Source organism: Streptomyces sp. NPDC047869 (assembly GCF_040704065.1).
Taxonomy (GTDB): domain Bacteria; phylum Actinomycetota; class Actinomycetes; order Streptomycetales; family Streptomycetaceae; genus Streptomyces.
The window spans coordinates 56,176-105,749 of record NZ_JBEYRK010000031.1; the positions used below are offsets into that span (position 1 = coordinate 56,176).

At 71.5% G+C, this 49,574-nt stretch carries 49 protein-coding genes, 1 tRNA gene and 2 pseudogenes (1 of these 52 running past the window's edge); 21 read left to right on the forward strand and 31 right to left on the reverse strand.

Features of this window, described 5'->3' with window-relative positions; translation table 11 throughout:
• Window positions 1-1,017, reverse strand: partial view of a diguanylate cyclase CdgB gene (gene cdgB / locus AB0924_RS30570; protein ID WP_358930689.1) — the 5' portion only. It extends 642 nt beyond the left edge of the window; 1,017 of the gene's 1,659 nt are visible here — the first part of the coding sequence; its start codon is at window positions 1,015-1,017; its stop codon lies beyond the left edge, outside the window.
• Between the two features lie 344 nt (window positions 1,018-1,361).
• Between cdgB and AB0924_RS30575 the strand changes: the two genes are divergently transcribed.
• Window positions 1,362-1,931 (forward strand): flavin reductase family protein, encoded by a 570-nt coding sequence (locus AB0924_RS30575; RefSeq protein ID WP_366913119.1) that lies wholly within the window; start codon window positions 1,362-1,364, stop codon window positions 1,929-1,931.
• Between the two features lie 22 nt (window positions 1,932-1,953).
• Here AB0924_RS30575 and arfB read toward each other — a convergent pair whose 3' ends face one another.
• Window positions 1,954-2,391: an alternative ribosome rescue aminoacyl-tRNA hydrolase ArfB gene (gene arfB, locus AB0924_RS30580; protein WP_366913097.1), complete on the reverse strand. Its 438-nt coding sequence runs from the start codon at window positions 2,389-2,391 to the stop codon at window positions 1,954-1,956.
• 170 nt (window positions 2,392-2,561) lie between these two features.
• On the opposite strand from arfB, the gene AB0924_RS30585 reads away from it, so the two are divergent.
• The 3 genes from AB0924_RS30585 (at window position 2,562) to AB0924_RS30595 (ending at window position 6,136) form a co-directional block, all read left to right on the forward strand.
• Complete coding sequence (locus tag AB0924_RS30585; protein ID WP_061918604.1) at window positions 2,562-3,137, forward strand: TerD family protein; 576 nt, start codon at window positions 2,562-2,564, stop codon at window positions 3,135-3,137.
• A gap of 129 nt (window positions 3,138-3,266) precedes the next feature.
• Window positions 3,267-4,280, forward strand: coding sequence for a bifunctional GNAT family N-acetyltransferase/NUDIX hydrolase (locus AB0924_RS30590; RefSeq protein WP_366913098.1), 1,014 nt, complete (start codon window positions 3,267-3,269; stop codon window positions 4,278-4,280).
• Window positions 4,281-4,546: 266 nt separating this feature from the next.
• Window positions 4,547-6,136, forward strand: a complete 1,590-nt coding sequence (locus AB0924_RS30595; RefSeq protein WP_366913120.1) for a M4 family metallopeptidase — start codon at window positions 4,547-4,549, stop codon at window positions 6,134-6,136.
• 36 nt (window positions 6,137-6,172) lie between these two features.
• Here AB0924_RS30595 and AB0924_RS30600 read toward each other — a convergent pair whose 3' ends face one another.
• On the reverse strand, window positions 6,173-7,564 hold the full coding sequence (locus tag AB0924_RS30600) for a M1 family metallopeptidase (RefSeq protein WP_366913099.1): 1,392 nt from the start codon (window positions 7,562-7,564) through the stop codon (window positions 6,173-6,175).
• A 70-nt stretch (window positions 7,565-7,634) separates the two neighbouring features.
• Here AB0924_RS30600 and AB0924_RS30605 point away from each other — a divergent pair, with 70 nt between their 5' ends.
• Window positions 7,635-8,135 carry a hypothetical protein gene (locus AB0924_RS30605; RefSeq protein WP_358930938.1) on the forward strand — a complete coding sequence of 167 codons (501 nt, stop codon included), beginning with the start codon at window positions 7,635-7,637 and terminating at the stop codon, window positions 8,133-8,135.
• Window positions 8,136-8,139: 4 nt separating this feature from the next.
• On the opposite strand, the gene AB0924_RS30610 is transcribed toward AB0924_RS30605, so the two are convergent.
• A complete protein-coding gene (locus AB0924_RS30610; protein WP_358930678.1) occupies window positions 8,140-8,823 on the reverse strand; it encodes a pentapeptide repeat-containing protein in 684 nt (227 codons plus the stop codon).
• Between the two features lie 115 nt (window positions 8,824-8,938).
• On the opposite strand from AB0924_RS30610, the gene AB0924_RS30615 reads away from it, so the two are divergent.
• Window positions 8,939-10,453 (forward strand): DHA2 family efflux MFS transporter permease subunit, encoded by a 1,515-nt coding sequence (locus tag AB0924_RS30615; RefSeq protein ID WP_366913100.1) that lies wholly within the window; start codon window positions 8,939-8,941, stop codon window positions 10,451-10,453.
• Between the two features lie 22 nt (window positions 10,454-10,475).
• Here AB0924_RS30615 and AB0924_RS30620 read toward each other — a convergent pair whose 3' ends face one another.
• The 3 genes from AB0924_RS30620 to AB0924_RS30630 are packed head-to-tail and all read right to left on the reverse strand — an operon-like array spanning window position 10,476 to window position 13,083.
• Entirely contained in the window at window positions 10,476-10,958 is a 483-nt protein-coding gene (locus tag AB0924_RS30620; RefSeq protein ID WP_358930674.1) for a GNAT family N-acetyltransferase, read from the reverse strand.
• Window positions 10,959-11,000: 42 nt separating this feature from the next.
• On the reverse strand, window positions 11,001-12,407 hold the full coding sequence (locus tag AB0924_RS30625) for an FAD-dependent oxidoreductase (protein WP_366913101.1): 1,407 nt from the start codon (window positions 12,405-12,407) through the stop codon (window positions 11,001-11,003).
• A 10-nt stretch (window positions 12,408-12,417) separates the two neighbouring features.
• Complete coding sequence (locus AB0924_RS30630) at window positions 12,418-13,083, reverse strand: rhomboid-like protein (protein WP_366913102.1); 666 nt, start codon at window positions 13,081-13,083, stop codon at window positions 12,418-12,420.
• Window positions 13,084-13,359: 276 nt separating this feature from the next.
• On the opposite strand from AB0924_RS30630, the gene AB0924_RS30635 reads away from it, so the two are divergent.
• Window positions 13,360-14,511, forward strand: a complete 1,152-nt coding sequence (locus tag AB0924_RS30635; RefSeq protein WP_366913103.1) for a right-handed parallel beta-helix repeat-containing protein — start codon at window positions 13,360-13,362, stop codon at window positions 14,509-14,511.
• A 59-nt stretch (window positions 14,512-14,570) separates the two neighbouring features.
• The gene (locus AB0924_RS30640; protein ID WP_358930666.1) at window positions 14,571-15,599 is read left to right on the forward strand and encodes a methyltransferase; all 1,029 of its coding nucleotides are present in this window, start codon (window positions 14,571-14,573) and stop codon (window positions 15,597-15,599) included.
• 88 nt (window positions 15,600-15,687) lie between these two features.
• Here the strand turns inward: AB0924_RS30640 and AB0924_RS30645 are convergent, their stop codons facing one another.
• From AB0924_RS30645 to AB0924_RS30675, 7 genes are all read right to left on the reverse strand, one after another.
• Complete coding sequence (locus AB0924_RS30645; protein ID WP_199211023.1) at window positions 15,688-16,011, reverse strand: TcmI family type II polyketide cyclase; 324 nt, start codon at window positions 16,009-16,011, stop codon at window positions 15,688-15,690.
• 20 nt (window positions 16,012-16,031) lie between these two features.
• On the reverse strand, window positions 16,032-16,511 hold the full coding sequence (locus AB0924_RS30650) for an SRPBCC family protein (protein WP_358930663.1): 480 nt from the start codon (window positions 16,509-16,511) through the stop codon (window positions 16,032-16,034).
• A 1-nt stretch (window position 16,512) separates the two neighbouring features.
• Window positions 16,513-16,767, reverse strand: coding sequence for an acyl carrier protein (locus AB0924_RS30655; protein WP_366913104.1), 255 nt, complete (start codon window positions 16,765-16,767; stop codon window positions 16,513-16,515).
• 21 nt (window positions 16,768-16,788) lie between these two features.
• A complete protein-coding gene (locus tag AB0924_RS30660; RefSeq protein ID WP_358930659.1) occupies window positions 16,789-18,033 on the reverse strand; it encodes a ketosynthase chain-length factor in 1,245 nt (414 codons plus the stop codon).
• Window positions 18,034-18,040: 7 nt separating this feature from the next.
• Window positions 18,041-19,300 carry a beta-ketoacyl-[acyl-carrier-protein] synthase family protein gene (locus tag AB0924_RS30665; RefSeq protein ID WP_358930657.1) on the reverse strand — a complete coding sequence of 420 codons (1,260 nt, stop codon included), beginning with the start codon at window positions 19,298-19,300 and terminating at the stop codon, window positions 18,041-18,043.
• On the reverse strand, window positions 19,297-19,737 hold the full coding sequence (locus AB0924_RS30670; protein ID WP_358930936.1) for a cupin domain-containing protein: 441 nt from the start codon (window positions 19,735-19,737) through the stop codon (window positions 19,297-19,299). The genes AB0924_RS30665 and AB0924_RS30670 overlap by 4 nt, the downstream gene beginning before the upstream one ends.
• Before the next feature lie 89 nt (window positions 19,738-19,826).
• Window positions 19,827-20,912, reverse strand: coding sequence for a SchA/CurD-like domain-containing protein (locus tag AB0924_RS30675; protein ID WP_366913105.1), 1,086 nt, complete (start codon window positions 20,910-20,912; stop codon window positions 19,827-19,829).
• Window positions 20,913-21,112: 200 nt separating this feature from the next.
• Here AB0924_RS30675 and AB0924_RS30680 point away from each other — a divergent pair, with 200 nt between their 5' ends.
• Complete coding sequence (locus tag AB0924_RS30680) at window positions 21,113-22,753, forward strand: FAD-dependent monooxygenase (protein ID WP_358930653.1); 1,641 nt, start codon at window positions 21,113-21,115, stop codon at window positions 22,751-22,753.
• A 57-nt stretch (window positions 22,754-22,810) separates the two neighbouring features.
• Here AB0924_RS30680 and AB0924_RS30685 read toward each other — a convergent pair.
• Window positions 22,811-22,887 (reverse strand) — tRNA-Thr (locus AB0924_RS30685).
• A 176-nt stretch (window positions 22,888-23,063) separates the two neighbouring features.
• Between AB0924_RS30685 and AB0924_RS30690 the strand changes: the two are divergent.
• The 5 genes and pseudogenes from AB0924_RS30690 to AB0924_RS30710 form a co-directional block, all read left to right on the forward strand.
• Window positions 23,064-23,285: pseudogene (locus AB0924_RS30690) on the forward strand (helix-turn-helix domain-containing protein); the annotation flags it as partial.
• Window positions 23,286-23,306: 21 nt separating this feature from the next.
• A pseudogene (locus AB0924_RS30695) lies at window positions 23,307-23,576 on the forward strand (zinc ribbon domain-containing protein); the annotation flags it as partial.
• A gap of 315 nt (window positions 23,577-23,891) precedes the next feature.
• Window positions 23,892-25,031, forward strand: a complete 1,140-nt coding sequence (msiK, locus tag AB0924_RS30700) for a diacetylchitobiose ABC transporter ATP-binding protein MsiK (RefSeq protein ID WP_358930650.1) — start codon at window positions 23,892-23,894, stop codon at window positions 25,029-25,031.
• Between the two features lie 230 nt (window positions 25,032-25,261).
• Window positions 25,262-25,723: a hypothetical protein gene (locus tag AB0924_RS30705; RefSeq protein WP_358930648.1), complete on the forward strand. Its 462-nt coding sequence runs from the start codon at window positions 25,262-25,264 to the stop codon at window positions 25,721-25,723.
• A gap of 118 nt (window positions 25,724-25,841) precedes the next feature.
• A complete protein-coding gene (locus tag AB0924_RS30710) occupies window positions 25,842-26,573 on the forward strand; it encodes a nucleotidyltransferase family protein (RefSeq protein WP_358930646.1) in 732 nt (243 codons plus the stop codon).
• A gap of 93 nt (window positions 26,574-26,666) precedes the next feature.
• Here AB0924_RS30710 and AB0924_RS30715 read toward each other — a convergent pair whose 3' ends face one another.
• The 7 genes from AB0924_RS30715 to AB0924_RS30745 form a co-directional block, all read right to left on the reverse strand.
• Window positions 26,667-28,355 carry a DoxX family protein gene (locus AB0924_RS30715; protein WP_366913106.1) on the reverse strand — a complete coding sequence of 563 codons (1,689 nt, stop codon included), beginning with the start codon at window positions 28,353-28,355 and terminating at the stop codon, window positions 26,667-26,669.
• A gap of 153 nt (window positions 28,356-28,508) precedes the next feature.
• Window positions 28,509-29,450, reverse strand: coding sequence for a 23S rRNA (guanosine(2251)-2'-O)-methyltransferase RlmB (rlmB, locus tag AB0924_RS30720; protein WP_358930642.1), 942 nt, complete (start codon window positions 29,448-29,450; stop codon window positions 28,509-28,511).
• A gap of 96 nt (window positions 29,451-29,546) precedes the next feature.
• Window positions 29,547-30,947 (reverse strand): cysteine--tRNA ligase, encoded by a 1,401-nt coding sequence (cysS, locus tag AB0924_RS30725; RefSeq protein WP_358930640.1) that lies wholly within the window; start codon window positions 30,945-30,947, stop codon window positions 29,547-29,549.
• A gap of 44 nt (window positions 30,948-30,991) precedes the next feature.
• Window positions 30,992-31,396, reverse strand: coding sequence for a PPOX class F420-dependent oxidoreductase (locus AB0924_RS30730; protein ID WP_358930638.1), 405 nt, complete (start codon window positions 31,394-31,396; stop codon window positions 30,992-30,994).
• 55 nt (window positions 31,397-31,451) lie between these two features.
• A complete protein-coding gene (gene ispF / locus AB0924_RS30735; protein ID WP_366913107.1) occupies window positions 31,452-31,946 on the reverse strand; it encodes a 2-C-methyl-D-erythritol 2,4-cyclodiphosphate synthase in 495 nt (164 codons plus the stop codon).
• Window positions 31,936-32,688, reverse strand: a complete 753-nt coding sequence (gene ispD / locus AB0924_RS30740) for a 2-C-methyl-D-erythritol 4-phosphate cytidylyltransferase (protein WP_358930634.1) — start codon at window positions 32,686-32,688, stop codon at window positions 31,936-31,938. The genes ispF and ispD overlap by 11 nt, the downstream gene beginning before the upstream one ends.
• A gap of 301 nt (window positions 32,689-32,989) precedes the next feature.
• Complete coding sequence (locus tag AB0924_RS30745) at window positions 32,990-33,472, reverse strand: CarD family transcriptional regulator (protein WP_003953493.1); 483 nt, start codon at window positions 33,470-33,472, stop codon at window positions 32,990-32,992.
• Between the two features lie 637 nt (window positions 33,473-34,109).
• On the opposite strand from AB0924_RS30745, the gene AB0924_RS30750 reads away from it, so the two are divergent.
• A complete protein-coding gene (locus AB0924_RS30750) occupies window positions 34,110-34,805 on the forward strand; it encodes a DUF461 domain-containing protein (protein ID WP_358930632.1) in 696 nt (231 codons plus the stop codon).
• 73 nt (window positions 34,806-34,878) lie between these two features.
• Here the strand turns inward: AB0924_RS30750 and AB0924_RS30755 are convergent, their stop codons facing one another.
• Both AB0924_RS30755 and AB0924_RS30760 read right to left on the reverse strand, forming a co-directional pair.
• A complete protein-coding gene (locus tag AB0924_RS30755; RefSeq protein ID WP_358930629.1) occupies window positions 34,879-35,559 on the reverse strand; it encodes a response regulator transcription factor in 681 nt (226 codons plus the stop codon).
• Window positions 35,556-36,809, reverse strand: a complete 1,254-nt coding sequence (locus AB0924_RS30760) for an ATP-binding protein (RefSeq protein ID WP_358930627.1) — start codon at window positions 36,807-36,809, stop codon at window positions 35,556-35,558. The genes AB0924_RS30755 and AB0924_RS30760 overlap by 4 nt, the downstream gene beginning before the upstream one ends.
• 237 nt (window positions 36,810-37,046) lie before the next feature.
• Between AB0924_RS30760 and phoU the strand changes: the two genes are divergently transcribed.
• Window positions 37,047-37,736, forward strand: coding sequence for a phosphate signaling complex protein PhoU (gene phoU, locus AB0924_RS30765; RefSeq protein ID WP_358930625.1), 690 nt, complete (start codon window positions 37,047-37,049; stop codon window positions 37,734-37,736).
• A 397-nt stretch (window positions 37,737-38,133) separates the two neighbouring features.
• Here phoU and AB0924_RS30770 read toward each other — a convergent pair whose 3' ends face one another.
• The 5 genes from AB0924_RS30770 to AB0924_RS30790 all read right to left on the reverse strand — a co-directional run bounded on the left by AB0924_RS30770 (window position 38,134) and on the right by AB0924_RS30790 (window position 42,258).
• Window positions 38,134-39,333: an ANTAR domain-containing protein gene (locus AB0924_RS30770; protein ID WP_366913108.1), complete on the reverse strand. Its 1,200-nt coding sequence runs from the start codon at window positions 39,331-39,333 to the stop codon at window positions 38,134-38,136.
• Window positions 39,334-39,574: 241 nt separating this feature from the next.
• On the reverse strand, window positions 39,575-40,306 hold the full coding sequence (locus AB0924_RS30775) for a GAF and ANTAR domain-containing protein (RefSeq protein WP_366913109.1): 732 nt from the start codon (window positions 40,304-40,306) through the stop codon (window positions 39,575-39,577).
• Window positions 40,303-41,067, reverse strand: coding sequence for a GAF and ANTAR domain-containing protein (locus AB0924_RS30780; protein WP_366913110.1), 765 nt, complete (start codon window positions 41,065-41,067; stop codon window positions 40,303-40,305). Before AB0924_RS30780 ends, AB0924_RS30775 begins: the two co-directional genes overlap by 4 nt.
• Before the next feature lie 228 nt (window positions 41,068-41,295).
• A complete protein-coding gene (locus AB0924_RS30785; RefSeq protein WP_366913111.1) occupies window positions 41,296-41,757 on the reverse strand; it encodes a hypothetical protein in 462 nt (153 codons plus the stop codon).
• Between the two features lie 111 nt (window positions 41,758-41,868).
• Window positions 41,869-42,258 carry a hypothetical protein gene (locus AB0924_RS30790; protein WP_366913121.1) on the reverse strand — a complete coding sequence of 130 codons (390 nt, stop codon included), beginning with the start codon at window positions 42,256-42,258 and terminating at the stop codon, window positions 41,869-41,871.
• A 121-nt stretch (window positions 42,259-42,379) separates the two neighbouring features.
• Here AB0924_RS30790 and AB0924_RS30795 point away from each other — a divergent pair, with 121 nt between their 5' ends.
• Both AB0924_RS30795 and AB0924_RS30800 read left to right on the forward strand, forming a co-directional pair.
• Window positions 42,380-43,021: a TetR family transcriptional regulator gene (locus AB0924_RS30795; RefSeq protein ID WP_366913113.1), complete on the forward strand. Its 642-nt coding sequence runs from the start codon at window positions 42,380-42,382 to the stop codon at window positions 43,019-43,021.
• A 184-nt stretch (window positions 43,022-43,205) separates the two neighbouring features.
• Complete coding sequence (locus tag AB0924_RS30800; protein ID WP_366913114.1) at window positions 43,206-45,281, forward strand: PA14 domain-containing protein; 2,076 nt, start codon at window positions 43,206-43,208, stop codon at window positions 45,279-45,281.
• A gap of 175 nt (window positions 45,282-45,456) precedes the next feature.
• On the opposite strand, the gene AB0924_RS30805 is transcribed toward AB0924_RS30800, so the two are convergent.
• Window positions 45,457-45,633, reverse strand: coding sequence for a hypothetical protein (locus AB0924_RS30805; RefSeq protein WP_358930609.1), 177 nt, complete (start codon window positions 45,631-45,633; stop codon window positions 45,457-45,459).
• 73 nt (window positions 45,634-45,706) lie between these two features.
• A complete protein-coding gene (locus AB0924_RS30810) occupies window positions 45,707-45,928 on the reverse strand; it encodes a CarD family transcriptional regulator (RefSeq protein WP_358930607.1) in 222 nt (73 codons plus the stop codon).
• A 515-nt stretch (window positions 45,929-46,443) separates the two neighbouring features.
• Here AB0924_RS30810 and AB0924_RS30815 point away from each other — a divergent pair.
• From AB0924_RS30815 to AB0924_RS30825, 3 genes are all read left to right on the forward strand, one after another.
• Complete coding sequence (locus tag AB0924_RS30815) at window positions 46,444-46,860, forward strand: peptidase (RefSeq protein WP_366913115.1); 417 nt, start codon at window positions 46,444-46,446, stop codon at window positions 46,858-46,860.
• A gap of 284 nt (window positions 46,861-47,144) precedes the next feature.
• Window positions 47,145-47,870, forward strand: a complete 726-nt coding sequence (locus AB0924_RS30820; protein WP_366913116.1) for a response regulator transcription factor — start codon at window positions 47,145-47,147, stop codon at window positions 47,868-47,870.
• Window positions 47,867-49,273: a HAMP domain-containing sensor histidine kinase gene (locus tag AB0924_RS30825; RefSeq protein ID WP_366913117.1), complete on the forward strand. Its 1,407-nt coding sequence runs from the start codon at window positions 47,867-47,869 to the stop codon at window positions 49,271-49,273. Before AB0924_RS30820 ends, AB0924_RS30825 begins: the two co-directional genes overlap by 4 nt.
• Window positions 49,274-49,574 lie beyond the last annotated feature (301 nt).

Consider the following 49,574-nt stretch of genomic DNA (forward strand, 5'->3'; position numbering starts at 1 on the left):
GCGGTGGGCGAGCTGGAGCTCGCGGCGCTTGCGGTCCTCGATGTCCTCGACGTGGGTCAGCAGGAAGCGGGGCCCGTCGGCGGCGTCGGCGACGACGCTGTTGCGCAGGCTCACCCAGACGTAGCTGCCGTCGCGGCGGCCCAGGCGCAGCTCGGCCCGGCCGCCCTCGGCGGACGTCCGGAGCAGCGTGCCGATGTCCTCGGGGTGGACCAGGTCGGAGAAGGAGTAGCGGCGCATCGCGGAGGCGGGACGGCCGAGCAGCCGGCACAGGGCGTCGTTGGTGCGCAGGATGCGGCCGTGCTGGTCGCCGCCCATCTCGGCGATGGCCATGCCGGAGGGCGCGTACTCGAAGGCCTGCCGGAAGCTCTCCTCGCTGGCCCTGAGTGCCTGCTGCTCGCGCTCGAGGCGGACCAGGGCCCGCTGCATGTTGGAACGCAGACGCGCGTTGCTGATCGCGATGGCGGCCTGGAAGGCGTACATCTGCAGGGCCTCGCGGCCCCAGGCGCCGGGGTGACGGCCGTTGCGCGGCCGGTCGACGGATATGACGCCGAGCAACTCGCCCGAGGAGCCGCCGCCCTGTGCCCCGGGCGTGTACATCGGGGCGAAGAGGCGGTCGGAGGGGTGCCACTCGTCCTCGAAGCGCGGGGCGGGACCGTCGGTGTACCACTGCGGGACGTCGTCGTCGTCCAGCACCCAGCCCTCGGTGTGGGGTATGAACACGAGGTCACCCCACTGTTCGCCCATGCTCAGCCGCCGGTCCCAGGAGTCGCGGGAGCCGACCCGGCCGGTGATCAGGGCCTCGGCGGCGGAGTTGCCGGAGAAGGCGGCGATGACGAGATCCCCGTCGGGGCGCACGAGGTTGACGCACGCCAGCTCGTACCCGAGAGCACTGACCGCGCCGTCGGCGACCGTCTGCAGTGTGTCCGCCAGGCTGCGCGCCGTGTTCATGTCGGCCATGACCTGGTGCAGCTGCCGCAGGGACGCAAGGCGGACATACGGCTCCGACTCGGTCTCCATGCTCGCCCTCCCCCCGAGACCTCGCAGCGAATCAAGGGTTGTCTTCGGCCTTCCTTACGTGCGTCCCGTCGTCTCTCAGTGGTCTTCAGCCACTGAATCACAGCGCGCTGCTCACTCGGTACACAGGGTCAACAATATCTGCCCCTTGTGACTCAAGTCACAGGGGAACGTGAACAATTGAGTGGAGTTTCTGCGTTTTCCCTGTGCGTTTACTGAACGCAAGCTTTGTCGTTGTGTGCACATGATGCACGAACCGTCACCTCGTGGTCCCCCGGTCCTAGGACCCGGCTAGGGCCAGGGCCCGATGCGGCCCGTCCGGAGCGGAGATTAGCGTTCATGGCGTGCTGAACACCTCCTCCCCCACCGCCACAGCAGTCACCGGGCATGCTGAGGGGGTGAGCAACGACGAGTTCCGGGCCGCCATGTCCCGGCTGGCCGCGGGCGTGGTCCTGGTGACCGCTCAGGAACCGCCGCTGGACCCCGACGACCCGGACGCGCCCGGTGGCGAGGACGTCGGCATGACCGCGACGGCCTTCATGTCCGTCTCGCTGGACCCGCCGCTGGTGATGGTCAGCCTGCGCACGGGCTCGCGCATGGACGACCTGCTCGACGAACAGCCGCTGTGGGCGGTCTCGGTGCTGGCCGAGGGGCAGCGCCACATCGCCGGGCGCTTCGCCATGAAGGGCCGCATCAGCGACCGGCTGCTCTTCCAGGACCTGCCGCGGGTGCGCGGCGAGATCACCGGCGCACCGCTGATGGACGGCGCGCTGGCCGCCCTGGAGTGCCGCACCGAGCAGCGGGTGACGGCGGGCGACCACACCCTCGTCATCGGCCGGGTACTGACCGCGCGCGCACCGGGCGCGGAGGGCGGCCCGCTGATGTACTACCGCGGGCGCTACCGGCACTTGGGCTGACGGCCGCCGGAAGCGGGGTGGCCTAACCCCAGTCCCGCCCGGACCGGCCGCGCTTGCGCTCCGAGCGCTGCTTCTTCTCACGCAGCCGGCGCTCGTTGATGCCGCGGGGGATGCGGGTGGGGCGGCGGGGCTTGGGCGGGGGCGCGGTGGCCTCGGCGAGGAGGGCGGCGAGGCGTACGGCGGCGGCCTCGCGGTTGCGCCACTGGGAGCGGTGCTCGGAGGACCGTACGACGACCATCCCGTCCACCAGCCGCCCGGCCAGCCGGCTCAGCGCCCGCTCCTTCCACACCGGCGGCAGCGCCTCGGTGCGCGCCAGGTCGAAGCGCAGCTCGACCTGCGAGTCGCTGGTGTTGACGTGCTGGCCGCCCGGCCCGGAGGACCTCGAGAAACGCCACATCAGCTCGGCCTCGGGAAGCGAGACCGAACCGCGGATGACATGGGGACCGGACATGCCTCCCATGTTCCCGGCCCGACCCGTCCCACGTCACGCGGTTTTCGCCGGTGACGGCCACATGGGTAAAAAAGGTAAAGGGACCCGGAACCACCGGTACCCCCCTCGACGTTCTCCCCGGTGACGGTAGCTTCGTCGGCACAGATGCGCACGAATAACTAGGGAAGGGACTCCCAATCATGGCTGTAAGCCTGTCCAAGGGTGGCAACGTCTCGCTCACCAAGGAGGCTCCGGGCCTGACCGCCGTCACCGTGGGCCTCGGCTGGGACGTCCGCACCACCACCGGCACGGACTTCGACCTGGACGCCTCCGCCATCGCGGTCAACACGCAGGGCAAGGTCTACTCGGACGCCCACTTCGTCTTCTTCAACAACAAGCAGACGCCGGACAACTCCATCGTCCACACGGGTGACAACCGCACCGGCGAGGGCGCCGGCGACGACGAGGCGATCAACGTCAACCTGGCCGCGCTCCCGGCCGACGTCGACAAGATCGTCTTCCCGGTCTCCATCTACGACGCCGAGAACCGCGGCCAGAACTTCGGCCAGGTCCGCAACGCCTACATCCGCATCGTCAACCAGGCCGGCGGCGCCGAGATCGCCCGCTACGACCTCTCCGAGGACGCCGCCACCGAGACGGCCATGGTCTTCGGCGAGCTGTACCGCAACGGCGCGGAGTGGAAGTTCCGCGCGGTGGGCCAGGGTTACGCCTCGGGCCTGGTGGGCATCGCCCAGGACTTCGGCGTGAACGTCTGACGTACGGCGCGTCGAGCGGAAGCCCCCGGCCCGCGGCCCGGCCCGTGGGCAGGGGGCATCCCCGCCCCTGCCCGCGGGCACCCGCGAATCCGGCCGAGACGCCGCCACCCCGCGCGATACGTTGCCCGGGTGATCCTCGAACCCCTCGCCCTCACCGCCGATCATGACCTCCCGGCCCCGCTGCTCACCGAACTGACGGCGCTCTACGCCTCCAACCGCGCGTTCCACGCGCTCAGCGGCGACTTCCCCGACCCGGACGACATCCGGGGCGAACAGGTGGCGGCGGCGCTGGCCGACGAGCTGGTCCAGCCGGACGCCGAGGTGCTGCTGGCCCGGTCCGAGGGACGTCTGGTCGCCGTCGTGATCACACTGGCCCACCACCCCGACCCGGCCGACCCCGATCCGTGGATCGGGCTGCTGATGGTGGACGCGACCGAACAGGGCAAGGGTTACGGCCGCCGGGTCGCCACGGCGGTGGAGGAGCGCTTCCGGGCCGCCGGCCGCCGGGCCGTGCGCCTCGCCGTCCTCGACAACAACCCCGGGGCGCTGGCCTTCTGGACCGCCCTCGGCTACGAGGTCGTCGACCACCGCCCCGACCACGCCCTCGGCCGCCCCTGCGCCGTGCTGCGCAAGGTACTGCGGACACCCCGGCAGGCCGCCCGGGTCGCCGTCGTGGACCCCGACGGCGCGGTGCTGCTCTTCCGGTACGACAACGTCGAGGTCGGCGTCCACTGGGCGCTGCCCGGCGGCGGGCTGGAGCCGGGCGAGACCCCGCGCGAGGGCGCCCTGCGGGAACTGGCCGAGGAGACCGGCTGGACCGACCTGCTGCCGGGCCCGCTGCTGTGCACCTGGGAACACGACTTCACGCTCCCCCACTCTCGGCTCCGCTCGAGCGGGGGGACCCCCATCGGCGTCCCCGTGCACCAGCACGAGCACGTCTATGTCACCCACGGCCCGCACCGCGAGCCGTCCGGCCCCGGTCTGGCCGCCGCGCACGCCGCCGACGGAATCCTCACCTGGCGCTGGTGGAGCAGGCGGGAACTGGCCGAGGAGCCGGAGCCGGTCTGGCCGCCCGGCCTTGCCCGCACGCTGGACACGTGGGAGGCCGAGAGCGCGGTGGACCGCCCGGACCGCGAGGTGTGACGCCCGACGCCTCAAATCCGCTTGATGGATGGTGAGTTGAGCCCTCGACGTCCGTCCGGATAACGGTTCCCGGGGCACGGCATTCGGATAACAACACGTAAAGTTTTGTCGGCGCTCTGTCAAACAGAGCCTCCACGGTGTCACTCTCTCCGCACCCGCCGCAGCTTGTACGTCCCCTGTGCCCCAACTGTGTCTCCGGCCCCACCGGAGGCCAGCCATAAGGAGAACGAGTGACTCAGCACCCCCGCGCCTCCCGCAGGACCGCCATGCGCGCCGCCGCGCTGGCCGGCTCGGCGGCGATGGTCGTCCTCGCGCTGCAGAACGGTTCCGCCACCGCCGCCCCCACGCACACCCCCGGCGCCACGGCCGTCCCGCTCAGCGCTCCGGCCCGCGCCGCCGCCATCGAGACGGCTCAGCGGCACGCCGGTGCCGCGGCCCACGAACTCGGGCTGGGCGCCAAGGAGAAGCTGGTCGTCCGGGACGTGGTCAAGGACGCGAACGGCACCGTCCACACCCGTTACGAGCGCACGTACGCGGGTCTTCCCGTGCTCGGTGGCGACCTGGTCACCCACGTGGCGAAGAACGGCGCGCTCAAGGGCGTCAGCAAGGCGGCCAAGGCCCGCATATCCGTGCCGACCACCACGGCCGCCGTCTCCGCCACGAGCGCGAAGAAGGCCGCCGTCAAGGCCGCGGACACCGCGAAGGCCACCGCCTCGTCCTCCCGCAAGGTGGTCTGGGCGGCCGGTGCCAAGCCGGTCCTCGCCTACGAGTCCGTCGTCAAGGGCGTCCAGCACGACGGCACCCCGAGCGCACTGCACGTCATCACCGACGCGCGGACCGGCAAGAAGATCTACTCCTACGAGGCGGTCGACACCGGCACGGGCACCAGCCAGTACAGCGGCACGGTCACCATCGGCACCACCGCCTCCGCCTCCGGCGGCTACGACCTGATCGACGGCGGCCGCGGCGGTCACAAGACCTACGACCTGAACGGCGGCACCAGCGGCACCGGCACCCTCTTCCACGACGCCGACGACGTCTGGGGCAACGGCACCGTCTCCAACCGCCAGACCGCCGCCGTGGACGCCGCCTACGGCGCCGCCGTCACCTGGGACTTCTACAAGTCCGCGTTCAACCGCAACGGCATCGCGGGCGACGGCAAGGCCGCCTACTCCCGCGTCCACTACGGCAACGCCTACGTCAACGCCTTCTGGGACGACAGCTGCTTCTGCATGACGTACGGCGACGGCTCCGGCAACGCCGACCCGCTGACCTCGCTCGACGTGGCCGGCCACGAGATGAGCCACGGTCTGACCGCGGCCACGGCGAAGCTCAACTACCGGGGCGAGTCCGGCGGCCTGAACGAGGCCACCAGCGACATCTTCGGCACCGCGGTGGAGTTCTTCGCGAACAACTCCTCCGACCCCGGTGACTACCTCATCGGCGAGAAGATCGACATCAACGGCAACGGCACCCCGCTGCGCTACATGGACAAGCCGAGCAAGGACGGCGGCTCCGCCGACTACTGGTCGAAGTCCGTCGGCCGCCTGGACGTGCACTACTCGTCCGGTGTCGCCAACCACTTCTTCTACCTGCTGTCGGAGGGCAGCGGCGCGAAGACGGTCAACGGGGTGTCCTACAACTCCCCGACGTACGACGGCTCCACGGTCACCGGGATCGGCCGGGACAAGGCGATCCAGATCTGGTACAAGGCCCTGAGCACGTACTTCACCTCGACCACCAACTACGCGGGCGCCCGCACCGGCACCCTGCAGGCGGCGGCCGCCCTGTACGGCTCGGGCAGCGCGGAGTACAACGCGGTGGCGGCGGCCTGGAAGGCCGTCAACGTCAACTAGTCCCGCGTAGCGGGCCTTTGGCAGCCGGGCCGTCCGTCACGGGCGGTCCGGCTTGCCGTCTCCGTAGAGCCAGTCCTTCCAGATCCCGCCGAAGTCCTCGTCCGGGGCCTTCTTCTCCACGAACGCGGTGAACTGGGCGGTGTCGGCGGTGCCGTGGCGGTGGGCGGCGGCCCAGCCCCGGAGGATGTCGTGGAAGGCGTCGTCGCCGACCTTCCGGCGGATCTTCTGCAGCACCATGGCGCCGCGCTCGTAGACGGGGCTGCCGGAGATGTGCGCGGCGCCGGCCGGCCTGGCCGGCGGGAAGTCCCAGACGGCGTCGTCGTCGCCGTCGTACAGGTCGGTGAAGGTCTGCTGGGCGCTCCTGCCGCCGTGGTCCTCCTGGTACAGCCACTCCGCGTACGTCGCGAAGCCCTCGTTGAGCCACATGTCCCGCCAGCTCCTCGGGGTGACCGAGTCGCCGTACCACTGGTGGGCGAGTTCGTGGACGAGCGTGCCGGTGTCGGGGGCGCCGGGGAAGACGGGACGGGTCTGCGTCTCCAGCGCGTACTGGGCGTCCCCCGGGCGGTCGACGACCGCTCCGGCGGAGGAGAAGGGGTACGGCCCGAAGTTCTTCTCCTCCCAGTCGAGGATCTCCGGGATCTTCGCCAGGACGTCCTTGCTCGCCTTGGCCTGCGCGGGGTCGACGGCGGTGAGCACGGGCAGCCCGTGCGGCCCGGTGCCGCGGCCGATGTCGTAGTGGCCGACGGCGACGGTGGCCGCGTAGCTCGCCATCGGCTGGGCGGTGTGCCAGGAGTACGTCGTCCGGCCGCCCTTGCTGGTCCGCCCGGCCGGCTCCCCGTTGGAGACGGCCTGCAGGCCTTCGGGGACGGTGACCGTGATGTCGTAGGCGGCCTTGTCCGAGGGATGGTGGTTGCCGGGGAACCAGGCCATCGAGCCGACCGGCTCGCCGAGGCCGAGCGCGCCGTCGGCGGTGGGCAGCCAGCCCTCCTCGGAGCCGTCGGGGTCGGTGAGGGTCCGCGGGGTGCCGGAGTAGCGGACGGTGGCGGTGAAGGTCTCGCCGTCGCGGAGGTCGTCGTGGGGGCGGACGGTGAGTTCCTGGCCGGCGCGGTTCCAGCGGGCGTCCCTGCCGTCCACGGTGACCGAGCCGACGTCCAGCCCGTCGAGGTCGAGGTCGAAGGCGGTCAGGTCCTGGGTGGCGCGGGCGGTGATCACGGCCCGGCCGGTGAGCCGGCGGGTGCCCGGGGTGTAGTCGAGGGTCAGGGCGTAGTGGGTGACGTCGTAGCCGCCGTTGCCCGCCTTCGGGAAGTACGGGTCGTGCACGCCCGAGCCGCCCGGGGTGCCGTGGACGCCGCCGTCGCACGCGGTGCCCGTGAGGGCGAGCGCGAGAAGGCCGGCGACGGCCGGGACAAGGCGTGCGGATCTGGACATGTCAGCGATGCTACGGCGGCGGCGCGCACCGAGCGGGGGCGCGGTGGCCGGACGTGACACCATCTCCTGCGTGCTCGACATCGGCTACGCCCTCTCCAACCGCTTCCCGGACCCGCCGCAGACCGACTACCGCCGCGCGGACGTCCACGCGCTGCGGCACGACCTGTTCTGCGGGGACGTCTATCTCGCGGACACGAAATCGGACCGCGAGCTGTCCACAGCCTGGGGATGGGTGCCGGTGCTGGACTTCGCGTGGGCGCTGTGCGACATCGTGGAGCGGCTGGACCGGGATCCGATGGGCTCGCGTGCCTCCCGGCCGCAGCAGGCGGAGCTGGACTTCACCGAGTCCACCGACCGGATGCTCTTCGAGCGCCGTTTCGGCTGGGTGGACATCGAGGCCGACTGGATGCCGGCCGAGGAGGCCCCGCTGTCCTTCTCCCACGCCGAACTGCGCCGGGAGTCCCGCGACTTCCTGCACGACCTGATCGCCGACCTGAGCGATCTGCACGAGGACCTGTCGGAGAACCCGGCGATCTGGACGCTGCAGGCCCGCTTCCCCCGCGTGGCCTGAGCTCTCAGTCCTCCACCCTGATCCCCAGCTCACCCGCCAGCACCGGGGCCAGGTCCAGCAGCTGCCCCGTGCTGATCACGGCCCCCGCCAGCCGGTCCAGGCCCCGGACGATCTCCAGGGGCGCGGCCCCGCGCAGGTCGACGTCCTTCAGGGCCGCGCCGCCGAAGTCGGCCTCCTTCAGGGCGCAGCCGGTGAACTCGACCCGCTCCAGGCGGGCCCCGGCGAAGTCCGGCTCGACCAGGACGCAGGAGTCGAAGACGACGTCCCGGAGCCGGGCCTCGCGCAGGTTGAGGAAGTCGATCTTGCCGCCGCGGATCACGACCCGCTCCAGCACGGCCCCGTGCAGCTGGGTGCCGCCGAGCCGGGGGTCGATCAGCTCCACGTCCCGGAACGTGGCCTCGGCGAGGTCGGTGCCGACGCCCCGCAGGCCGCGCAGGACCGAGTCCAGCACGCGCGCGCGGCGCAGCACCGCCTCGTCCACCGCGCAGTCGGTCAGCGCGCAGTCCATGAAGCGGGCGCCGGCGCCGTCCTGCCCGGCCAGGTCCGCCGCCCGGAACTCGAGGCCGTCGTAGTCGCCGTCCGGCTTCAGTGCGCCGCCGTTCCAGGGCTCCAGGGGCGGCAGCCGCACCTCCGGCCGCCGTGCGCCCTTCACCCGTGTGCCGTCCGCGGCCGCCGCTCTTCTCGCCATGCCCCCATGCTGCACCGTGCCACTGACAACCGGGCCGGCCCGCGGGAGCGGCCCCGTGCGGCGGGCCCCAACACACGCGGATGCGATACCCATCGATTCATGGTGTTCTGACCAGATGGATATCGGCCGAAAGGGTGAGGCCCCGCCGGCGTCCGCAGTCGCCGGCGGGGCCGATCCCCACCGCTGGTGGGGCCTGGTCGTCATCGCCCTCGCCCAGCTGATGGTGGTCCTGGACGCGACGATCGTGAACATCGCGCTGCCCTCCGCCCAGCACGACCTGCACATGTCCGACGCCAACCGGCAGTGGGTGATCACCGCCTACACGCTGGCCTTCGGCGGACTCCTGCTGCTGGGCGGCCGGGTCGCCGACCTCGTGGGCCGAAAACGCACCTTCGTCATCGGGCTCATCGGCTTCGCGGCCGCCTCCGCGCTCGGCGGCGCGGCCACCAGCTCCGGCATGCTGTTCGGCGCCCGCGCCCTCCAGGGCGTCTTCGCCGCCCTGCTCGCGCCCTCCGCGCTGAGCCTGCTGACCACGACGTTCACCGACCCGCACGAGCGCGGCAAGGCCTTCGGCATCTACGGCGCCCTGGCCGGCAGCGGCTCGGCCATCGGGTTCATCGTCGGCGGCCTGCTCACCGAGTACCTGAACTGGCGCTGGTGCCTGTACGTCAACGTGCCCATCGCCGCCGTCGCGGTGCTCGGCGCCTTCGGCCTGCTGCACGACCGCCCGGGCCACCGCGAGGCCCGGCTCGACGTGCCCGGCGTGCTGCTCGGCTGCGGCGGACTCGTCGCGATCGTCTACGGCTTCGCCGAGGCCGAGCCGCGCGGCTGGAGCGACCCGCTGGTCATCGCCCTGTTCGCGGCCGGCGCGGTGCTGCTCGCCGTGTTCGTCCGGTGGCAGACCCGGGCGCCGAGCCCGCTGCTGCCGCTGCACATCATCCGGGACCGCAACCGCGCGGGCTGCTTCCTGACCATGATGCTCGCGGTGATCGGCATGTTCGGGCTGTTCCTCTTCATGACCTACTACCTGCAGGTCATCCTCGGCTACTCGCCGGTCCGGGCGGGCCTGGCCTTCCTGCCGCTGACCGCCGCGATCATCATCGGCTCCACCCAGATATCGGCCCGGCTGCTGCAGCGGGTGGCCCCGCGCCTGCTCATGGTGCCCGGCACGCTGCTGGCCGCCTCCGGGCTGCTGCTCCTGACCCGGATGACCGTCGGCTCCTCCTACACCGGCGAGATCCTGCCCGCGCTGATCCTGATGGGCCTGGGCATGGGCCTGACCTTCATGCCGGTGTTCGCCACCGCCACCGCCGGTGTGGCCCCGCGCGACGCCGGCGTCACCTCGGCGACCGTCAACACCTCCCAGCAGGTGGGCGGCTCGATCGGCACGGCCCTGCTCAACACCGTCGCCACCACCAGCAGCGCCGCCTACATCACCGCCCACCTGCGCGGCCCGGCCTCCAAGGCCGCGGTCGTCCCGGCGGGCGTGGTGCACGGGTACACGGTCGCGATCTGGTGGGCGGCGGGCGTGATGCTGCTGGCCGGCCTGGTGGCGGGCCTGATGGTGACCGCCCGGGCCCCGGGCCACGGGGCACCGGCCGAGACACCGGTGCCGGAGTCGGTGGGCTGAGCGAGTCGGCGGGCCGGGCGAGTCAGCGGGCCGGGCCGCCCAGCTCCGCCAGCGGCCCGTCGGTGAGCCGGTACACCGTCCACTCGTCCTGCGGGCGCGCGCCGAGCGCCTCGTAGAAGCCGATCGCGGGCCGGTTCCAGTCGAGCACCGACCACTCCAGGCGCTCGTAACCGCGCTGTACGCAGATGCGCGCCAGCTCGGTCAGCAGCGCCCGGCCGTGCCCGCCGCCCCGGGCGGAGGGACGGACGTAGAGATCCTCCAGGTAGATGCCGTGCACTCCGCGCCAGGTGGAGAAGTTCAGGAACCACAGGGCGAAGCCGACGCTCTCCCCGGTCCCGTCGTCCACGGCCATGTGCGCGAACGCCGCCGGCCGCTCCCCGAACAGCGCCTCGCGCAACTGCTCCTCGGTCGCCCGCGCCTCCTGCGGGGCCTTCTCGTACTCGGCCAGCTCACGGATCAGGGCGTGGATGACGGGGACGTCGGCGGGGGTCGCGGAACGAATCATGGGGGTGAGGCTAACCGGGCGCGTCCGGCCCGGTCACCCCGGTCAGCTCCGGCCCGCCACCCGGTCGGCCACCCGTGCCAGCCGGGAGGAACCGCTGCCCGGGCGGAGCAGTTCGCGCCGGTCGGCGGCGCGGTAGGTGGCGTACATGCCGTGCACGCCGAGCCAGCGGAAGGGTTCCGGCTCCCACTTGCGGACCTTGTGGTTCACCCAGGGCAGGTCCGTCAGCCCGGTGCGGCCGGCCTGGCGCGAGTCCTGCCGCACCAGGTCGCGCAGGGTGCGGGCGGCCAGGTTGGCGGTGGCGACGCCCGAGCCGACGTAGCCGCCCGCCCAGCCGAGCCCGGTGGACCGGTCGAGGGTGACCGTGGCGCACCAGTCGCGCGGGACGCCGAGCACACCGGACCAGGCGTGCTCGACCCGCACGCCCGCGAGGGCCGGGAAGAAGCGGGTCAGGATCTCCCGCAGGGCCTCGACGGTCCCGTCCTGGGTGCGGCCGTCGTTGTCGGTGCGCGAGCCGAAGCGGTACGGCACCCCGCGTCCGCCCAGCGCGATCCGGCCGTCGGCGGTGCGCTGCGCGTACATGTAGGCGTGGGCCATGTCGCCCAGCGTCTCCCGGCCGTCCCAGCCGATCGCCGACCACTGCTCGTCGGTGAGCTGCTCGGTGGCGATCATCGAGGAGTTCATCGGCAGCCAGGTCCGCCGCTGACCGCTGAGCGAGGCGGTGAAGCCCTCCGTGCAGCGCAGCACGTAGGGCGCGCGGACCGTGCCGTACGGGGTCACGGCGTGCTTGGGCCGGATCTCGGTGACCGGGGTCGACTCGTGGATGACCACCCCCAGCGCCTCCACGGCCGCCGCGAGCCCCTTGACCAGCTTCACCGGGTGCAGCCGGGCGCCGTGCGGGGTCCAGCTCGAACCCACCGCGCCGGCCACCCTGATCCGCTCGGCGGTCTGCCGGGCCCCGTACAGCTCGCGGTCCTTCTCGCCGAACGACAGCTCGTGCTCGTGGAAGGCCCGCAGCCGCGCCAACTGGGCCGGAGTGGTCGCCACTTCCAGCACCCCGCCCCGGTGCACACCGGCGTCGATGCCCTCCGCCTCGGTGACGGCGACCACCTCGGCCACGGTGTCGTTCATCGCCCGCTGCAGGCGTACGGCGGCCTCGTGGCCGTGCAGCTTCGCGTACCGGTCGCGGCCCGCGATCCCGTTGTAGAGCCAGCCGCCGTTGCGGCCGGAGGCGCCGTATCCGCAGAACTTCTGCTCCAGGACGGTGATCCGGAGGAAGGGGGCGGCCTTCTTCAGGTAGTACGCGGTCCACAGTCCCGTGTAGCCGCCGCCGACGACTACGACGTCGGCCGAGGCGTCCCCGGACAGCGGTTCCCGCACCGCGGGGAGGCCGTCGTCCGCGTACCAGAAGGAGATCCCACCGTTGACGACACTGGTTGCCGAGCTGCTCATGGCCGGGACGTTAACCCCTGGGAGCGGCCAGTGTCTCCTTCGGATTCCATGCTTTTCCGCGGCCGCTGACCAGCGGACGGCACGCGAGACCCACCAGGACGGACAGGAAGTGCCCGAAGTCGGTGAAGGTACGGCTCGCGGCCAGCGGCACGGCGTAGAAGGCGAGCAGGAACGCGAGGTACAGGTACCGCCAGGGCGCCGCGATCCGGTAGGTGAGCACCGCCATCACTCCGGCCAGCGCGTAACTCACCCCGATGTCCAGGGTGTTGACGGCGGAGCGCGGGGCGTGGCCGTCGTGGATCGCCTGGAGCAGGGCCAGTTCGCTGACCAGCGTGGCGAGCACGTGCGCGGCGACGCACACCGCGAGCCAGCGCAAGGATCCGAGCCAGCGCTCGGCCTGCGCGTGGAAGACGGTGTACAGCACGGCGTACGGCAGCCAGTGCCCGCTGTCGATCCACATCGCGCTGGTGATCAGCACCCGCAGCGGGTTCTGCGACAGCTCGTGGATGTTGGTCGAACGCTGCCGCAGGAAGTCCTGCTCGAACGCCGGTGACATGTGGTGCAGGGCGACGGTGGTGACGAACAGGATGGCCAGCCACACGTAGGCGCCCGGGGCGCTGCGCACATAGGCCGCGGCCGCCCGGAGCCCTCGCCGTGCGCGGATGACCCGGTCCACAACCGACAGTATGGTCGCCAGGGGGTTCGGGGCGCCTGGCGAGTCCGGCCACCGGCCCTCCGCCGGGCCCGGCGGGCGGCGTCCCCGCCGCTTCGCGGGATGCGCCGTCCGGGTGGCATCGCGGGGGCGGTGCCCGGCGGGGCCGAACGGGTCACCACCGGCCCGGGAACAGCGGCCGGCGTTCCCGGTCCCGGTCCGCCGCCCGCGCCGTTCCTGACACGCCGCCGGATGGCCTATCCCGCCATAGAAGGATAAACCGGCCATACCGTACGCGATATGAAGAGATGCCACATCGCATATCTCGCGTGCACCGCCGCCCTCCTCGGCACCGGTCTCAGCGCGGCCCCCGCGGTGGCCGCCCACTCGACCCTGGTGGTCCGCCCCGGCGAGTCGATCCAGAAGGCGGTCGACGCCGCCGAGGCCGGCGACACGGTTCTGGTGCTCGCCGGCACCTACCACGAGAGCGTGACGATCCGCACCCCCCACGTGACCCTGCGGGGCGTGGGTTCCGGGACGGTCATCGAGCCCGCCGCCAAGAAGACCGCCAAGAAGCCCGCCAAGGCGAACGCCAAGAAGGCTGCGAAGAAGGCTGCGAAGGCTGCGAAGAAGTCCGCCAAGAAGCCTGCCAAGAAGATCGCGAAGAGCTGCGCCGAGGGCGGCAACGGCATCTGTGTGCTGGGCACCAAGACGAAGGACGTCAAGGGCGTCACCGTCGCCGACCTGAAGGTGACCAAGTTCAGCCGCACCGGGGTGTTCGGCATGGCGACCGACGGCCTGACCGTGCGCGGGGTGAACGCCGCGGACAACGGCGTGTGGGGCATCGCCGAGGAGCGGTCGGTGCGCAGCCTGCTGCGGGACAACTACGCGCACGGCAACGGTGACGCGGGCGTGTTCCTCGCCAACACCATCCAGGAGGAGGCCGGCGCCTACGACGCCAAGCAGACCCTGGTGTCGCACAACTGGCTGGAGGGCAACCGGATCGGCGTCACCGTACGCCGGCTTCGGAACCTGACCGTCGCCCGGAACTACGTCTCCGGCAACTGCGCCGGGGTCTTCGTGGTCGGTGACGAGAACAAGCCCAAGGCCGGTCACCTGGACGTCACCGCCAACCAGGTCGTCGCGAACAACAGGTCCTGCCCGAAGACCGAGCGGCTGCCCGCCCTGAAGGGCTCCGGCATCGTCCTGACCGGCACCGAGAAGGCCCGGGTCTCCCGGAACTGGGTCACCGGCAACTCCGGCAAGTCCCCGCTGTCCGGCGGCATCGTGCTGTTCAAGAGCTTCGTGGGCGTGGCCGGCACCGACAACCGCGTCGACGGCAACGTCCTCTCGGAGAACTCCCCCGCCGACCTGGTGAGCACCGAGACCGGCAAGACCAACTCCTTCGAGCGCAACTCCTGCCGGGCTTCGAAGCCCGCGGGCCTGTGCTGACCGCACGGGCGCTGCCACTGCTGGACCGACGAAGGCCAAGGAAAGAGAGAGGGCGGCACATGACGTCCGCTGAAACAGCACCACCGCCTCCCATGCGGCTGCGCGAACTCGTGTTCGGCGCGGCCGTGTCCGCCGCCGTCCGGGCCGCCGCCCGGCTGGGCGTCGCCGACGCCCTCGACGACACCCCGATGACCGCCGAGGACCTCGCCGCCGCGGTCAAGACCGAACCCAAGCCCCTGCGCCGGCTGCTGCGGGCACTGTCCTGCTACGACGTCTTCGCCGAGCGGCCGGACGGCACCTTCGCGCACACCGGCATGTCCCGGCTGCTGCGCGAGGACGACCCCAACAGCCTGCGTGCCATCGCCCTGTGGTGCACCGAACCGTGGACCTGGGACGCCTGGCCCAAGCTGGACGAGGCCGTGCGCACCGGCGACAACGTCGTCGAGGGCCTGTACGGCAAGGAGTTCTTCGCCTACCTCAACGAGGACGCCCCGGAGTCCGCGGACGTCTTCAACCGCGCCATGACCCGCTCCAGCGAGCAGTCCGCGCGCGAGGTCGCGGCCCTGCTCGACCTGTCCGGGGCCAAGTCGGTCGCGGACATCGGCGGCGGCCAGGGGCATGTGGTGGCCTGCCTGCTGGACAAGTACCCGTCGATGCGCGGCAGCCTGCTCGACCTGCCCCGGGTGGTCGAGAACGCCCTGCCGCGGCTGCGCAAGGGCGGCGACCTCGCCGACCGCGCGCGGATCGTGCCCGGCGACGTCCGGGACGCGATCCCGGTCCAGGCCGACGTCTACGTCATCAAGAACATCCTGGAGTGGGACGACGAGAGCACGTCCCGCACGCTGCGCAACGTCGTCGAGGCGGGCGGCCCGGGCACCCGGGTCGTCGTCATCGAGAACCTCGTGGACGACACCCCCTCGATGCGCTTCAGCACCGCCATGGACCTGCTGCTGCTCCTCAACGTCGGCGGGGCCAAGCACACCACCGACTCCATGGTGAGCAGACTGACCTCGGCGGGCCTGAAGGTGGGCGACATCCGTCCGGTCAACCCGTACCTGCACGCGTTCGACTGCCACGTGCCCGCCTGACACGGACGTGACGGCACAGGCCACCGGCCGCCGGGCCCGCGACGCTGCGGGCCCGGCGGCCGGTGGCCGTCCGGGGGTGCCGTACGGCTCAGTCGCGCTCCCAGACGTAGAAGCGCTGTGCCATCGCGTCCTTGGGGGACCGCCAGGTCTCCGGGTCGTACGCGCTGACGTACGCCGTCAGACGCTCGCTGATGTCACGGAACTCGGGGTGTCCGGTCACCTTGGCGATGGCGGGCCCGGGGTCGCGCTCGGACTCGACGAGGTGCATGTACACATCGCCGAACTGGAAGAGGCTGCGCCGCACCACACCGACGAGGTGGGGCAGCTCTCCCCGGTCGGACTCCTCGAACACCTTGGCGATGTCCGGGGCGGAGCCCGGGGCCATGCGCGCGACGATCAGTGCCTGGTGCATGGTCTCGGTCCTTCCTCCGGCTAGTCGGCCAGGGCGGGCGCGGGACGCCGTCCGGCGGCCGCCTTCTCGATCTTCTCCCGGATGAGGGCCATCTGGACCTTGGAGTTCCTGTTGATGTTGTCGGTCATCCAGTCGTCGTCGACCGGGGCGTCCGGCTTCATCGCGAAGTCCTGCGTCCAGACCATCCGGGTGCCGGCCGCGACCTCCTCGTACTCCCAGAGGATGTCCATGTGGGCGAACGGGCCGGTCTCGACCCGGCGGGCCTTCACGGTGCGGGCCTTGCGGTCGGGCTCGCGCTCGGAGACCCAGCTCCAGACGGTGCCGTTCTCGTCCGGGTGCATGGTCAGCCGGAACGTCGTCTTCTTCCCCTCCCGGGAGAGGATCTCGACGGACGCGTACTCGCTGAACAGCTGCGGCCACTTCTCCAGGTCGTTGGTCATGTCCCAGACCAGGTCGAGCGGCGCGGCGATGGTGATCTCGTTCTGCGTGTGTCCTGCCATCTCAGGCTCCTGCCATCAAGGTGCTGTTGACGAGGTTGAGGAACTGCTGGGGTGTCTTGCAGCGCTCCGCGTCGACCGGCATCGGGGTGCCGTGCGCGTTCTCCAGCTCGCCGACGATGCCGAGCAGGCCGAGCGAGTCGATGCCGAGGACGTCGAATCCGGTGTCCGGCATGTCCTGGAGCTGCTGCGGGCTGACGGTGACCCCGGCAGCCTTCTTCATCAGCGCGGCGAGTTCTTCCACGGTGATCTGCGGCATTGCTCTCCTCCTTTGCTGTCCTCACTTCGCGGCGCCGTGCCGGAGCACGAGCGCCGAGTTCGACCCCATGAGTCCACGGCTGAGCACCAGCGCCGTACGCAGCTCGGCGACGCGGGCGCGGCCCGTCACGAGGTCGAGGTCGTGGCAGACGTCGGCGACGTTGGGGGTGGGCGGGATCAGGCCGTGCTCCATCGCGAGCACAGCCGCCGCGGTGTCCAGCACCGGAGCCGCACAGTAGCCCCGGCCGATACCGGTCTTCGGCGCGGTGACCGGTACCCGGGTGCCGCGCGCGCCGAAGGCGTCGGCGAGCGCGAGGGCCTCGGCCCGGTCCGCCTCCGGCACCCCGAGGGCGTCGGCGAAGACGACGTCGACCTCCTCGGGAGCACACCCGGCCTCGTCCAGCGCCTGCCTGATGGCCTGCGCCAGACCGTCCCGGGACCGGTCCCAGCGGGAGGCACCGGTGAAGGTCGCCGCGTGGCCCGCGACGTAGGCCCGCACGTCCGCGCCGCGCTCACGCGCCGAGGTCTCCGCCTCCACCACGAGCATCGCGCCGCCCTCGGCCGGCACGAAACCGCAGGCGGTGTCCGTGAACGGGCGGTAGGCGCGAGACGGATCGGTGACCGTGCTCAGCTCCTCGTAGCCGAGCTGGCAGACCACCGAGTACGGCGCCAGCGGCGCCTCGGTGGAACCGGCCACCATCACATCGGTGCCGCGCCGCACCGCCCGGGCGGCGTGCGCGAGGGCGTCCAGACCGCCGGCCTCGTCGGAGGCGACGACCGAGCAGGGGCCCTTGAACTTACGGCGGATGGAGATCTGGCCGGTGCTCGCGGCGTAGAACCAGGCGATGGACTGGTACGGGCCGACGAACCGGCTGCCCTTGCCCCAGAGCTGCTGGAGTTCGCGCTGGCCGAACTCACCGCCGCCGGAACCGGCCGCGGTGACCACCCCGATGGAGTACGGCTCCCCGGAGGTGTCGGCCTGCCCCAGCCGGGCGTCCTCCAGCGCGAAGTCGGCGGCGGCCAGGGCGAAGTGCGTGAACCGGTCGGTCTGGACGAGGAACCGCTCGTCGATGGTCGCCGCCGGTTCAAAGCCGCGGACCTCGCCGGCCACCTTCAGCGGAAGGTGCTCACAGCCCTCCCGGGTGACCCGGTCGAGGACACTGAGGCCTTCCTGGGTGGCCTTCCAGAACGTGTCGGTGCTGGTTCCGTTGGGCGCGACCACCCCGATGCCGGTGACGGCCGCGCGCCGTTCATGCGGAGCACTCATCGTGTCCTCACTCCCTGGAACGGGTCAGGACCACGGCGGACTGGAAGCCGCCGAACCCGCTGCCCACGGACAGGACGCTGCTCAGCTTCCGGTCGCGGGCGACGCGCGGGACGTAGTCCAGGTCGCACTCGGGGTCGGGGATCTCGTAGTTCGCGGTCGGGGGTACGACCTGCTTGGCGAGGGCCAGCACGCACGCGACCACCTCGATCGCCCCGATCGCCCCGAGGGAGTGCCCCACCATCGACTTGATGGAGCTCATGGGGGTGTCGTAGGCGTGGTGGCCGAGCGCCCGCTTCACGGCCGCCGTCTCGTGGCGGTCGTTCTGCCGGGTGCCGGAGCCATGGGCGTTGACGTAGTCGATCGCCGTGGGATCCAGCCGGGCGTGGCCGAGAGCCATGTCGATCGCCCGGGCCATCTCCAGACCCTCGCTGGTCAGGCCGGTCATGTGGTAGGCGTTGCCGAAGGTGGCGTAGCCGCCGAGCTCGCAGTAGACGTGCGCACCACGGGCCCGGGCGTGCTCCAGCTCCTCCAGGACGAGCACCGCGCCGCCCTCGCCCATGACGAACCCGTCACGGTTGTTGTCGAAGGGCCGGGAGGCGTGCGCCGGATCGTCGTTGTTCGGGGACGTGGCCTTGATCGCGTCGAAGCAGGCCATGGTGATCGGGGAGATCGGCGAATCCGACGCCCCGGCTATGCAGATGTCGGCCCGGCCCTCCTCGACCGTGTGGAAGGCGTAACCGACGGCGTCCAGGCCCGAGGTGCAGCCGGTGGAGACGGTCTGCACCGGACCCTGCGCGCCGAAACGCTCCGCCACCGCGGAGGCGACCGTGCTCGGTGAGAACGCCCGGTGCAGATGCGGCTCCGCCTCCCGGTGGTCGACGTCCCAGCGCTCACCGCGGTGGCTGACCAGGACGTAGTCGTTCTCCAGCCGGGTCGTACCGCCCACCGCGGTGCCCACCGAGACACCCACGCGCCACGGGTCCTCCGCCGACAGGTCGAGACCCGAGTCCCGGACCGCCTCCTCCCCGGCGACCAGGGCGAACTGGATGTACCGGTCCGCCCGCACGACCTGCTCCTCGTCCAGGCCGTGCGCCGCCGGGTCGAAGTCGCACTCCGCCGCTATCCGCGACCGCAGCCCCGAGGGATCGAAGAAGGTGATGCCCCGCGTCGCGGTCCGGCCGTTGGCAAGCAGATCCCAGAAAGCCGGTACGCCGATACCACCCGGAGCCACGATGCCTATGCCAGTGACCGCCACGCGCCGGGTCATGACCGGACCTGACCTCGGTCGTGGGCGGCACCCGCCGCGGCCGGCTCCGTGACCACCGCGGCGGCCCCGATGATCTCCGTCTCCTCGGTGTCGACATGACCGAGCTGCGGACGCGGCGCCAGCGGACCCAGATGGAAGACGATCCGCGCCTCCACGTTCCCGACGTTGCGGAACCGGTGCCGCATGTGCGCCGGGATCATCAGGCCCTGCTCGGGCCGCAGCGAGTGCGGCTCGTCGTCCAGGTCCACCTCGAGCTGGCCGCAGACGACGTAGACGAACTCCTCCGAGTACGGGTGGTAGTGCTCACCGATGCGGTCACCGGGCTGCACGATGGCCACGCCCATGAAGCCGCTGGTGGAGCCGACCGTGGCAGGGGTGAGCATGGCGCGCAGGTCGCCACCTCTCCGGACGTTGGGCTCGACCTCACTGAGGTCCACGATTTTCGGACGGGGTTTGATGGACAACGTTTCCTCCGGTGTCTGTGCCGCGTACGGCGCTGGGTGCTGGAAGGAGCCGCCGAGCCGGATCAGGCTTCGGGCGAACGGCGGTCGGTGATCAGGTCCATACGCGCGGCCTCGGCGTCCAGCAGCTCACGCACCTCGGCAGCCACCCGCGCCGGCAGCGGCACCGCCTCGGCACCCTGCTCGGAACGGACGTCGACCAGCCGCACCACGACGTCGTCACGCTGGAACACCGTGCTGCGCAGCACCGGGCTCGCCGGGTCGTCCGCGGACTCCGAGTCGGCCCGCGCCAGCAGCTCCGCCAGCCGCATTCCCCGGCCCGGCCGGGCCGCGTAGTACAGGGCCTGGCGCAGCCCCTCCTGGCGGTCACCCGCGCTCACGTGGTGCACCGCCGGCAGCGCCGCACGGGTGAAGAACATCCGGGCCGACTCCTGGTCGTCGAGATCCCGGTCCTGCTCCAGATACGGGTTGATCGCCTCCTCCACGGCCCGCACCTCGGGCTGCCGGGCCACGTGCCGCAGCGCCGCGAGCAGGTCGCCCCGCACCTCGATGGCCCGCACCACGCGGTTGCCGTGCATGAACAGCGAGGTCCGGCACAGCCGCGTGGTGTCGTCCACCCGGGCCTCGGGCGAGGCGTAGTCCGAGAGGATCTCCGCGACCTTCTTCTCACTGCCGGGCTTGACGGTGAAGGTCAGCGCGTGCCGGATCAAACCGTCGCCGATGCGCGGGTGAGCCTGCAGCCGGCGCTGTCCCGGCTCGGCCTGCGGCGCGGCGCCACCGGTCTCACGCACCACGTGGAACCGCAGCGACCGGGTGTCACGGACGCAGCTGTGCAGCGGTTCCACCATCCGCACGTGCTCCTCGCTGTTCACCCAGGTGAGGAACGGCGGCGCACTCTCCCACTCGCTCGTGATGAGCCACTGGGACGGGTTCTCGATGGACTGGCAGAGCTGGTCGCTCACATGGCCCGGCACCGACGCGACCTGGTTGCACAGCTGCTCGTAGGCCTCCAGGAACTGCTGCTGCGCACCGTCGTGGACATCGACCAGCAGCACCACCCGGAGCCGCGAGCCGTCGAAGACGGACTGCGAGACACGCTTCGACACCTCACGGGCCGGCGTAGCTGAAGGACGTTCAGACGTCGTGGTCATCCTGTACACATCTCCTTCGCGGGGCAGAGTCGATGCCGCGCGACTGACGCGACGGCAGCGTTCCTTGATCCTGTGCCGGACCCCTCACGCCCGCGACTCGTATGAACCACGTGGGTGATTGGGCACGCGGAGCCACCGCCACCGGGCAAGAACACACACAGGCCCTCCCACCCGCGCCCCCCTTGCCTCTGGAGGCTTCGATGCATCAGAAAGCCGACCACCGGGTCCCCGTCCTCATCGTGGGCGGCTCCCTGGTGGGCCTGTCCACGTCCGTCTTCCTGGGCCGTCTCGGTGTCCGGCACATGCTCGTCGAGCGGCACTCCGGCACCTCCATCCACCCACGCGGACGCGGCAACAACGTCCGCACGATGGAGCTCCTCCGGGTGGCCGGCATCGAACCGGACATCAAGGCGGCGGCCTCACTCCTCGCCGACAACCACGGCATCCTGCAGACGCCCACCCTCGTGGGTGACGCCGGCGAATGGCTCTTCAAGCACATCGACCCCGGCGGCGGACTCGCCAGGTTCAGCCCCACCGGCTGGTGCCTGTGCAGCCAGAACGACCTCGAGCCCGTGCTCGTCGACAGCGCCCGCGAACTCGGCGGCGACCTGCGCTACTTCCACCAGATGGAGTCCTTCGAACAGGACGCCGACGGGGTGACGGCCGTGATCCTCGACCGCGGCACCGAGGAGCGCTACACCGTCCGGGCGGACTACCTCGTCGCCGCCGACGGCCCCCGCAGCCCCGTCCGGGGCGCCCTCGGCATCGGCCAGAGCGGCCCCGGCGACCTCTTCGCCAACGTCAGCGTCACCTTCCGCTCCACCCGGCTGGCCGACACCGTCGGCGACCGCCGCTTCATCTGCTGCTACCTCACCGACCCCGAGGCCGACGGCGCCCTGCTCCCCGTCGACAACAAGGAGCACTGGGTCTTCCACGCCCCCTGGCACCCCGAGCGCGGCGAGACCCTCGAGGAGTTCACCGAGGAACGGCTCCAGCGCCACATCCGCCGAGCCGTCGGCGTCCCCGGCCTCGACGTCGAAATCACCGGAAAGGCGTCCTGGCGCGCCGCCGAACGAGTGGCCGACCGCTACTCCCGCGGCCGTATCTTCCTCGCCGGCGACTCCGCCCACGAGATGTCACCCACCGGCGCCTTCGGCTCCAACACCGGCATCCAGGACGCCCACAACCTCGCCTGGAAACTCGCCGCCGTCCTCGACGGCTGGGCGGACCCCGCCCTCCTCGCCACCTACGACACCGAGCGCCGCCCGGTCGCCATCGCCACCAGCGCCCGCGCCTCCGCCCGCTCCGTCGAGCACAGCCACCCCGGCTTCGCCCCCGCCCCCGGCGTCGGCGGCGGCAAGCGCGGCGGCATCCTCAACGTGGTCCTCGGCTACCACTACCCCCACGGCGCCGTCCTCGGCGCCGACCCCGACCGGCCCATCGTCCCCGACACCCTCGACCTCACCGGCCGCCCCGGCACCCGCGCCCCGCACCTGTGGCTGCGCCGCGCCAACCGCCGGCTGTCCACCCTGGACCTCTACGAGCGCTCCCTCGTCCTCCTCAGTGACGCCCCGGACGACGCGGGCTGGTACACGGCGGCCCGCGGGATCGCCGCGGCGGACGGCGTACGCCTGGACGCCTACCGCATCGGCCCGGGCGCGGACGCGGACCTGACCTACGAGGACGACTCCGCCGACTGGGCCGAGCTGCACGGCGTCACCGCCGACGGCGCGGTCCTCGTCCGCCCGGACGGCTTCGTGGCCTGGCGCGCGACGGGCGCCGTACCCGACCCGGAGGGCGTGCTGCGCGAGGTGCTCGGAACCCTGCTGCGAACCGGCTGACCCGAGACGGCGCAAAAAGGGCCACCCGCACCGGTGAGTGCGGGTGGCCCTGTCGTGTGGAGCCCCCTGTCGGATTCGAACCGACGACCTCGATCTTACAAGGATCTTGCTCTGGCCAGCTGAGCTAAGGAGGCACCGCGCACTACGACGCCGTACGCGGAGGCGGATCCACTGTACACAGAGCCCCATTCTTCAGGCACGGAGTTTGTCGCGCTCGGCAGGTTCCGGGACCGCGCGTAACCATCCGTGCACCCGTTCGTTGATCGATCCGACGTGCTCTTCCGAAGAGCGGATGGCCGGGAGGGGTTCAATGGGGGACGTGGCGGAGAAGCCGGAAGCCGTGAGGGGCGGCACAGCGCGAAGCATCAAGCGTGAGGCTCTCGGCATCGGCGACCGCAGCAAGCACACCGCGCGCAAGGCGACTCCGCTGAAGGGGCACGTCAAGGGGACGGACACCCACCATCGCCTTTACCGCTTCCGCTTCTATCCGACCGAGCAGCAGGCCGAGCAGTTGGGGCGGACGTTCGGCGCGTGCAGATGGGTCCGACATCCGGTGGTCGCGGGCGTTGTCGACCGCTTCTTCCCGTCGACACGCCGTTGCTCGGCATGTCACGCCATGGGGCCGAGGATGGACGTCTCGGTCCGGGAGTGGACGTGTCCTGAATGCGGGGCCCTGCTGGACCGGGATGTGAACGCCGCCGCGAACCTGCGGGACGAGGGGATGCGCCTGTACTGGCTGGTGGCGGCGTGCCTGCCGCCCGGAAGGAAGGCGCCGACAGTCATCAAGGCGTCGGAGTTCGAGGAGTGTCTGCCGGCAGCGTAGCGGCGGCTGGTGCGGTACGGACCGACGGGCCGTCGGCCGGAATGCCTGTGGAGTCCCTGTGAGACCGGTCAGGCGCAGCCCGCCGGGGTTGTGTGTGGCAGGCAGTGGGCGTTGAAGCAGGAAGCGAAGCAGGTCAAAAGAGTGGCGCTCTGCCTCCGTGGGCAATTCCGCGAAGTTCACAGGGCTGCGGGTACTGACAGACCGCGTGGCGCCAGGTAGCGTCCTGAGCCGGTTCACTTCGGTGGACTACACCAACCACCTTCCTACAACGGATCGTCCGGCACGTTCCTGCCGGTAGAAGGGGGCCCATTCACCATGGCCACTGTCACGTTCGACAAGGCGACCCGGATCTACCCGGGTTCCACCAAGCCCGCCGTCGACGGTCTCGACATCGCGATCGAGGACGGCGAGTTCCTCGTCCTGGTCGGCCCGTCGGGCTGCGGCAAGTCCACCTCCCTGCGCATGCTCGCCGGCCTGGAGGACGTCAACGGCGGCGCGATCCGCATCGGTGACCGCGACGTCACGCACCTGCCGCCCAAGGACCGGGACATCGCCATGGTGTTCCAGAACTACGCCCTCTACCCGCACATGACGGTCGCCGACAACATGGGCTTCGCGCTCAAGATCGCCGGTGTCAACAAGGCGGAGATCCGGCAGAAGGTCGAAGAGGCCGCGAAGATCCTCGACCTCACGGAGTACCTGGACCGCAAGCCGAAGGCGCTCTCCGGCGGTCAGCGCCAGCGTGTCGCCATGGGCCGCGCCATCGTGCGTGAGCCGCAGGTCTTCCTCATGGACGAGCCGCTGTCCAACCTGGACGCCAAGCTCCGCGTGTCCACCCGTACGCAGATCGCCTCGCTGCAGCGCCGCCTCGGCATCACCACCGTCTATGTCACCCACGACCAGGTCGAGGCCATGACGATGGGCGACCGGGTGGCCGTGCTCAAGGACGGTCTGCTCCAGCAGGTCGACTCGCCGCGCAACATGTACGACAAGCCCGCGAACCTCTTCGTCGCCGGCTTCATCGGCTCCCCGGCCATGAATCTCGTCGAGGTCCCGATCACCGACGGCGGTGTGAAGTTCGGCAACAGCGTGGTGCCGGTGAACCGGGACGCGCTGAAGGCCGCCGCCGACAAGGGCGACCGCACGGTCACCGTCGGTGTCCGGCCCGAGCACTTCGACGTGGTCGAGCTGGGCGGCGGTGCCGCCGCCACCACGCTGTCCAAGGACTCCGAGGACGCTCCGGCCGGTCTCGCCGTCTCAGTGAACGTCGTCGAGGAGCTGGGCGCCGACGGCTACGTCTACGGCACCGCCGAGGTCGGCGGTGAGGTCAAGGACCTGGTGGTCCGGGTCAACGGCCGCCAGGTGCCGGAGAAGGGCGCCACGCTGCACGTCGTGCCGCGTCCGGGCGAGACCCACGTGTTCTCGACCTCCACGGGCGAGCGGCTCACCGACTGAGCCGCGCTCCGGCCGCGAAACCCCGGGTGAATCCGGGATGAACCGGTCACGTTGACGCCAGAGGCCCCGCGAACTGCCGCGGGGCCTCTTCCGTTGCGGAGATATACCCCGGCAGAGCGATCATTTCGGGCGGTTGGCGTCAACCCCCTACCCAGAAAGTGGCGGCACTTCATAGCCCATAAGGGTGACTAAATGTCGCCAAATCATTACCGGGCGCTACCCTCACACGCGTGAAGCACTCCACCATCCCTCAGACGCGACGTGGCCATCGGGGCGGCCCTGCCCGCCGTATCGGCCGCACGCTCGCCCTCGTCCTGCCCGTCGTCCTGGTGCTCTCCGGAACCCTCGCGGTCACCCGGGTCAACTGGACGGGGAGTTCATCCAGCTCGGTGCTCATGGCCTCGGACGTCTCCTCGGCGTCCGTCTCCTCCAAGGCCGTCTCCCGCGCCCCGCAGGACGTGCTCCGTGACCAGCTGATGACCGAGCTGCAGGACAAGAACCCGGGCGTGGTCCTGACCCACCTCCAGCAGGCGGTCAACGGACACCCGTCACTGGCCAGGCACTGCGGCTCCATCGCCCGCGCCCTGGGCAAGGCCGCCGTGCGCATCTACGGCCCTTCGCGCGCCCAGTCGTACGCCCGCCCGGTCTGTGACACGTCCTTCGCCTCCGGTGTGCTGACCGCGCACAGCTGAGCGGCGACCGGGAAGCGGGCACCGGCTCCACCCCGAGCCGGTGCCCCCGTGCGCGGGCGCTGCCGGTGAGCCGGTCGCGGTCCGAACCCCGGCCGGGGCGCCACGTACAGTTCGGGGCATGACCCATCCGAACGCGGCGTCGCGCCCCACTCAAGCCGTTGTCCTGGCCGGTGGCCAGGGCTCACGGCTGCGCCCCTACACCGACGACCGGCCCAAGCCGATGGTCGAGATCCCGGGCACGGGTACTCCGATCATCGGCCATCAGCTGGCCTGGCTCGCCGAGGAGGGCGTGACGGACGTGGTGGTCTCCTGCGGCCACCTCGCCGAGGTCCTGGAGAAGTGGCTGGACTCGGCCGATCTCCCGGTGTCCGTCACCACCGTCGTGGAGACGGAGCCCCTCGGCCGCGGCGGCGGCCTGAAGTACGCCGCCGCGCGTCTGCCCCACCCCGACCGGCCCTGGTACGCCACCAACGGCGACATCTGGACCCGCTTCTCCCTGCGGGACATGGCCGACTTCCACACCGAGCGGGACGCCGTCGCCACGCTGGCGCTGGCCAGGCCGCGGATCCCCTGGGGCGCGGTGCGGACCGACGGCTTCGGGCACATCACGGACTTCATCGAGTCCCCGCCGTCGACGTTCGAGATCAACGCGGGTGTCTACGTGTTCTCGCCCGAGTTCGCCGGCCTGCTGCCCGAGCGGGGCGACCACGAGCGGACGACCTTCCCGAGGCTGGCCCGGGAGCGTCAGCTTGCGGGTTTCCCGATCCCGCAGGGCGCCTACTGGCGGGCCATCGACACCGCGAAGGACCTCGCCGAGGCGGCCAAGGAACTGGCGGCTCCGGGACGGTAGCCCGGCCGTACGCCGAACACGCCGAAGGGCCCGTACCGCGGTGGTACGGGCCCTTCGCCGTCGGTACGGCGGGGTACGGCGGGGTACGGCGGGCTAGCCGAGCAGGCCGCCCACCAGGCCGGGCTGGCCGGAGGAGGTGCTGTCGCCCGATCCGGTGCCGCCGGTCGAGCCGCTGCCGCCCGTCGAGCCGCCGCCGGTGCTGGTCGGGCCCGCCGTGGTGCTCGGGGCGCCGCCGGCCGGGGAGCTCGGGCGGGGCGGGACCCGGCCCGTGGTGCCCTGGGTCTGGCTGGGCGTCGTCGTGGTGGTGCTGGCGCTGCGGCGGCTCGCACCGGGCGTCGTCGCCGCACCGGACGGGCCGGTGGTGGCGCCGCCGCTGGGCGCCCTGGAGGCAGGCGGGGACGTCCGCCGGCCCTGACCGGGCTTCTCCGGGAGCGGGGAGCCGGGCGCGTTGTTGCGGGGGGCCTCGCCCGGGCCGGGGACGACGACCCGGCTGGAGTCGCGCACCGCGCCGCCCAGCAGGGAGCCGACGAGCAGGGTGAGGCCGACGGTGACCGCGGTGACGAGGGCGCCGCGGCGCAGGACGTAGCGGCGCAGCTCCCAGATGTCGGAGCGGGGCCCGAGCCGGCGCCAGGCGCTGCCGGCGAGTCGGGCGTCGACCGAGTAGACCGGGGCGCCGGCGATGATCAGCGGGGACCAGGCGGCCAGGTAGATGATGTCGGGCGCGTCGTAGGCCGGGACCGTCTTCCAGCTCACGGTGACGATCAGTGCGGCGGAGAGCAGGGCGCCTACGACGGCCGCGACCCGCTGCCAGCAGCCGGCGATGGTCAGGACACCGACGACCACCTGGAGGAAGGCGATGACCAGTCCGGAGCCGATGGGGTGGTGCAGGGCGAACTGGCGCAGCGGCTCGGCCACTTCCCACGGGTGCAGGGTGTTGAGCCAGGTGACCATGGAGCCGCGCTTGCCGCCGTCGAAGTAGACGGGGTCGCACAGCTTGCCCATGCCGGCGTAGATGGAGATGAAGCCGAGGAAGATGCGCAGCGGGAGCAGGACGACGCCGAGGTTCATCCGGCGGCCCGGGTAGTAGGCGTGCCGGGCCGGATCGTCTCTGTGCCGCCTGCCGCGGCGGGGGCGGTCGCCGGCCGCCTCGGCGGAGTCCTCGTAGTCGTCGAACTCCTCGTCGCCGTAGGCCGGTTCGTCGTACCCGGAGTCGCTGTAGGCCGACTCGGCGTAGCCCGGTTCGTCGTAGACGCTGCCGCCGCCGCGCAGGGGCGGCAGCAGCCGGGTGCCGTCGTCCGGGGAGGTGCGCTGGTGCCCGACGACGGGGGTCTGCGCGGTCCCGTCGAGGCCGTCGTAGGCGTCGGGGTACCCGCCTCCGACGCGGGGGATGACCTGGGTGGCGCCGGCTTCGAGGCCGGTCTCCTCGGAGTGGCGGACGCTGCTGCCCCGCACTGCCTGGAGCAGCCGGTGGGCGCCGGTGTCGTCGGGGGCGGACCTGCCGCTCCACACGACGGGCCGGCGGCGTCCGCCCGCCCCGGCCCGGCCCGCCGCGCCCATGGACGGCATGTGGGCGGTGTCCTGGGCGGCGCTCAGGTGCCGGGCGATCCGCGGGGATTGGCCGCGCCTCGACGACGCGCCCAGCTGCACGCGGAAGCTGGCGTGGGTGACGATGACCTGCGCCGGATCGCTCGGCACCTTCACCATGCTCAGCGCGGGAGCGTCGTCGTACCCCGACGAGTGGTCCCCCGTGGGTGTGCGGGGTGTTCTGGTGTCCACACTCATCTAACCGAGTGACGTGGAGTTAGGACACTGCCGTGACGGGGCGGATGTGTCCGGACCCCGTCAAAGGTGTCCCGAACACCCCGTGAACACCGGAATCCCCCCGTGCGGGTGAAGTCGCGGACGGGTGTTCGGTCCCGTCCGCGTGACGTCACGTCAGCTTCGGCGGCGCGCCGCCTCGTACAGCACGATGCCCGCCGCCACACCGGCGTTCAGCGACTCCGCGCCACCCGGCATCGGGATGCGGACCCGGAAGTCGCAGGTCTCGCCGACCAGGCGGGACAGGCCCTTGCCCTCGGAGCCGACCACGATGACCACCGGGCCACCCAGCGCCTCCAGGTCACCGAGCTCCACCTCGCCGTCGGCGGCGAGGCCGACGACCGTGATGCCGGCCTTCTTGCAGGCCTCCAGGGTGCGGGTGAGGTTGGTGGCGCGGGCGACCGGGGTACGGGCGGCCGTACCGGCGGAGGTCTTCCACGCGCCGGCGGTCATCCCGGCCGAGCGGCGCTCGGGGACGACCACGCCGTGCCCGCCGAAGGCGGAGACGGAGCGGACGACCGCGCCGAGGTTGCGCGGGTCGGTGACGCCGTCGAGGGCGACGATCAGCGGGTCCTCGCCCTCGTCGTAGGCCGCCGCGGTGAGGTCCTCGGGGTGCGCGTACTCGTACGGCGGGACCTGCAGGACCAGACCCTGGTGGTTCAGGCCGTTGGTCATCCGGTCGAGCTCCGGGCGCGGGGCCTCCATGAGGTTGATCCCGCCGCGCTCGCCGGCGAGCTGGAGGGCCTCGCGGACGCGCTCGTCGTTGTCGATGAACTGCTGCACGTACAGCGTGGACGCGGGCACGCCCTCGCGCAGCGCCTCGACGACCGGGTTGCGGCCGACGACCAGCTCGGAGGCGGACTTGCCGCCGCGGCCCCGGGCCACGGGGCGGCGCACGGCCTGCTTCGCCCTGGCGTTGGCGACGCGGTTCTTCTTGTGGCCCTTGCGCATCTCGGCGGGCGGGGTCGGGCCCCTGCCTTCCAGGCCCTTGCGTCGCTGGCCGCCACTGCCGACCTGCGCGCCCTTCTTGCCGGACATGCGGCGGTTGTTCGCGGCCATGACCTACCTGTTCTCTGACGGAAGTGTTCGTACGTCTATGCAGTGTGCCGCCCGGAGGGCCGGACGGCACAATCGATCACCGGATCGCCCGCGGGTTCAGCGCTGGCCGAGGCTCCAGCGCGGGCCCTGCGGGCTGTCCTCGATGACCAGTCCGGACTGGTTGAGCTGGTCGCGGATGGCGTCGGCGGTGGCCCAGTCCTTGCGCCCGCGAGCGGACTCGCGCTGCTCGAGGACGAGGCGTACGAGGCTGTCGACGACGCCGTGGAGGTCCTCGCCCCGGTCGCTCTCGCCGGCCCACTGCGGGGCGAGCGGGTCGAGGCCGAGGACACCGAGCATGGCCCGCACCTCGGCGAGCCGGGCGACGGCGGCCTCCTTGTCGTCGGCGGCCAGCGCGCTGTTGCCCTGCCGGACGGTGGTGTGCACCACGGCGAGGGCCTGCGGGACGCCCAGGTCGTCGTCCATGGCGTCGGCGAACGCGGGCGGGACCTCGGCCGCGGGCTCGACCACTCCCCCCGCCAGTTCGACCACGCGCTGTACGAAGCCCTCGATGCGCGCGAACGCCGACTCGGCCTCGCGCAGCGCCTCCTCGCTGTACTCGATCATCGACCGGTAGTGCGGGGTGCCGAGGTAGTAGCGCAGGACGACGGGGCGCCACTGCTTGACCATCTCGGAGACCAGGACGCTGTTGCCGAGCGACTTGGACATCTTGTCGCCGGCCATGGTGACCCAGGCGTTGTGCACCCAGTACTGGGCGAAGTCGTCGCCGTAGGCCTTGGCCTGGGCGATCTCGTTCTCGTGGTGCGGGAAGATCAGGTCCAGGCCGCCGCCGTGGATGTCGAAGGCGCTGCCCAGGTACTTGTGGGCCATGGCGGAGCACTCCAGGTGCCAGCCGGGCCGGCCGGGGCCCCACGGGGTGGGCCAGGTGGGCTCGCCCGGCTTGGCGGCCTTCCACATGGCGAAGTCGCGCGGGTCCCGCTTGCCGGTCTCGCCCTCGCCGGACGGCTGGAGCAGGTTGTCCAGCTCCTGCCGGGACAGTTCCAGGTAGCGCGGGAAGGACCGCACGTCGAAGTAGACGTTGCCGTCGGCCGCGTAGGCGTGCCCGCGCTCGATGAGGCCCTGCATCATCTCGACCATCTCGGTGACGTGGCCGGTGGCACGGGGCTCATAGGTGGGCGGGAGGCAGCCGAGGGCGGTGTAGCCGTCGTTGAAGGCGCGCTCGTTCTCGTAGCCGATCGACCACCAGGGCCGGTTCTGCTCCTTGGCCTTGGCGATGATCTTGTCGTCGATGTCGGTGACGTTGCGGACGAACGTCACCTCGTAGCCGCGGTACTCGAACCAGCGGCGCATGATGTCGAAGTTGAGGCCCGAGCGGATGTGCCCGATGTGCGGGGCCGCCTGCACGGTGGCGCCACAGAGGTAGATCGAGACACAACCCGGCTTGAGCGGGGCGAAGTCACGGATCTGCCGGGCGCTGGTGTCGTACAGGCGAATAGTCACCTCTCCAGGGTAGTGGGCCCGGAGAGGTGCCTCGTGCCGGTTGGCTAGAACATGCCCACGACCTTCTTGGGCGTGATCCGGACGACCACCCGATCGGCGTCGTCGGCCGAGGCGGGGTTGAACTCGGCGTACTTCTTGCCGGTGTATTTCAGCGACAGCTCGTCGATGAGGTCGTCGGCGCCGTCGGTGGTGATCTCCGCGGTGCCCCGGATCTCGCCGTAGACGTAGGGCATCTCGGGGTCCTGGACGACCACGCTCACCCGGGGGTCGCGGTCGATGTTCTTCTTCTTGCGGCGGTCGACGGTCGTGGAGAACAGGATCTGGTCGCCGTCCCGCTTCACCCACACCGGGGACAGTTGCGGGCTGCCGTCGGGCTGGATCGTGCCGACCACGACGAAGACGGGTCGGTCGAGCAGGGACTTGAGCCGGTCGGACAGGGGGGCGGGCATGGGTACCTCCACTACCTCGAGTCTGCGGTGACATTGCAGGTACCCTCGCACGCCCTCAGCGCACCCGCACCACGAGCGCGGTGGCGACCGCCATCAGGCCCTCCTCGCGTCCGGGGAAGCCGAGCCCGTCCGTCGTCGCGCCGGACACGGACACCGGCGCGCCGGCCGCCTCGGAGAGGATCTTCTGCGCCTCGTCCCGCCGCTTGCCGATCTTCGGGCGGGGCCCGACGACCTGGACGGCGACGTTGCCGATGGTGAACCCGGCCACGCGGACGATCCGGGCGGCCTCGGTGAGCAGGGTGACCCCGGAGGCGCCGGACCACTCGGGGCGGCCGGTGCCGAAGTGCTGTCCGAGGTCGCCGAGTCCGGCCGCGGAGAAGAGCGCGTTGCAGGCGGCGTGGGCGACGACGTCCGCGTCGGAGTGCCCGGCCAGGCCCGGTCCCTCGCCCTCCCACTTCAGTCCGGCGCACCACAGCTCGCGGCCGTCCTCGAAGGCGTGGATGTCGGTGCCGATGCCGACCTGGGGCAGCGCGGGAGCGTCAGAAGCCATCGTTGAGCCTCCTGCGGGCCAGGACCGCCTCGGCGAGGACGAGGTCGAGCGGGCGGGTGACCTTGAAGGCCTCCTCGTGGCCGGGGACGGTGACGACCCGCAGGCCGAGCCGCTCGACCATGCTCGCGTCGTCCGTGACGTCCTCGGTGACCGTCTCGTGGGCGCGGACCAGGGTCTCCCGGTCGAAGCCCTGGGGCGTCTGCACGGCACGCAGCCGGGACCGCTCGGGCGTGGCCACGACCGGTTCGGGGTCGCCGGGGACGGCCGCGGGCCCGACCTCCTTGACGGTGTCGGCCAGCGGCAGCGCGGGAACGACGGCGGGCGCTCCGTCGCGCACGGCCTCGATGACCGCGTCCACGGTGTCGACCGGGACCAGCGGGCGGGCCGCGTCGTGGACGAGGACGGCGCCGTACTCGGGCGGCAGGGCGTCGAGGCCGAGCCGGACCGACTCCTGGCGGCTGTCCCCGCCGGGCACGACGAGGAAGTCGGTCCGGTCGGGGAGGGCGTGCGCGTCGAGCAGCGACTTGACCTCGGCGGCTCCGTCGGGCGGCGCGACGACGATCACCAGGGAGACATGGCGGGACGCGGCGAGGGCGCGCACCGCGTGGATCAGCATGGGCGTGCCGTTCAGCGTGCGGAGCGCCTTGGGGGCGCCCGGGCCGAGGCGTACGCCGCGGCCGGCGGCGGGAATCACGGCGGCGACGGGGATCTGCGCGGGTGCGGGGCGCGAATCGTCAGACATCGGTTCCTGTCAGGTTTGTGTGCTCGACCTAGGTGGGTATGGCCTGGAGAGTGCCGGGCACGACCGCTCGACCGGACCCTTCCGTGACCCTGGTCGAGTCATCTGCCCGGGCCCGGCACAACAAGTATCGGGGGCTCTCCCCCGAGATGAACGGCAGGCACTCGCGGCGGCCCGGCTCGGTGGCCGGTATGTCCGGGGACGAACATGCCGCAGCGCCCGGCGACAGGTTGAGTGTCATCGGGCACCGCGGCATTTCACTGTGCAGAGCGTGCTGACGGCAGTGGTTGCCGCCTGTCGCGCGTCAGGAGGCGAGCACCTCGTCGAGCAGGGCCTCGGCCTTGTCCTCGTTGGTGTTCTCCGCGAGGGCGAGTTCGCTCACCAGGATCTGGCGGGCCTTGGCGAGCATGCGCTTCTCGCCGGCGGAGAGTCCGCGCTCGCGCTCGCGACGCCACAGGTCACGCACGACTTCCGCGACCTTGATGACATCGCCGGAGGCGAGCTTCTCCAGGTTTGCCTTGTAGCGACGGGACCAGTTCGTGGGCTCCTCTGCGTACGGCGCGCGCAGTACCTCGAAGACCCGGTCCAGCCCGTCCTGACCGACCACATCACGCACGCCGACGAACTCCGCATTGTCCGCTGGCACACGCACCGTGAGGTCACCCTGGGCGACCTTCAGCACCAAGTAGGTCTTGTCCACGCCTTTGATCTGACGAGTTTCGATAGCCTCGATCAGCGCGGCCCCGTGATGGGGATAGACCACGGTGTCGCCAACCTTGAACGTCATGTGACAGGTACCCCTTCCGTGGCTATCCAGGGTAACACGGATACGGCGTGTTCTGAATGGCGTTTTCGCAGGTCAGGGCATATCTCGGGGCTTGACAACAGCAACAGGAACGTGCTGCGAGGGAGTCGGCCGAGCCGGAAGGCGGCGGGAATTCGCAGGTCGGAGGGGCTCTCCGGGCGAGGCGAAACACGAACGCCACACACGCCCCGAGCCGCCTCCAGAAGGTTGAACGTCCCGATATGTCCGCTCCCAAGGGTACGACTTCCGCTACTCCGTTCGGCGGCGGAGGTCGGGTCCGAGACGAATCCGGAATTGATCACAAGACCCCGGAAGGGCGGCGGATGATCAATATCCGAGGTGGTCGCGCATTCCTTCACGGAAATTTCGCGCAGCGTGTTGCCGGGATGCGGACCTCGGTGTCGCGGGGGCGTTATACGAATGCGGACGGCCGCTCCGGCAATGTGACCGGCGAGTCACCTGCGGCCCCCGGGGTACCCCCACCCGGAGGGAAGCGGGGCGCTTGGGGGAGGGTCGGGTGTGGTCGCGCGGGAACGGCTCGGTAACCTGAGGCCGCTGACAGACACTTAGGGCGGCTTTATACGGGAGCCGCCCCTGCGTTCAAGGAGATGCCGCCGCCGTGAGCAGCAGCCTTCGACGCGGCGCCCTCGGCGCCGCCGCCATCGCCTTCTCGGTCGCCTCGCTCGCCGCGTGCGGCTCCGGCAACGACGCCCAGACCCTGCAGATCAAGCCGGACAACGCGGCGACCAGCGTCGGAAGCATCAAGGTCCAGAACGCCACGGTCATCACGCAGCCCGACCTGACATCGACCGGGCCGGCCGTCGTGTCCGCGACCATCTTCAACACCGGCAAGACCGCGCAGACCCTGCAGTCGATCGCCGTCCCGGGCACCGGCAAGACCGCCACGCTGCACCCCGCCAAGGGCCAGAGCCTGACCATCCCGCCGCAGGGCTCGCTCATCCTCGGCGGCAAGGGCAACGCCTCCGCGGTGCTGGAGAACAGCCGCGAGGCGGTCCGCGACGGCAACGCCCAGAAGGTGACCTTCACCTTCGACAAGACCGGTGACGTGAGCCTGCGCGCCTTCGTGGTGCCGGCCACCAGCTACTTCAGCGGCTGGGGCCCGAGCGAGGTCCCGTCCGCCTCGGCCTCCGCGGCCCCGGGCGCGACCGCCTCCGGCAAGGGCAAGCCGGGCAAGGCGAGCGCTTCCGCGAGCGCCTCGGACGCCGCGACCGTCTCGGGCGGGGACGCCTCCGGCGGCGACGCCACCGGCGCCACCCCGAGCGACTCCGCGTCGCAGTCGGCCGCCGGCAACTGAGCAGCCGTACACGGCGAAGGGCGGCACCCCGTGCGGGGTGCCGCCCTTCGCCGTGCGCTGCCCGCCGTCGGGCCTACGGCTCGAACTTGTAGCCCAGGCCGCGCACCGTCACCAGGTACCGCGGCGCGCCCGGGTCGGGCTCGATCTTGGCGCGCAGGCGCTTGACGTGGACGTCCAGGGTCTTGGTGTCGCCCACGTAGTCGGCGCCCCAGACCCGGTCGATGAGCTGCATGCGGGTCAGGACGCGGCCCGCGTTGCGCAGCAGCATCTCCAGCAGGTCGAACTCCTTCAGCGGGAGGTCGACCTTGGAGCCGGAGACCGTCACCACGTGCCGGTCGACGTCCATGCGGACCGGGCCCGCCTCCAGGGCGGCCGGGGTGACCTCCTCCGGCTCGCCGCGGCGGCGCATCACCGCGCGGATGCGGGCGACCAGCTCGCGGGAGGAGAAGGGCTTGGTGACGTAGTCGTCGGCTCCTATCTCGAGCCCCACGACCTTGTCGATCTCGCTGTCCTTCGCGGTCACCATGATCACGGGGACGTTGGAGCGGCCGCGCAGCTGACGGCACACCTCCGTACCGGGCAGACCCGGCAGCATCAGGTCGAGGAGAACGAGGTCGGCGCCGTTGCGCTCGAACTCGTCGAGTCCGTCGGGGCCGGTGGCCGCGACGGCGACCTCGAAGCCCTCCTTGCGGAGCATGTACGACAGGGCGTCGGAGAAGGACTCCTCGTCCTCGACGACGAGCACTCGGGTCACGGAAGGACCTCCGGGGCGGGAAGCGGTTCGTAAGGAGATGAGTCGGGGGCGCCGCCGGCCTCGTCATCGAGGTCGGGGTGCTGCTGTGCGCGGTCGCGGGCCGCGCCCGCCTCCGGCAGTCTGAGGGTGAACGTGGAGCCCTGGTTCTCGGCGCTCCACACCGTGACCTCCCCGCCGTGCGAGGCGACCACGTGCTTGACGATCGCGAGACCCAGACCGGTGCCTCCGGTGGCCCGGGAGCGGGCCGGGTCGACGCGGTAGAAGCGCTCGAAGATGCGCTCCTTGTCCTTGTCGGAGATGCCGATGCCCTGGTCGGTGACGGCCAGCTCGATCAGGTCACCGCCCGGGGCGCTGATCCTGCGGGCGGCGATGCCGACGCGGGTGCGGGCCGGGGAGTAGTTCACGGCGTTCTCGACCAGGTTGCCGAGGGCGGCGGCGAGCTGGCCGCGGTTGCCCCAGACGTGCAGGTCGGCGGTCCCCCCGGCGGCCATGATGATCTGCTTGGTGCCCGCCTGGTGGCGGCAGCGGTCGACGGCCTCGGCGACCAGCTCGTCCACCCGGACCGGCTCGGCGTCCTCGAGGGGGTCGTCGTTCTGGACCCGCGACAGGTCGATGAGCTCCTGGACCAGGTTGGTCAGCCGGGTCGCCTCGATCTGCATGCGGCCGGCGAAGCGCTGGACGGCCTCGGGGTCGTCGGAGGCGTCCATGACGGCCTCGGAGAGCAGGGAGAGCGCGCCGACGGGCGTCTTCAGCTCATGGCTCACGTTGGCCACGAAATCGCGCCGTACTGCCTCGATCTTGCGGGCCTCGGTGAGGTCCTCGACCAGCAGCAGGACCAGCCGGGAGCCGAGTGGGGCCACGCGCGCGGAGACGGCGAGCGCCTCGCCGCGTCCCGTGCCGCGCCGGGGCAGGTCCAGTTCGACCTGGCGTATCTCGCCGTCGCGTCTGGTGTCCCGCGCCATCTGCAGCATCGGCTCGACCGAGAGCTTGCCGCCGCGGACCAGCCCGAGGGCGTAGGCGGCGGAGCTGGCCTTGACGACGGCGTCGGCCTCGTCGAGGACGACGGCCGAGGAGCTGAGCACGGACAGCACGGTGTCCACGCCGGGCGGGAGTACGGCATCGGTGTGCAAGGAAGTCCTGGTGGGTCGCTTCTGGTCGCGTTCGCTCCAGCGGAACGCCAGCATGGCGATGACACCGGTGAGCACCCCGGCGATCGCTGCCGCTGCGGCGACCGCCGCGTTCACGTCCATGCCACAAGGTTAGGCACGGCGTGCGACATGACCACAGCCGTCGAGGTGCGACCTCGAACACTCGTCGCCCAGAGTTCACCTTGGAGCCAGAACCGGTTCATTTGGGGTGGCGGAAACGGACGCGTACGGGGCAGAACGTGGGAACGTGGGGTTCACACCGCCGGTCACGCCACGGGGCGCCTGGTGTCACGGCCCCTGGGAACCCCCGAAGGAAGAACGTACGAGAGGGAAGCTCTGATGCGGGACGCGTACCACGAGGAACTTGACTCGATCGGCGACAGCCTGGTGGAGATGGCCCGGCTGGTCGGGTCGGCGATCGGGCGCGCCACGACCGCCATCCTCGACACCGACCTGAAGCTGGCCGAGAACGTGATCGAGGCCGACAAGAAGGTCGACGAGCTCCAGCACGACCTGGAGGCCCGGGCGATAGCCCTGCTCGCCCGCCAGCAGCCGGTGGCGACCGATCTGCGGATCGTCGTCACCTCGCTGCGCATGTCGGCCGACCTGGAGCGCTCCGGCGACCTCGCCCAGCACGTGGCGAAGCTGGCCCGGCTGCGCTTCCCCGCGCGCGCGGTCCCGCACGACCTGCACGCCACGATCCTGGAGATGGGCCAGCTCGCCCAGCGGCTGATGGCGAAGGCGGCCGAGGTGCTCGTCACCAAGGACGTCGACCTCGCGATGCAGCTCGAGCAGGACGACGACGACATGGACCTGCTGCACCGCACCCTCTTCCAGCACCTGATCGACGACCGCTGGAAGCACGGCATCGAGACCGCCGTCGACGTCACCCTGCTGGGCCGGTACTACGAGCGGTACGCCGACCACGCGGTGGCCGTCGCCAAGCGGGTCGTCTACCTGGTGACCGGCGAGCACGCGGACGACCTGCAGCAGGACATCCAGCCGGTGACCAAGGTCGAGGGGGCGTAGAGCCTCCCGTCCGGGCACGAGCCGCCGCTCCCGGCCGGCTCGTGCCCGGCTCGCGGGAGGCCGGGCGGGGTGGGCGGACGCCTCGATGCGCCGTTGATGCGCCCGGCGGAACGGGCATGGAATGGGCGAAGGCACTTCGCCGAGCCTCTGAGGAGGGGACCCATGGCCGAATCCCCCGGCATCACGCCCGACCCCGCGCAGACGCGCGAGTCGGACCAACCCACCGAGAGCAGGCACCTCCCGCTCGTCGCCGCGTGCGGCTGCGGGTCGGGCTGTGGCTGCGGGTGCCAGTCGGGCGCTCCCTGCCAGTGCGGCTGACCCGTAACGAACCCCGAGGGCCGGTGTGAGCGTGTTTCACACCGGCCCTCCGGTGTGCACGGTCCCCGCGCGCCGGCGTTCAGGGCCCCTGTGCGCTGCGGTGCAGGTCCTCCAGCGCGTCCAGCACCGTGGTCGTCCGGTACCAGTCCAGCCAGGCCCCCGCCTCCCGGGCGACGGTGTCCAGGGCGACGAACTGGGCACCGGTGAAGTCGTGGCCCGGCTGGGCGTGGTGGGTGGAGAACATGCCCTGCGCACGGCCGGCGGGGCCGGGGATGGGCGTGCACTGCACCGAGCGGCTGTGCGCGGCGAGCGTCGCGGCGCGTGAGGGCTCGTCGAAGTCCGGGGCGCTGGCCACGTCGTCCACCACGACCCGTTCGCTCTTGCGGGCCGCGTGGCCGCACGGGGTCGTGGTGCCGTCGACCACCGCGAAGAAGTGCACGAAGTCGGCGGGGAAGCCGCAGTGGGACTCCAGCCACAGCGTGTTGTCGCTGGGGTCCAGGAGCTGCACGTTGGCCATGTCGGTGTGCGTGATCGCGCAGACGGTGTCGCGGAGCGCGTCCAGGAACACCGACAGCGGCAGCGCCTGGCCTACGGGCAGCGGCAGGAAACCGACGGCGGGCTCGGCGGGGTGCCCGCGGCCGGTGAACCAGGGCTCACCGGGCCGCGGCGGCTCGGCCTGCGCCAGGGCCCCGGCCAGCCGGGCCGTCCGCATCCCATGCCGCCGGGCCACCGTACGCAGCAGCGTGCCGGCGGCACCCGGGCCGGGAAGGCCGTAGCGCTCCATGAGCAGGCCCTGCGCCCGGGCGACCAGGGAGTGGGCGAGCAGGCGGTGCCGCAGTCCCACCGCGTCGGTGCGCGCGAACGACGGCCCGGGCGCCGGCTCCGGTGCCGCGGCGGCCGCGGCGATCACCGCGGCGAGCGCTTCGGACACCGTCGCGTACAGCTCGGGCCCGGCGCGGCCGGCCGGCTCGCGGGCCGCCCCGGTCCGGGCGAGCACGGCGGCCGCCTGGGCGGTGCAGCCGGTCAGGCGCAGCGGGCGGCCGCGGGCGGCCGACTCCTCGGCGAACCGGTGCAGGACCTCGGCGCCCGCTGCCTCCAGCCGGTACAGGCCGGTCAGGTCGACGACGAGCTGGGCGGAGCCCGGCGCGGCGAGGGCGGCGGCGAGACCCGTACTGGTCGAGGCGTCGGCGACGCCGTGCACGGCGAGTACCGTCAGCCTGCCGGTGGCCAGTCCGGGGACCGCCAGGTCGGCCACGGTCTCGCAGGAGAACTTCTGCATGGCCGCTCCCTGCGCTGGGGGGCCACGGGACCTGCGGGCCTCGCTGCCGGGCGCTTCCCGGCACTTGTCAGCCTAGTCGCGTGCGGGCGGGACGGCAGATCCGTGCCGCGTACCGGGTCCCGTCCCGGGCCGGGCGCCGACTCCGGGAGGCGCGCGGGGGCGTCGACTCCGCGCGCGGGATGCCGACTTCGGAGGGGTGCGGGGCGTCGACCAGCCGCGCCGGATGCTCCGCGCGTGGGCGTCAGCTCCGGGCCGCGAGCACCGCGTCCGGGGTGAGGGCGCGGCGGATCAGGGCGTGCGCGGTGTCGACGAGGCGCTGGTGCCGGTCCCGGGAGTAGGCGCGCAGCAGGCCGTGGGCCTCGGCCAGGGGGAGGCCGGCCGTTTCGGCGATCATCCCGGTGGCCATGCTCACCGCCGCGCGGCCGGCCAGCGCGGCCTGGACGCTGCTGGCGACGTCGGTGGGCCGCAGCGGATCCGGGGTCCAGTTGACGAGCGCGACGGCCGACACGTCCGCGAGCGCCTGGGCCAGGTCCAGTTCGAGCGGGGCCAGCCCGCCCGGCTCGCGCAGCAGCAGGTTGACGGCGCCGACGGTCTGCCCGTGGACGCGCAACGGCAGCGCGTGGGCCGCGCGGAAGCCGCTGTGCAGGGCGAACGGGACGACCTGGGGCCAGCGGTCGGTGTCGGCGGCGAGATCCCGGGCGTCGACGCGGTGGCCCTCACGGAAACAGTCCAGGCACGGTCCCTCGTCCGTCTGCAGCTCGAAAAGCTCCAGGAAACCGGCCTGGTCGTCGGTGACCGCGAGCGTGCGCAGGTCGCCGCGGGCGGTGACGGCCATGATGCCGACCGCGTCGGCGCCGCTGATCTCCACACAGTGCTGTGCCAGCCGGTCCACGAGCACGACGGGGTCGATGTCGTCGGCGAAGGAGTCGGCCAGTCCGACGAGCGCCTCGGCGAGCTGCTGTTCCCGGCTCATGACCGGTCACCGTCCCTTCCCTGCTCGTCGTCGCGGTCGTCCGGCTCCGGCTGGAAGCGGAGTCGGCGGGCCAGGACGTCCCGGGCCACCTGGCTGACCGTAAGGCCTTCGGCGAAGGCGCGGGCGCGCATCCGGTCCAGGGCCTGCTCGGGGTCCAGGTCGATCTGCACCATCACCATGCCGACCGCCTGGTAGACCTCGGTGTGGTCGGCCTCCGAGGCCTCCACCCAGGACGCTACCCCTTCCTCCACCGCATCATCGGTGTCGTCGTAGGCGGGCTGCACGCTCATCAGGGCGTACGTGACCGCGTCGCGCACCCACAGCGCCGTGCGCAGGTCGGGTTCGGACAGCCCGCCCGCCTCGTCGCAGTACAGATCGAGGGTGCCGACAGCGGCGCCGCTGACCCCCAGGGGCAGCGAGAACACCGCAAGCACACCGAGCCCGGCCGCCTCGTGCGCGAAGACCGGCCAGCGCCGGACGTCACGCCCGTCGGTCAGATCGGCGGCGATCACGGGCGCGCCCTGCTCCAGGGCGGTCTGGCAGGGCCCGTCGCCCAGGGTGTACTGAAGCTCGGCGAGCCGTGCCGCGACCCGGTCACTGGCGCACCAGGTCATCTGGATCCCGCGGCCGCCGGATATCGACACGGAGGCACCGGTCACCGGCAGCAGCCGCACACACGCCGCGCACAGCGCCTCCGGCATCCGCTGCGGGTCGTGCCGCACCTCGCGGGCGGCGGCGGCCAGCGCGTCACTGACGTGCATTCGGCCCCTCACATCGGGCGGCATACCACCGTCCGGCTGCTCGGGCTGCTCGGGCTGCATGGTCATCACCCCCGTCGGGCCAAGCGGTCAGCAGACATGATCCCTCAGTATCCCGTCCCCGGGTCGCTGTCCGGGTTCGCTACACGGGCCGAGTTCCCAGCCTGCGGGAAGTAGCACGGGAAATCGGGACGGCCGCTGCCCGCGGCCCGAAGGCCGCCCACCGGTGGATCACCGGTCCGCGGACGCCGCCACGACTCCGTAGGTGACCAGGCCGTAGGCGAGGTGCGGGACCACGTCCGAGGCCCAGTCCGCCGCGGACCACGTCCGTGGATCACTGACCCCGAGGCCGGCGATCGGAGCGTCCGCCGCCGCCATCGCCAGGGCCCCGGTGAGCGGCCCGCCCAGCCACACCGGTACGCGCGCACCCGCCCGGTGAGCGAGCGCCACGGCCACACCGGCCGCGACCCCCACGGCGATGCCCGACAGCGCCCCCAGCCCGGTCAGCCGGCTCTCCCGCCCCTCCGACTCCGGGACCGGATGCCCCAGGCCCGAGCTGACCTTGTCCACCACGGTCTCCGGGGTGCCGCTGGAAGGCCGCCCCCGCAGCGCCATGTCGGCGTACGTCACGGCGTTCAGGGCGGTGGTACCGGCAGCCCCCGCGGCACACCCCCACACGATGCTTCGGAACATGCCGCTACAGGTTTCCAGAACCCCCGCGGCCGAATCACCGCCGGGCTCACGGTCACCGAAGCGGGTCAAGCGTCGGGCGCCAGGCGTCCGGTAGGGAGCGCGGGCCCCGGGTCAGTGTGCGGAATCCTTCGCGCGGGCGTCCGCGGTCGTCCGTACCGGGGCGGATGTCACCAGCAGTGCGGCGAAGACGAGTGGCGCCACCGTCTGGTACCCCACCCACACCTCTCCCCCGGCGCCGCTGCCCCGCCAAGCCAGCAGAAGGCCGGCGAGCGCCGTCAGCGTCCAGCAGCTGTCGTAACCGATCATGAGCCGCGTGTACGTGCGCAGCGAGCGGCTGCGCACGAACCTGATCTCGATCCCGCCGCCGATGAGCAGGACCACGCCGGAGGTGATCATCAGCCAGGTTGCCACGCCGAGCAGATCACCGAGCCGGGTCGCGCCGATGACGAAGGCCGCGCCGATCAGCACCTTGAAGATGCCGTCGGCGACGACCCCCACCATCCGGTAGGTCGCCGCCGTCGCGGTGGCCTGGGTCTGGGCCTGGGTCACGAGCGTTCCTTCCTGCTGCCTGGTCCTGCCTCGGAATGCGTAACTCGATTACTAGAATAATGAGGTTATGAGAATGACGAGAGCGGAAACGAAGGACCGCAACCGCCGCGCCCTGCTGGAGGCCGCGTTCGAGGCCGTCTCCCGAGACGGGCACCGCGCCCGGCTCGAGGACATCGCCGCTCGGGCCGGCCTGACCACCGGCGCCGTCTACTCCCTCTTCGGCAGCAAGAACGGCCTGGTGGTCGCCCTGGTCACCGACCATCTGCGGCCGCACTACGAAGAGATCGAGCAGGCCGTTCCCGCCGGGCTGGATCTCCTGGAAGCGGTCGACGCCCTCGCCCGGCACTTCCGGCGCACCTGTGACGCCTCCGAAGCGTCGGCCGCCCTGTCACTGCAGATCACCCTGCTGGACATGGCCCTGCACGACCCGGAGCTCGGATCCAGGCTCGCCGCCTCCGTCCAGGCGCAGGAGAGCCACCTGGTCGCGCTGTTCGCCGGGAGGCCGCACAGGGGAAGCCTCGTGACGCCGGATCAGGCGCGGCGCCTGGCCGTGGCCCTCCGGGCACTGTTCACCGGCCTCACCCAGGGCGTCACCCTCGGCCTCACCCCCGGCGCCGACGAACAGTACTTCGCCGACGCCGCCCGAGCGCTGACATCCGGGATGGCCTTCGCCGGCGAGGATGCCGACGCGTCCGAGGCGTGCGCTGCCGGGTGACCGGCCGTACGCCCCCGCGTATGCGCACCGGGGGCTTCGGCACCGGACGTCAGGCGCCGACTGCGTCCGGCTCCGTGAGGCACGCCACACCCGAAACCCGCACAACCCCCCGCCCTTCCGGAAGGTCTGGGTCGGCGGTGGCGAGACGCCGTCTTCCCACCGCCGACCCGAAACGAAGGAAGGCATGACCCGAGCCACTCGTGCGTCCGCCCTCGCCGCGACCACCGTCCTCGCGACGACCGGAGCCCTGCTCACGTGCACGTCCGCCGCCGGTGCCGCCACGGCGACCGTTACCTGTAAGTCGCCCGTCTTCAAAAGGCAGTTCTACGCGAACACGACCTTCTCCGGCACACCGAAGAAGACCGACTGCGACTCGAGGATCGATCAGAACTGGGGCACCGGCGCCCCCGTCGCCGGGCTGCCCGGCAACTACTTCGGCGTGCGCTGGACGGTCACCCGGGACTTCGGCTCCGGCGGCCCGTTCTCGATCCCCGTCGCGACCCGCGACGGCCTGCGCGTGTACCTCGACGGCACGCGCAAGGTCGACATCTGGAAGAACGTCTCGACGACCCAGACGAAGACCGTCGACATCACCATCCCGTCCGGGACGCACACCCTCCGCTTCGACTTCGTCAACTGGACGGGCTCCGCGAACGTCAAGGCGGACTACCTGCCCCGCACGTCCGCCACCGTCGACAAGGTCAAGCCCCTCGTGCCCACCGGCACCTCCCTCACGTACGACTCGTCGCGCCGGGCCAACTTCGGCTGGACGGCCAACAAGGAGATGGACCTAGCGGGCTACCGCGTGTACCGCCGGCTCCAGGGCACCTCGTACGGCACCAAGCCGCTGGCCACGACGACCTCCACCTCGTACACGGACACCACGCTGCCGAAGAACGGCGCGGTCTACTACTACGAGGTCCGCGCCTACGACAAGGCGGGCAACGAGTCCGCGGGTACGGCGGACAAGTCCGTCACCACCGTCGACGAGAGCGCTCCCGCGGCACCGAAGGGGGTCGAGGACGCCTGGAAGCCCGACTACTCCGAGAAGGTCGGCCTCTCCTGGTACGGGAACACCGAGGCGGACCTCGCCGGGTACAACGTGTACCGCTCCACCACCGGCAGGCCGGTCGCGCTCACCGCGGCGAACCGGCTGAACGGCGACAAGCCGCTCAGCGGCGCCTGGTACGAGCAGCCGCTGCCGCAGACCGGGGACACGTACTACTACGTCGTCACGGCGGTCGACACGCACGGCAACGAGTCGGCGGCTTCCGGCACGGCGGAGTTCTACACGCGGGACAAGACGGGTCCCGTGAACACCGCGTACAACGCGACGGCGGTCGAGGACGAGCGCGGGGTCAGGCTCACCTGGGACAAGTCGGAGGCCACCAGCGAGGACTTCGTCGGGTACACGGTCCTGCGCTACGACAAGCCGCGCGCGGAGAGCGGGCGCAAGGTCGTGGAGGTCGCCAAGGGCATCCAGGGCACGTCCTTCACGGAGGCGGCCCCGCCGCCGGGCGCCACCTACTACTACACGGTCGTGGCCGTGGACGGCGCGGGGAACGGGGGCACCCCCTCTGTCGAGATGCCGGTCGCCGTCGCGGGGAACAGCACCCCGCCGCCCCCGGTGACGGGCATGACCGCCACCGCCCGGGAGAACGGCGTCTCGCTGAGCTGGGACGCCAGTGACGACCCCGGTCTCGACCACTACCTCATCACGCGGGGCACCCTCGTCGACGGCGAGTGGGTCTACAAGCCGCTCATCGACGGCTGGACCCTCAAGCCCGAGGAGTTCACGGAGACCCACCACCTCGACCGTACGGTCGCCGACGGCGAGCAGGTCCGCTACAGCGTCGTCGCCGTCGACCAGTACGGCAACCAGCTCACCCCCGAGACCGGCGCCTCCGTCCAGGACGTCACCGAGCTCGACCTGCGCCCCGACGCCGACGCCGGCCCGGCCGTGGGCGACAACCCGCTCGGCCACCTCAACGGTGACGTGTACGGCTCGGTCCGCTGGTGGCTGGGCAGCGACACGGGCGCCAACGGCAGCAAGGTGACCGGCTTCGCCGTCTACCGCTGGAACCGGTCGACCCACGTCTTCGACAAGGTCGACGTCCAGACGCGCGGTGACAGCACCGGCTGGTCGTACGCGGACACCACCATGCCCAAGGGCACGACCACGTACTACCGCGTGACCGCCACCCTCGCCGACGGCACGGAGACGGCCGCCCGCGAGACGGCGATCGCCTCGGTGGACTAGCTCCCGCCAGGGGATGCGATGAAGGCGCCCGGCCGGAGCTCCCGGCCGGGCGCCTCATTGGTCTGCGCCCGCGGCCGTCGGCTACGGCTTCCGTCCGCTGCGCGCCTGCGCCTGGGTGGTGCCCCTGCCGGCCGTCGGGTCGATCGCGACGCCCTGCCGGCCGGTGTGCGTGGTGCTAAGCCGCCTTGCGCCGCGCCGGACGTACGGCCGGGGCCGGCTCCTGCACGTCTTCGAACAGCAAGGTTTCGTCATCCCCGAAGTCGGGGGCCTGGAAGGGGTTGGTCGCCGGAGGCGGCGATACCGCGGCGGAGCGGCTGGGTTGCCCTTCCAGGGCGGAGAACAGCGACGTCATGTCGATCGGAGAACTCTCTCTCGGTGCAGGCCCCTATCGGAACCTGGTTGTGCCGTGACCGGGCACAGCGGTCCTACAGCTTGGTCATCTTGGCGTACGGGCTCAAGATCCGCATCTGCGACGAGCCGAAGTCGACGAGCACCGCGACTCCGTCCTCGATGCCGACCACTCGGCCGAGGCCATACATGTCGTGCGTGACCTGATCGCCCACGGCGAAGTACTTGGGAGCCGGTGTGACCGGGGCCTTGAACGGGCTGGTGGGCAGATGGCGCTTCGGCGCAGCAGGCTTGGTCATGGCTCAGTATGCGCCTTCGTTCGGCCTGATTGCTGTGGCCGTCGGCACAGATCCACAAGGGAGCGCCCACTTCAGGTCGCTGACCTGCGGTTTCTAAACCTGCCGAGCCGAAACTGGGCCGCGGCCCCACTTCGCCGGCTCCGGATGACGCCCGCGTCGGGCACGGCGAGGAATCGCCGACGTCAGTCCAGCCGAAACAACGGGCAGCGCCAGAGTGGGTACTGCCGCCGACGGGCCGGCATCGTCCGACTGGTGATCAGCTCCGCTGAGATCTGATTCAGGAGATCCGGGCGCAAGGTGAGTCCGTTCCCGTCTTCATCTATGCGGGTCCGCATGCAGTGTCTCGGAAAGGCAGACGGCCTGGCTTCAGGCCCCGGTGGCGAAACTTTGGACATCTGCTGGGCTGCTGCTCTCCAATCGCTGGACGGGCTCTCGACATGGGCTTCCTAGGGTCGTTCCCGTCCCCCGGTGGTCCGGTTCCCGGATCACCGATCCCCGGAGTCTGGAGGCAGCTCATGCGCGCCTTGCCCCGTCGTGCCCTCCTCGCCGCACCCGCCGCCGTGCTGATGTTCGCCCTCGCCGCCTGTGGTGGTGGCGGTTCCGACGACAGCTCCGGCGGTTCGAAGTCGGACACCCAGCAGGCCGCCCAGAGCACGGGAGGTGCCGATGCGGCGGGAGAGGCCGCCGGGGACACCGACGACAAGAAGGAACCGCCGCTGACGGGCGATGTGAAGCAGAAGGCGGAGGCGGCGGCCGTCGCCGCGTACCCGGGCACGGTGGTGAAGTCCGAGGAGGACACGGAGAAGCCCGGCATGTACGCGGTGGAGGTGAAGAAGGAGGACGGCACCTCGGTCGAGGTGTACCTGGACAAGTCCTTCAAGGTCACCGGCACCAAGCGGGAAGGTACCGAGGAGAAGGAGAACGACGGCTGAGACGCGCGGTTCCACCGGCCGGAAGGGAGACAACTGGTGCCGAACAAGCGGTGACGAGCACGAGGAGGAGCGGGGACGCGAGGACGACGACCACGCCGACGACTGACTTCCCACGGCCGGCGATCGTCACCACCTCGCTCCCGCCGCCCGGCCGGTCCAACATCCCGTGCCGATCGGCCGGGCGGAAACACCCTCGCCCTCGCCATCCTCCGTGCCCCTCCGGTCCCAGGCGGCTTCTCGTGAACACTCCAACTCCCCTGGCACAGCTGTGCGAGCCTTGCGCCATGCGGCTCCTGCTCATCGAAGACGACGACCGAATCGCCGGCCCGCTCACCGAAGGGCTCGGGCGGTACGGCTTCACCGTGGACCATGTCCGCACCGGTGCCGCCGGACTCGTCGGCGCCGAGGGCTCACCCGACCTGGTCCTGCTCGACCTCGGTCTGCCCGACATGGACGGCCTGGACGTCTGCCGCAGCCTGCGCGCCCGCTCCGCCGTACCGATCATCATGATCACCGCGCGGGGAGAGGAAGCCGACCGCGTCGTCGGCCTGGAACTGGGCGCCGACGACTACCTCGCCAAGCCCTTCGGCGTACGGGAGCTGGTGGCCCGCATCCGAGCGGTCACCCGGCGCACCCAGGGCGTACTGTCCCTCCTCGCGCCGACCCGCCAGGCAGCACCCGAGGCTCCCGGACCGCAGCTGCTCGGCTCCCTGGAGCTCAACCGCCGCACCCGCCAGGTCCGCCTGGACGGCACGGCGATCGCGCTCACGCCGCGCGAGTTCGACCTGCTCGCCTACCTCGCCGAGGACCCCGGAACGGTCTGCTCGCGGCAGCAGATCATGGACACGGTGTGGGACCCCCATTTCTTCGGCCCCACCAAGACCCTCGACGCGCACGTCGCCGCGTTGCGCCGCAAGCTCGGCGACCCGGCCTGGATCACCACGGCTCGCGGTGTCGGCTTCCGCCTCACCGTCCCCGGCACCGATGGGGAACCCGGGGCGGCCGGATGACCCGACGTCTGCTGCTCAGCTACCTCGCTCTGGCAATCCTCGTCCTGGCCGGGCTGGAGCTCCCGCTCGGCTGGATCTACGCACGCGCGGAGATCTCCCGCGCCTCCCAGGGCGTGGAGCGCGACGCCTCGATGCTCGCCGAGGTCACCGAGGAGAACATCGAGGAGGGCAACCTGGACGCCCTGCCCGATGTCGTGGGCGACTACGCCACCCGCACCGGCGGCCGCGTCGTCGTCACCGACCGGCAGGGCATCGTCCTGGCCGACTCCGACCCGTCCGGCCGCACGGGAATCAGCCTCGCCGTCGAGCCGGACATCGCCCGAGCCCTGCGCAACCAGCCGACGGTGGCCACCGGCGACGAGGCGCTGTCAGCCACGATGCCCGGTTCTTCCGGAACCACCATCCGGGGTGCCCTGCGCCTGACCTACCCCATGGCCGAGGTCAACGCCCGGGTGCACCGCCTCTGGGGCGCCCTCGCCCTGGCTGGAGCCTGCATCCTGGCCGCTGTGGCGCTGGCCGCCTTCACCCTCGCCCGTTGGATCACCCGCCCCTTGCGCACCCTGGAGGCCGCAACCGCCCAGCTGGCCGAAGGCCGGCTCACCGAGCCTCCCGACACCACCACGGGGCCACCCGAACTCCGCAGTCTCGCCGCCTCCTTCACCCACACAGCGACCCGCCTGCAACAACTCCTCAAGGCCCAGCAGGCGTTCGCCTCCGAAGCCTCCCACCAGCTGAAGACCCCGCTGACCGCACTGCGCTTGCGCCTGGAGAACTTCGAGCCCTACCTAGCCCCCCGTGCGCACGGCAGCCTGGAGGAGGCCATCGGCGAGGTGGAACGCCTCAGCCGCATGGTGCAGGGCCTGCTCGCCCTGGCCCGCCTGGAGAACAGCGCCACCACCCCGGAACCGGTCGTCCTCGACACCGTCATCGCCGACCGAGTCGCCGTATGGGAATCGCTCGCCGCCGAGCAATACGTCACGCTCGCCGTGACCGGCACCCGCACCGGCCGGGTGTGGGCACTCCCAGGGGCCCTGGAGCAGGTCATCGACAACCTGGTCGCCAACGCGCTGCGCGTCTCCCCGCCCGGCACGACCGTCACGCTCCACCGCGCGCCCGGCGCCGAACTCCACATCATCGACCAGGGCCCCGGCATGACCGAGGCCGATCGCGCCCGCGCCTTCGACCGCTTCTGGCGAGCCGCCGGCTCCCACCACGACGGAACCGGCCTCGGCCTGCCCATCGTCCGCCACCTCGTCCAGGCTTCCGGCGGCAACATCACCCTGCACTCGGCTCCAGGCACCGGCCTGGACGCCGCCGTGCGACTGCGCCCGGTGGCGGACGGCCTTCCACGCGACTCGAGCGGCCACCCTCGACCCGGACCGGCCTCGGTGACAGTGCCTTGATCGCGGCCTCGGAAAGCCCCCTCCCGGCGGCGAACCCGCGGGCAGGGGGGGTTTACTCGTGGGCGCTTACCTCTTCTCGCCCTGGGTCTGGCGGGCCTGGCTTCTTGCCCGGGCCAGCAGGACACCGACCCCCGCTGACCTGCGGTCGGGCGGTCATGGTCCCGGCCGTTGATGCTCCTATTGCTGTCAAGCGGCTTGGAGCCAGGCGCGGTAGGCGTGGGCGAGGTCGTCGTCCCTGCTGAGTCCTCGTTCGAGTCTGGAGATGGTGGTCGGCCAGACTCCGAAGTGCTGGGCGACGGCG

Excerpts from the sequence above, each read along its gene's own strand:
- arfB (WP_366913097.1), bottom strand. The coding sequence starts at position 2,391 with ATGGGAGGCATGTCCGGTCCCCATGTCATCCGCGGTTCGGTCTCGCTT.
- AB0924_RS30585 (WP_061918604.1), top strand. The coding sequence starts at position 2,562 with ATGGCTGTAAGCCTGTCCAAGGGTGGCAACGTCTCGCTCACCAAGGAG.
- AB0924_RS30595 (WP_366913120.1), top strand. The coding sequence starts at position 4,547 with ATGCGCGCCGCCGCGCTGGCCGGCTCGGCGGCGATGGTCGTCCTCGCG.
- AB0924_RS30600 (WP_366913099.1), bottom strand. The coding sequence starts at position 7,564 with ATGTCCAGATCCGCACGCCTTGTCCCGGCCGTCGCCGGCCTTCTCGCG.
- AB0924_RS30610 (WP_358930678.1), bottom strand. The coding sequence starts at position 8,823 with ATGGCGAGAAGAGCGGCGGCCGCGGACGGCACACGGGTGAAGGGCGCA.
- AB0924_RS30615 (WP_366913100.1), top strand. The coding sequence starts at position 8,939 with ATGGATATCGGCCGAAAGGGTGAGGCCCCGCCGGCGTCCGCAGTCGCC.
- AB0924_RS30620 (WP_358930674.1), bottom strand. The coding sequence starts at position 10,958 with ATGATTCGTTCCGCGACCCCCGCCGACGTCCCCGTCATCCACGCCCTG.
- AB0924_RS30625 (WP_366913101.1), bottom strand. The coding sequence starts at position 12,407 with ATGAGCAGCTCGGCAACCAGTGTCGTCAACGGTGGGATCTCCTTCTGG.
- AB0924_RS30635 (WP_366913103.1), top strand. The coding sequence starts at position 13,360 with ATGAAGAGATGCCACATCGCATATCTCGCGTGCACCGCCGCCCTCCTC.
- AB0924_RS30640 (WP_358930666.1), top strand. The coding sequence starts at position 14,571 with ATGACGTCCGCTGAAACAGCACCACCGCCTCCCATGCGGCTGCGCGAA.
- AB0924_RS30645 (WP_199211023.1), bottom strand. The coding sequence starts at position 16,011 with ATGCACCAGGCACTGATCGTCGCGCGCATGGCCCCGGGCTCCGCCCCG.
- AB0924_RS30650 (WP_358930663.1), bottom strand. The coding sequence starts at position 16,511 with ATGGCAGGACACACGCAGAACGAGATCACCATCGCCGCGCCGCTCGAC.
- AB0924_RS30655 (WP_366913104.1), bottom strand. The coding sequence starts at position 16,767 with ATGCCGCAGATCACCGTGGAAGAACTCGCCGCGCTGATGAAGAAGGCT.
- AB0924_RS30660 (WP_358930659.1), bottom strand. The coding sequence starts at position 18,033 with ATGAGTGCTCCGCATGAACGGCGCGCGGCCGTCACCGGCATCGGGGTG.
- AB0924_RS30665 (WP_358930657.1), bottom strand. The coding sequence starts at position 19,300 with ATGACCCGGCGCGTGGCGGTCACTGGCATAGGCATCGTGGCTCCGGGT.
- AB0924_RS30675 (WP_366913105.1), bottom strand. The coding sequence starts at position 20,912 with ATGACCACGACGTCTGAACGTCCTTCAGCTACGCCGGCCCGTGAGGTG.
- AB0924_RS30680 (WP_358930653.1), top strand. The coding sequence starts at position 21,113 with ATGCATCAGAAAGCCGACCACCGGGTCCCCGTCCTCATCGTGGGCGGC.
- msiK (WP_358930650.1), top strand. The coding sequence starts at position 23,892 with ATGGCCACTGTCACGTTCGACAAGGCGACCCGGATCTACCCGGGTTCC.
- AB0924_RS30710 (WP_358930646.1), top strand. The coding sequence starts at position 25,842 with ATGACCCATCCGAACGCGGCGTCGCGCCCCACTCAAGCCGTTGTCCTG.
- AB0924_RS30715 (WP_366913106.1), bottom strand. The coding sequence starts at position 28,355 with ATGAGTGTGGACACCAGAACACCCCGCACACCCACGGGGGACCACTCG.
- rlmB (WP_358930642.1), bottom strand. The coding sequence starts at position 29,450 with ATGGCCGCGAACAACCGCCGCATGTCCGGCAAGAAGGGCGCGCAGGTC.
- AB0924_RS30730 (WP_358930638.1), bottom strand. The coding sequence starts at position 31,396 with ATGCCCGCCCCCCTGTCCGACCGGCTCAAGTCCCTGCTCGACCGACCC.
- ispF (WP_366913107.1), bottom strand. The coding sequence starts at position 31,946 with ATGGCTTCTGACGCTCCCGCGCTGCCCCAGGTCGGCATCGGCACCGAC.
- ispD (WP_358930634.1), bottom strand. The coding sequence starts at position 32,688 with ATGTCTGACGATTCGCGCCCCGCACCCGCGCAGATCCCCGTCGCCGCC.
- AB0924_RS30745 (WP_003953493.1), bottom strand. The coding sequence starts at position 33,472 with ATGACGTTCAAGGTTGGCGACACCGTGGTCTATCCCCATCACGGGGCC.
- AB0924_RS30760 (WP_358930627.1), bottom strand. The coding sequence starts at position 36,809 with ATGGACGTGAACGCGGCGGTCGCCGCAGCGGCAGCGATCGCCGGGGTG.
- phoU (WP_358930625.1), top strand. The coding sequence starts at position 37,047 with ATGCGGGACGCGTACCACGAGGAACTTGACTCGATCGGCGACAGCCTG.
- AB0924_RS30770 (WP_366913108.1), bottom strand. The coding sequence starts at position 39,333 with ATGCAGAAGTTCTCCTGCGAGACCGTGGCCGACCTGGCGGTCCCCGGA.
- AB0924_RS30775 (WP_366913109.1), bottom strand. The coding sequence starts at position 40,306 with ATGAGCCGGGAACAGCAGCTCGCCGAGGCGCTCGTCGGACTGGCCGAC.
- AB0924_RS30780 (WP_366913110.1), bottom strand. The coding sequence starts at position 41,067 with ATGCACGTCAGTGACGCGCTGGCCGCCGCCGCCCGCGAGGTGCGGCAC.
- AB0924_RS30785 (WP_366913111.1), bottom strand. The coding sequence starts at position 41,757 with ATGTTCCGAAGCATCGTGTGGGGGTGTGCCGCGGGGGCTGCCGGTACC.
- AB0924_RS30790 (WP_366913121.1), bottom strand. The coding sequence starts at position 42,258 with ATGGTGGGGGTCGTCGCCGACGGCATCTTCAAGGTGCTGATCGGCGCG.
- AB0924_RS30795 (WP_366913113.1), top strand. The coding sequence starts at position 42,380 with ATGACGAGAGCGGAAACGAAGGACCGCAACCGCCGCGCCCTGCTGGAG.
- AB0924_RS30800 (WP_366913114.1), top strand. The coding sequence starts at position 43,206 with ATGACCCGAGCCACTCGTGCGTCCGCCCTCGCCGCGACCACCGTCCTC.
- AB0924_RS30805 (WP_358930609.1), bottom strand. The coding sequence starts at position 45,633 with ATGACGTCGCTGTTCTCCGCCCTGGAAGGGCAACCCAGCCGCTCCGCC.
- AB0924_RS30810 (WP_358930607.1), bottom strand. The coding sequence starts at position 45,928 with ATGACCAAGCCTGCTGCGCCGAAGCGCCATCTGCCCACCAGCCCGTTC.
- AB0924_RS30815 (WP_366913115.1), top strand. The coding sequence starts at position 46,444 with ATGCGCGCCTTGCCCCGTCGTGCCCTCCTCGCCGCACCCGCCGCCGTG.
- AB0924_RS30820 (WP_366913116.1), top strand. The coding sequence starts at position 47,145 with ATGCGGCTCCTGCTCATCGAAGACGACGACCGAATCGCCGGCCCGCTC.
- AB0924_RS30825 (WP_366913117.1), top strand. The coding sequence starts at position 47,867 with ATGACCCGACGTCTGCTGCTCAGCTACCTCGCTCTGGCAATCCTCGTC.